Genomic DNA, 48,215 nt, shown 5'->3' with positions numbered 1-48,215 from the left:
CAAGCCGGGCCCGGTCCGCTTCCGGCGTTTTTCGCCGCTGCGGCGCGGGCGGCCGCCCGGCGGAAGATTGCCGCGCTTCGACCCGGATGCGCCGAAACGCAAGAACATCCGCGAGGTCGACGAGATCCTGGCGCATGCCAATGCGATGGCGTTCTACGCGCTGGAGCCACCGAGGCGGGATACGTCATGACGCCGCCGGCCGGGCCGGATCTCGAAAACTTTCCAACAAACCCAATGGCCGGACGATCCGGGCGTGGCGGCGATCTGTGCTCATCCGTTGGCAAAGCCGGAACGATGCGAGCAAAAATATGACAAAAAAATTCAAGTAATTGATTCTCTTGTCTGGAATTATTCCAAACTATAGGCCATATTCAGCTAACGAACGCGTGCGCGGAAGGAGCGACCATGCGACTGACACGCCAGACCAATTACGCCATGCGCATCCTGATGTATTGCGCGGCCAATGACGGGCGGCTGAGCCGCATCCCCGAGATCGCCGAGGCCTATACGGTCTCGGAACTCTTCCTGTTCAAGATCCTGCAGCCGCTGGTCGAGAACGGCCTTGTCGAAACGGTGCGCGGCAGGAACGGCGGCGTGCGGCTCGGACGGGCGGCCGACAAGATCAACCTCTTCGATGTCGTGCGCGTCACCGAGGAAAGTTTTGCCATGGCCGAGTGTTTCGAAAACGACGCGGCCGAATGCCCGCTGATCGACAGTTGCGCGCTGAACGCGGCGCTGCGCGAGGCGCTCAATGCCTTCTTCGCCGTGCTCGAGCGCTATACCATCGCCGATCTCGTCAAGTCGCGCAGCAACGTCCGCTCGCTGCTGGGGATCGAGGCGCTGGCGCCGATCCGCGCACCGGCAGCCTGACCGCTACATCGCCACCGACTGCGGCAGCACGAACGGGACGTTGCCCGCTGGCAGCGCTCCTACCCTCAGACGGCAATCGAACACGCTTTCGATCAGCTCATCGTTCAGAACCTCGCGAGGTTCTCCCGAGGCAGCCACGCGGCCGCGATGCATGACGAAGACGCGGTCGGCATACATCGCCGTCAGATTGAGGTCGTGCAGGATGGCAACCACGCCGCCGCCCCGGCGCGCATAGTCGCGCGCGATATCCATGATGACGAGCTGGTGTTTTATGTCGAGGCTGGAGACCGGCTCGTCGAGGAAGAGATAGCGCGGCCGCCCCTCCAGCACCGGCACCCAGACCTGGCAGAGCACGCGGGCCAACTGCACGCGCTGCTGCTCGCCGCCCGAAAGCTCCTGGTAGAATCGCCCGCCGAATCCGGCGAGGTCGACCTTCGCCAATGCCCGATCCGGCAGGCGCTCCGCCTCGCCGGCGAGCGCGCCCGAACGGCCGCCCATCAGCCCGAGCCGCACGATCTCGCGCACCGTGAACGGAAAGGCGAGCTGCGTCGATTGCGGCAGCACGGCCCGCATGCCCGCGGCTTCACGTGGCGTCGTGCGTGAAATCTCGCGCCCCTCGAAGGTGATGCTGCCGCGATACGGCAGGTCGCCGGTCAGGGCCTTGAGAAAAGTCGTCTTGCCGGAGCCGTTAGGCCCGACGATCGCGGTGATCTGTCCGGGCGCGGCGGAAAAGCCGACGCCCTCGACGATGCACGCTGGGCCGATCGAGACGCCGACATTGCTGGCTTCGATCATCGTTGCCTCCTAGAGGTCCAGGATCCCGCGCTTGCGCAGCAATATCCACAGGAAGAACGGGCCGCCTGCCGCCGCCGTGACGATGCCGATCGGCAATTCCGCCGGCGCCACGATGGTGCGGCTCAGCGCATCCGCAAGCAGCAGCAGGCAGGCACCGAGCAGCGCCGAGCACGGCAGCAGGTAGCGGTTGTCCGGACCGATCAGCAGCCTGAGCAGATGCGGCACGATGATGCCGACGAACGCGATGCCGCCGCTGACCGCCACCGAAGCACCGGTCGCCGCGGAGACGACGAGGATGGCGGCATGCTTCAGCCGCTGCACCGGCACGCCGAGATAGGCGGCGCTGGATTCGCCGAGCGCCAGCGCATTGAGCCCGCGCGCGAAGAAAGGCGAAACCGCCAGCGCGACCGCGACAATGCTGCCGGCCGCGAACACCTTCGTCCATGTCGCGCCGGCCAGCGATCCCAACGACCAGAAGGTCAGGTCGCGCAATTGCCGGTCGTCCGCCACGAAGATCAGCAGGCCGGTCAGCGCCGTCGCCATGGCGCCGAGCGCGATGCCGGCGAGCAGCATGGTGGCGATCGACGTCTGCCCGCGCCGCGTCGCCACCTTATAGAGCACCAGCGTCACCGAAAGGCTGCCGACGAAAGCCGCCAGCGGCAGGGCATAGATCCCGAGCAGCGCCGTCACCGGCGCGAGCACCGTCGTGCCCAGCACGATCACCGACACGGCGCCGAGGCTGGCGCCGGCGGAGACGCCGACGATGCCGGGATCGGCGAGCGGATTGCGGAAAAGCCCCTGCATGACCGCCCCCGACACGGCGAGGCCTGCGCCGACCATGATGCCCATCGCCACGCGCGGCAGGCGGATATCGTAGATGATGATCCGGTCGCGCTCGGTAAGCACCGCATCCGCGCCAGTCCCCTGCAGCAGCCAGTCCTTCATCACCGCAAGGGCCGACGCGTCGGAAGCACCCGACGAGACGCCGAACGCCGCCGTGAACACTAGCGCGATGCAGAGCAGGATCAGCACAAGCTGCGCGCGCTGCGAGCGGTCGCCAGCGGCTGGAGGGCTCACGGCTGCCGTGACGGCGGCGCTGGAGATCGACATTCCACCACGCCTATTGCTTGATAGCGTCGCCGTAGAGAGCGGCCGCAAGATCGCGGATGGCGTCCGCGGTGCGCGGCCCGAAGCCGAGCAGATAGGAGCCGCTCATGCGCACGAAGCGGTGTTTCTCCCCTGCAGGCGTGGACTGGATCGCCGGCAGCGAGAAAAGCTGTGCCTCCGTCGCCGCATGGTCTTCGTTGCCGCCCCGGTTCATCATCAGGATGAGATCGGGTTTTGCAGTGATGATCGCCTCGTCGGAAAGCTGGCGATAGCCCGAAAAACCCTGGATGGCGTTGACGCCGCCGGCGAGTTTTATGATGCCGTCGGCCGCCGTGTCGGCGCCGGAGCCGAGAATCTTGCCGTCCTGCACGCTGAGCACGAACAGCACGCGCTTGCGCTCGGCGATGTCGGCGGTAAGGTCTTCCGCCGCCTTGAGGTCGGCATCGACCTTGGCGGCAAGCTGCGCCGCCTTGTCGTCGGCGCCGATCGCCTTGCCGACGACGATGATCTTGTCGATGATGCCTTTGTGGCCGAACTGGTCCGGCACCTCGATATAGGGAACGCTGGCCTTCTTCAGCACGTCGACCGCTTCCTTGGGGCCGCTGCCCTGCAGCGCAAGGATGGCGTTCGGCTTCACCGACAGCACGCCCTCCGGCGACAGCGCCCGCATGTAGCCGACATCGGGCAGGCTGAAGGCGGCTTCGGGATAGACGCTGGTCGAATCGCGGGCGATCAGCCGCTTCTCCTCGCCGAGCGCATAGATGATCTCGGTGATTGATCCGCCGACCGAAACGATCCGATTGGGATCCGGAAAAACGCTGACGCCTTCCGTGGCCTGCGCGGAAACGGAAACGGCCGCCGTGAAAAGCACGGCGGCAAGCAGGCGGCGCAGCGGCAAACCGCCAGATCGGAACGATGTCATGTCAAACTTTCACGCAGCAGTGGAACAGGGAATGCGGGGAAGATGCTCGGCCAGGAAGCGCCAGTCCTCGCGCTCGCCCTCGCCTTCGTGGCGCTTGCCGAAGAACTGGATGATCAGCCGCCCCTCGCCGTCATAGGCTTCGACGGAAGTGACGTGCCCATCCTTGGTCGGCTTGCGCACCACCCAGGTCTCGCGGATGTGGTCGAGGCGCAGATGCAGATGAAAGGTCTCGTCCAGAACATTGATCCATGGACCCATTGGCTTGATCGACGTGATCGGGCCGGAATGGATCTGGATGCAGCCGCGGCTGCCGACGAAGCACATGATCGGGATGGCGTCCTGCGCCGCCAGATTCATCAGCGCGGCCACCGCGTCGCCGTCGAGCTGCCAGGCGAGATCGGGACCGGCCAGCCGCATGGCGCGGCGGCGGCTGATCTTCAGCGAGCGCAGCATGCCGAAAAACTGGTGCGTGTCGGTCAGGCTGTTCCACCGCTCGCGCAGCAGGTCCGGCGAAACGGATTCATCGTCGGCCTCGACCTTGGCCTCGCCGGTCTCGATATCGACGACCGGAGACTGGTTTGTCGATTCCAGCGAGGCGACCAGTTTCTGATAGGCATAAAGATTCGATGCTGCGCGCAGATGCACCTTGTGCACGGCTTCGCCGGCCGCATCGAAGAATTGCAGGCTGCGCCGGATTTCGTCGCCGTCGCGTTTCTCGACGGCAAAACCGTGTTTCCAGACGCCGAGAAATATCCGCAGGTCGATGTCGGCGCCCAGTACCATGGCGCTGTGCTCGCCCGGAAAGACCTTGTCGTAGACGCCGATCTTTTCGTGCACCGCGCTGTCGTTGCGGGTGAGCGCCATCACCTCACCCACCGATTCCAGACCGACGAGCAGGTCGTTGACGCGCGGCTCAATGCGCACGACGCCCAGGCCGCAATGCGCCGCAACAAGTTCCGCCTCGGAAATACCGAGCTGGATGGCGAGGTCGCGCTCGCGCATCTTCGAATTATCGTCCCGCGCCCGCCGGATTTGCTCCGGCGTCGGCTTCACCCGCTGATCCATGTCTGTCCTACTTGTTGAGAATGAGCTTGCCCTGCCTGGTGATCTTCAGCCGGTAGAGCGAGCCGCCGTGATCGATGCCGATCTCGAACTCGCCCTGGAAAAGCGACTGGCTGGTCAGTGTGCGGACCGCAACGGGCCGCCTGTATTCAGGACGTTGCGCCGCATCGGTAGGATAGGGACGCGCGCGGAAGAAAGCATTGGGGTTGTGCGTGTTCATCTCGATCGACCCTCTCTGTCGCCGGGGTTCCGCCACGGCCGGTCTGCCGGAATTTGCCGCCTGTTATCTTGACTTAAAATATCAGGTTTTATAGGGAGTGCAATACCGGACAAAATAAGTCAACATATTTGACGGGCAACACCAAAATGCCAGCCAGCCTCCCGCCAGCCCCGCATTTTTTCAGACGCATGCAGGAGTAGGGACATGGGGGCTGTCGGCTTGGGGCACGACAATCGGGACAATGGGCGCGGGGCTGATGTCCGGCCGCTGAAGAGAAGGATCGCGCTGCTCGCCGGCGTGGCGTCGCTGGCGCTGGTTGGCGGACCGGCCCTCGCACAGGAAGAGCCGAAGCCACTATCGACCCAGGAACAGGCTTCGACCGCTGAACAGCAGGGCGAGAAGAAGCCGGAGGAAGGGACGGTCAACGCCGCCGGCAACACGGTGCTCGACCAGATCACCATCGTCAGCAAGACCGGCGAATCGGCGATCGACACGCTGGCATCGGTCAGCCACGTGGATCAGGCACAGATTGAACGCCGCATGGCGGTGACGCCCGGCGATCTCTTTTTCGGTGTTCCGGGCGTCGCCGCCCAGACGGACGCCAAGCGCGGCGCCACCAGCATCAACATCCGCGGCCTGCAGGATTTCGGCCGCGTCGCGGTCATCGTCGACGGCGCCCGCCAGAATTTCCAGCGCTCCGGCCACGGCACCCAGTCCGTCTTCTTCATCGATCCGGAACTCGTTCAGCAGGTCGACGTGATTCGCGGCCCGGTTGCCAACACCTACGGTTCGGGCGCCATCGGCGGCGTGGTGTTTTACGAGACCAAGGACGCCGAAGACTTTCTGCGCCCGGGCGAGACCTGGGCCGCATCGACGACGGCCCGCTACGACACCAACGGCGAAGGCTTTACCACCAGCGCGACCGGAGCCTACAAATTCAACGACTCCGTCGACGTGCTCGGCAACATTGTCTACCGCAATTTCAACGACTACAAGGATGGCGACGGCAACGACGTCTCCGGCACCGGCTTCGACATTCTGGCCGGAATGATGAAGAGCACCATCCGCCCGACCGAGAACAGCGAGTTGAAGCTCGGATGGGTCGGCGAAAAGCAAAACTGGACCGAAGGCTCGGACGTCTACGACGTCGACCAGCGCCAGAACACTTTTACGGGCCGCTACACCATCACGGATGACGACAGGAGCTGGCTCGACCTGCATGTCAACCTGTCCGCCAACATCGCCACCCTCGACCAGACCTACGGGCAGAACGTGACCCGTTTCAGCTCAGTGACCGGCCAGCCGATCATCATTCCGAAGGGTTCCAAGACCGGCTACGATCTCGATACCTACGGCATCGACCTCTGGAACACGTCGCGGTTCGAGACCGGCGTGATCGCGCACGAATTGACCTATGGCGGCGACTGGGTGACGGACGACGTCGTGACCAGCAGTCCGGAAGGCGGCGACGATCTGTTCACGCCGTCGGGCAAGCGGCGCCTCGGCGGCGCCTACATCCAGGAGAAGCTCACTTACGAGTGGCTGGAGATCATCGGCGCGCTGCGTTACGACAGCTACAAACTCGACGATGACGACGTCAACGTATCGGGCGACAGGCTTTCGCCGCGCATCACCGTGGGCGTGTCGCCCTTCGAGAGCATCGGCCTCGAAGGCCTGCAATTCTACGGCACCTATGCGGAAGGCTATCGCGCGCCGTCCCTGTCCGAGACGCTGATAAGCGGCCTGCATCCGAACGGCGTGGTGTTCCCCTTCCTGCCCAATCCGGACCTAAAGCCCGAAACCGCGCATACGGTGGAGTTCGGCATCAACTACGCGCAGGATGGGCTGATCCAGGCCGACGACCGGCTGCGCATCAAGACGGCCTACTACCACAACGACATTGACGACTACATCGGCCTCGCCACGCTTTCGCCCTTCGATCCGACCAGCGGCTGCCCGTTCATACCAGGCCCCGGCGCAATCCCGATCTGTTCGCAGTACCAGAACTTCGCCAATGCCAAGATCGAAGGTTTCGAATTCGAGAGCGTCTATGATGCCGGCTGGGGTTTTGCCGGACTGACGGCCTCGATCATCAGCGGCTACACGGTATCCTACTCGGGCGAGCGCGAAGATCTCGCCACGATCCCCTCCTCGCAGGTCACCGGACAGATCGGCTTCCGTTTCCTCGAGGACAAGCTGACCGTCGGCGGCGAGGTCCAGTACAATGGCAAGCCGAAGGGCAACCCGGTCGCCGACGACTATACACTGGTGAACCTGTTCGCCAGCTACCAGGCGAATGAGGATTTCCGCATGGATTTCCGCGTCGACAACCTGTTCGACGAGCAATACGTCAATCCACTGAACGGCACGACCACGACCACGCTCTACGAGCCGGGAATCTCGGTCAAGCTTGCTGCGACCATGCGTTTCGGAGGCTGAGTTTGAAACACCCGATCGCACCGACACCTCTTCTGCTGGCGGCAGCTCTCGCCGCCGCCAGCGGCATTGCGACGGCACAGGAGCAGGCTGCGAAGCCTGCCCTGGCACTCGAACTCAACGCCGCGCAGCCATCGCAAAAAGGCTGCCGGCTGACCTTCGTCGTCACCAACGGGCTCGGCGCCGAACTTTCCAAGGCGGCCTTCGAGATCGCCCTGTTCAACGAGGTGGGCGTGGTCGATACGCTGACCGTGCTCGACTTCAAGGAACTGCCGGCCGGCAAGACCAAGGTGACGCGATTCGACCTGCCGGGCCTGGACTGCGCGAAGATCAGCCGCGTGCTGGTCAACCGCGCTACCGACTGCGCCGGCGAGGGCGTGGACCCCGCTGCCTGCATGCGGCAACTGGCGCCCGGCACCAAGGCCAAAATCGCCTTCGGCGTTTGACCACCCATTCCCATCCAGGGATACGCGGCTGGAACACGGCCTCGCCCTGCCCCGTTCGAGCGTCAGACAATTTTGAACGCCCGGCAAGTCGGACCGAAGCACTTGCCTGTCTCACGCTTCACAAGGAGCCAAGAGCTTGAACTTTCTTCGCCTTCACAGGCTGGCCGCGCATCGCGGCGACGGCCTCAACGCCAAGATGCTCGACCTGCTCGAGCGCCGCGCGAGCCTTGCCGCCGGCCCCAACGTCGAAGAGCTTGCGCGCCATCGCGCCGCCACGCATATGCAGGCTGGCCCCAATCCGGCCGCGCCGGCATCCGCCGATCTGCCCGAAGGCGTCATCCGCTTTCCGGCCCGACCGGTTCCAAGAAACGCCGCACGCGGCGTCAAATCCTGACAGGCAACAAAGGAACACAGCCATGTACATAGCCATGAACCGCTTCAAGGTGCAGAACGGGTCGGAAGAGGCGTTCGAGGACGTCTGGAAGGGCCGCGATTCAACCCTCAACGAGATGAAGGGATTTCGCGAGTTTCATTTGCTGCGCGGGCCCGTAAACGAAACGGAAGGTTATACGCTGTTCGCCTCGCACACGGTGTGGGCAAGCCAGGACGATTTCATCGCCTGGACCAAGTCCGAAAATTTCCGCGCCGCCCACCGCAACGCCGGCCAGAACAAGCCGCTCTACATCGGCCACCCGCAATTCGAGGGATTTTCGGTGGTAGAAGGCGCCTGACGATGCAGCCCGTCTCCGATCCGGCGCGCTCGATCCCGATCCTGCCCTCGCCGGACATCGCGGAGAGCCGGGCCTTCTATCGCGACCGTCTCGGCTTCGAAACGGTCGCGCCGGACATGGACGCCTATCTCATCGTCCGGCGCGGCGAGATCGAAATCCATTTCTGGCTGACGCCGGACCGCGACCTACCGAAAGTCTCGTCCTGCTACATCCGCGGTGGCGAAGTCTCTCGCCTTCACGCGGAGTTTTCGGAGCGAGCCGTGCCGGGCCTGACGCCGTTCAGCGTGCGGCCGTGGAATATGAAGGAGTTTTACGTCCACGACCCGCACGGCAATCTGCTACGCTTCGGCTGCATTCCCGAAGAGGGTTGAGCTCCGTCACCCCGCTCCCGCCAGCAGGCTGGCATTGCCGCCGGCCGCTGTGGTGTCGACGCAGACCGAGCGCTCATGCGCATAGGCGGCCGGGTTCAGCACCTCGCTGATCAGCGGCACGATCGGACCGGAATGGTCGGCTAGTACGCGACGCACGACCCGCATCGCATCCGGCGTGCCCGAAAACGCCACCGCGTCGACGCCAAGCGCCCGCGATTCGACCGGGTCTGGCCGGCCGTCGATCACCGCCAGCGGAAACCCCTTACCGGTGAGCGGCTGCAAGGCGGCCGGCGCACCCGGCGCCACCGCCAGCACTGCATTGCCGGCGGCGAGCGCCTGCACAACCTGCGCCAGCAGCGTTTCGCCATCGGGGCCGAGGCACAGCACTTTCCCGCGCGGATGCAGCGTCAGCGTATTGGCCTCGCCGGTCGGTCCGGGCAGGTCGACAGGACCGAAATCGGTCGCGGCGGCGGCCGCGATCGCCTCGGCCGCCTTGCCGCGCAACACCTTGCGAAGCGCCGGCACGCGGTCGGTGCGCGTCGACCAGCCGCCATCTGCGGGGTCGGGCAGCGCATCGGCGAGTTCAGTGGCCGTCACCTTGTGCCCCTCGCCGATTTCCGTGCCGGCTTCCGCTGATTTGCGGAACCGGCGCAGATAGTGAGGCCCGCCGGCCTTTGGCCCGGTGCCGGAAAGCCCCTCGCCACCGAAAGGCTGCGAGCCGACCACGGCACCGATCTGGTTGCGGTTGACGTAGATGTTGCCGGCATGCACGCCGTCGACGATGTGCTGCACCCTAGCTTCTATGCGCGTGTGCAGGCCAAAGGTCAGGCCATAACCCTTGCGGTTGATCGACGAGATCACATGGTCGATGTCGTCCGCCCCGAAGGTGGCAACATGCAGCACCGGGCCAAAGACTTCCTTCCTCATCTCGTCGATGCCCGAAACGCGAAAGATGTGCGGAGCGACGAAACGGCCCTCCGTCGGCGCATCAAGTTTTGTGATCAGTTTCCCTTTACCCTCCATCTCTTTGCAGTAGGAGAGGATGGACTGCCGCGCCTCGTCGTCGATCACCGGCCCGACATCGGTCGAAATCTGCCAGGGATCGCCGACCTTCAGCGCCTTCAGCGCTCCTTCCAGCATTTCGAGCATTTTCTTTTCCACGTCCTTCTGGACATAGAGGACACGCAGCGCCGAGCAGCGCTGGCCGGCGCTCTGGAAGGACGAGGCGAGGATGTCGCGCACCGCCTGTTCCGGCAGCGCGGTCGAATCGACGATCATCGCATTGAGACCGCCGGTCTCGGCGATCAGCATGGCGTCCGGCGCCGCCGTCTCGGCAAGCTGCTTTTCGATCAGCTTCGCGACCTCGGTCGAACCGGTGAAGCAGACGCCGGCAATGCGCGGATCGGCGGTCAGCGGTGCGCCGACCGACGGCCCGTCACCCGGCAGGAGATGCAGCACCTCGGCCGGCACGCCAGCCCGATGTAGCAGGTCCACCGCCTTTGCGGCGATCAGCGGTGTCTGTTCGGCCGGCTTGGCGATGACGGCGTTGCCGGTGACCAGCGCAGCAGCGACCTGGCCGGTGAAAATCGCCAAGGGGAAATTCCACGGCGAGATACAGGCGATGACGCCCCGCGCCTGCGTGCCCGGTTCGACCCTCGCCGCCTCGGTCGCGTAGTAGCGCAGGAAGTCGACCGCCTCGCGCACTTCCGCGACACCGTCGGCCAGCGTCTTGCCAGCCTCACGGGTGCAGAGCGCGAAGAACTCGGCTGAATTCGCCTCATAGAGTTCGGCGGCGCGGCGCAGGATTTCCGCGCGCTCGGCGACGGGGCGTTTTGCCCAGGCGGGCTGGGCGGCCGCAGCGGATTTCACGGAGGCGGCAACCTGCTTGGCGCTGGCTTCGGTGACCGAGCCGACGATGTCACTCGGCCTTGCCGGGTTGGTCACCGGCCGTTTCGAACCATAGCCCGCCGCCTTGGGCGCCGGCCCGGCGGCCCAGCGTTCCGGGCCAACGAAAGCCGCTCTCGCCTTGTCGATCTCGCCGAGAGTGATGGGATCGGTCACGTCCCAGCCCCGCGCGTTGCGCCTGCCTGCACCGAAAATCGCTGCTGGTTTTGCAATCGCCGGATTGGCGGCCAGTCCCTGCTTCTCGACCACCGCGAACGGGTCGCGCGCAATCTCCTCCGGCGGCACGTCCTCGTCGGTTACCTGGTGCACGAAGGAGGAATTGGCGCCGTTTTCCAGCAGCCGGCGGACCAGATAGGCAAGCAGGTCGGAATGCGCCCCCACCGGCGCATAGATGCGGCAGCGCGTGCCCTCGGCCTTGCGCACCGTCTCGTGCAGCGCCTCACCCATGCCGTGCAGCCGCTGGAACTCGAATTTTTCGCGGTCGGGCGCCATGCGCAGGATGGCCGCCACGGTGTGCGCGTTGTGCGTGGCGAATTGCGGATAGATGCGGTCAGTCATCGACAACAGCTTTTTCGCGCAGGCGACGTAGGAAACGTCGGTGTTCACCTTGCGCGTAAACACCGGATAGTCGGACAGCCCCAGCACCTGCGCCCGCTTGATCTCCGTGTCCCAGTAGGCGCCCTTGACCAGCCGCACCATGATGGTGCGGTCGAGCTTTTGCGCCAGCGCGTAGAGCCAGTCGATGACGAACGCCGCGCGCGGGCCATAGGCCTGCACCACGACGCCAAAACCGTCCCATTCGGCTAGCCGCTCATCGGCCAACACCCGCTCGATCACGTCGAGCGACAGGTCGAGCCGGTCGGCCTCCTCGGCGTCAATGTTGAGCCCCATGCGGGCATGGCTCGCCGCCAGCGCCAGCGACAGGAGCCGCTCGCTCATCACCGGCAGCATCGCCTCGCGCTGCGCCTGCTCGTAGCGCGGATGGATCGCCGAGAGTTTTACCGAAATGCCGGGATTGGTGCGGATGTCGGGACCGTCCGTGCCGCTGTTGAGCGACGAGATGGCGTCGGCATAGGCCTTGAGGTAGCGCAGCGCGTCGGCTTCGGTGCGGGCGGCCTCACCCAGCATGTCATAGGAATAGAGATAACCCTTTTCCAACATGTCGCCGCCGCGGCGCACCGCCTCGTCGATGGTGCGGCCGAGCACGAACTGCTCGCCCATCTCGCGCATGGCGGCCGACACCGCGCGGCGGATGACCGGCTCGCCCAGCCGGCGCACCATCGAGCGCAGCGTGCCGGCTATCCCGTCGTCGGCGTCGTCGAGCACCCGGCCGGTCAACATCAGGGCCCAGGTCGAGGCGTTGACGAAGATCGAGCTCGATTCGCCCGAATGCGCCGACCAGTCGTGCGGCGCGATCTTGTCCTGGATCAGATCGTCCATGGTCTGCGTATCGGGGACGCGCAGCAGTGCCTCGGCAAGGCACATCAGCGCCACGCCCTCCTTGGTCGACAGCCCGTAGGCGGAGAGGAAGACTTCCATCAGCCGGGGATCGGAGGAGGCCCTCACCGCCCGCACCAGCTCGGCGGCACGCGCGGAAATCGCCTTGCGCTGCTCGGGCGACAGCGCCGCAAGCTCGGTAAGCCTTGCAAGCGCGGTGTCCTCGTCTGGCAGATAATTTTCGCGGATATGGCTACGAAGCACGTCGAGCGAGGGCGCGGTCATGGCGATCCTGTGGATTGCGGCGGTGAAAAGAGGATGGCGCGGTGTCTATCATGCACCGCTTTCCTCAAGGGTCCAAACTTCTGGCATTTGCGGCCCAATCGAACTATTCTATGAGGAAAACCCGATCGCTTTGGGCCAAGATTTCGATGATTGAAGACCAATTGGACCGTATCGACCGAAACATTCTTGCAGCGCTGGCGCGTGACGCTCGGCTGTCGGCCAACGAGCTCGCCGGTAAGGTGGGCTTGTCGAAGACACCGGTCCAGGCCCGTGTCCGCAGGCTTGAGAAGGACGGCTTTATCCGTGGCTATTCGGCGGTCATCGACCGCGAACGCATGGGTGAAGGCCATGTTGCCTTCGTGCAGGTCAAACTCTCCGACACCCGCTCGCTGGCGCTGGCCGAATTCAACCGCGCGGTGCAGGCCGTGCCGGAGATCGAGCAGTGCCACATGATGGCGGCAAGCTTCGACTATCTGCTGAAAGTCCGCACCCGCGACATCGCCGCCTACCGCCGCGTGCTCGGCGAGCGCATCTCTGCCCTGCCGCATGTGGCGCAGACCTCGACGTTTGTGGCCATGGAAACGGTGAAGGACCGGTAGACGCCGTGCGTGGATGCGCCTCGCCGCCCGGCAGCTACGCACCATCTGGCAGCACCGCGTTCGTCGTCGTAAAACGCATCTGCGGCATCGGCTTCCGCCGCGCGGGACATCGAAAAGGGAGATCAGGCATGCGCCGCGATTTCAAGGAACTCAACCGACGGCGTTTTCCGCTGGTTTTGCTGTGGCTGGGGATAACGGCGGCGGCTTTTGGGAATGCTGGTTTCGCTGTTGCCGCCGATCCCCTGCAGGGCGCATGGGTCGCGACCAAGGTCATTTCGGACGGCAAGCCGGCAGAGAATCTCGTGGGCCACCGGCTGACCTTCGATGGCGGTAATTTTCAGATCCAGTCGAGCGGAGGGCAAATCATCTTTGCCGGCACGACCAGTATTGATCCGTCCGCCAAGCCTGCTTCGATCGATTTCGTCAACACCCAAGGCGACGCAGCCGGCGCGACCTGGAAGGGCATCTATGTACTCGAGGGAGAAACGCTAAGCATCTGCGACAATTCTCCGAACCTGGATGCGGTTCGGCCCACTGCCTTTGAGGCGGCAAGCGGTTCGGGTCACGCGCTGTTCATCTTCGAACGCGCCAAGCCGTGAGAGGGCACGGCGCGACAGGCCTCTCCCTACTCCTCCAACAGTGTCCGCAAAAACGCCACCAGAGCGGCCTTTTCGCGATCCGAGAGCCGCAGTGGCTGCAATTCCGAGGTGCCGCCGGCTGACTGCTGTGCAGCCGTATAGTGATCGACCACCTGCTCTAGCGTCTCGAATTGCCCGGCATGCATATAGGGCGGGCGAGTAGCCGCCCCGCGCAGCGACGGCGTCTTGTAGGCATGCCTCAGTTCCGGGCCATCTCGCACCATGTAGAGAAGTTCGCCGCAGGCGCTTTCATCGCCGTCGCGGAAACGGCCGAGGCAGTTGAACGGATCGGCGAGAACTTCCGGGGCACCGGTCTCGCGGCCGAGATCGGCCGGCTTGCCATCGGCCGGCGGCACGCCGGTGTTGTGGAAATGCTCGTCGGTGAAGCGCGGGCCGTTGTGGCAGGTCGAGCATCGTGCCTTGCCGATGAACAGTTTTAAGCCCAGCACCTCCTCGTCGGTGAAGGCAGCATCGCCCTCCGGCGTCCGCCCGGCGGCGATTGCATCGGTAAAGCGGTCGAAACGCGTTGGCTTGTGGACGATCGTGCGTTCGAAGGCGGCTATTGCCTTGCCGATATTGGCGAAAACGGTGTCGATGCCGTCGCGCTGGTCTTCGGTCATTGCCGTCCACGCGGCCTGCTCCGCAGGTGTTCCGCGTGGCCCGGCAGAGGCTGGCAGAGTGGACATATCCGGCAAAGGCCCAAAAATGCGCTCGTAGCGGGTCTTGAATTCGCGCGTCATCAGGTGCGCGTATGCGGTGCGTGTGCCAGCGTGCTCCTGCAAATCCTCAAGAGGTGTCAGCGCCTGCGCCCAGAGACTGTCGCGGCGCCCATCCCAGAAGAACCAGGGCCCATAGGCGACGCCGGCCAACGGCATGGTGCGCCGGTTCGATTCGCCGGCGCCAACGCCGAAGGGCCGGTCGTCCTGGAACTGCCGGTCGATCATGTGGCAGGTCGAGCAGGCTACATTGCCGTCGCGGCTGAGCCTTTGCTCGAAGAACAGCGTCGCGCCAAAGGCGGCCGGCCCCGGTCTGTCGGCGTATTTGTTGGTCGGGTCCGGCGGCAGCGGCTTCAGCGCCGAAAGCGACAGCGAGGCGATGGTTGCCTTCTCAGCCTCGGAGAAATCCGGCCCATCGCAGCCCGCCGGCAGCACGAAAAGCCCAAGTACGAGCAGAAGGGCGAGGCGGCGCGGCATTGTTCTTCATCCAGAGTGATCCCTAGAGAACAACGTTGAACACGGCCTCATCCTTCTCGTCCTTGATCGAAATATCGAATTTCAGCTCCCATACACCGGGCATGGTGAACTTAAGGCCCTCGATGCGGTAGTGCCCCTCGCCGAGGTCGGCGGTCACCGTCGGCTTTGTCGGCAGGCCATGGCTATGGTCAGGCATGCCGCCGTCCACCGAGATCGCGGCGTCGCGAACCGGGTGGCCGTTGGGGAAGCGCACCGTGAGAATCCAGGACGTTAGCGGCCCGACCTTCGGCTCGCCGCCCTCCGGCGCGATGCTGGCGACGAAGCGCTTGTTCTCGGTGCGCTTGGCGCGGGCGACGTCGGGACCGTCGTGGCGCGGCGCGGTCAGATAGATCTGGGCAAAGCAGAAGATAGCGATGACGGCGAGGACCGGGACGACGATCATCCCCCAGGGAATTTTGCGCATGGGAATTTTTCCGAAGGCGGTTTCGCGCGAATTTAGGACTTTGCGGGCAAAACGGGAAGCCACCGTGTGCGCCGGGTTGCCGCATGCCGGCGCAGATGGCAAAAGGCCGTAAATCCAGGCATTTGGGGAGGCAAGAACTTGGCTCAGGGAATTGCGTCCGTCGGCGAATGCATGCTGGAACTTTCCGGCCAGGGCGGCGAACAGTGGCGCATGGGTTATGCCGGCGACACGTTCAACACGCTGTGGACGCTGCGGGCATTGACCGAGCCGGAACATGACGCCGACTATGTCTCGGCCTTCGGCGACGATCCCTTTTCAATCAAGCAGATAGAGTTCTTTTCCGCCAATGGGATCGGTATCGCGGCGAGCCCGGTCATCCCCGGAGCGAGGCCCGGTCTCTATGCGATAACCCTGACCGGAGCCGAGCGCTCCTTCACCTACTGGCGCTCCGATGCGGCGGCGCGGCAACTGGCGAAGGACCCCGCCGCCCTGCAAAAAAGCCTTGAAAACCGGGCGCTTGTGTATTTTTCCGGAATTACCTTGGCAATTCTTTCGGAAAATGCGCGCAGCGTGCTTTTCGGGGCGCTGGCGGTAGCACGCGAAAAAGGGGCGCGCATCGCCTTCGATCCAAACTACCGCCCGCGCTTGTGGCCTGATGCCGAGACCGCCAAGACGGCGATCGAGCAGGCCCTGGCAACCACCGACATTGCCCTGCCGACCTTCCCCGACGAGCAGGCGCTGTTCGGCGACAAAACTTCGGAAGACACCGCCAAGCGCTTGGAAAAACTGGGCGTCGCGGAAATCGTGGTCAAGGACGGTGAGGCGCCGGCGCTGATCCTGCATTATGAAGACCGTCACCATGTGCCCGCGACGGACGTTGCGACTCCCGTCGACACGACAGGCGCCGGCGACAGTTTCAACGGGGCTTATCTGGCTGCCAGGCTTGCGGGAGATGCGCCGGTGGAGGCGGCTGTCCGCGCGCATCGGGTCGCCGGCGCGGTGATCCAGGTGCGCGGCGCGCTGGCGCCGTTCGACATGCTAAGGACCGCCTTCAACGGATAGCGGCAAGCGATTGTTTTTAAGGCCTCGCGCTTGTTTTGTGGCCGTCGCCATCGCCGCGAGAGTGATTTTCATTTCTTAGCTTTGGTGGTTTCAGCCTCGCCGAAACCTGAACTCAGTAACGTGCCGATAAGTCTCGCCGGGCCTAAGAACCGCCTGCGGGAAATGCGGGTGGTTGGGCGAATCGGGCCAGGTCTGCGCTTCCAGGCAGAAGCTGGAAAACGGCCGGTAGCGGCGGCCGCCAAGGCCGATGGCGTCGAGGTCGACATAATGGCCGGCGTAGAACTGTACACCGGGTTCCGTCGTCCACACTTCCATCTCGACGCGCGAGGTCGCTCCCCGAGCACGGGCGGCGAGGCTAAGCTCACGCCGGGCAGCCGAGAGGCAAAAATTGTTGTCGTAGCGGACAAGGTCCGCCTTCGGCATGGGACGGATATTTCGCAGCTCGCGAAAATCGAACTCGGTGCCGGCGACCGGCTTTACCTCGCCGGTCGGGATCAGTTGCTCGTCGACCGGCAGGTAGGCGTCGGCAAAGATCGCAAGTTGGTGATTGCCGGTGTCGGTCTCGCCGCCATCGTCGAGATTGAAATAGGCGTGGCTGGTGAGGTTGCAGAGCGTCGGCTGGTCGGCCGTCGCGGTGAGTTCGAGCGACAGCGCGCCCTGCCCGCTCAGCCGGTACGTGCAGCGAGCCTCAAGCGCGCCCGGAAAACCCATGAAACCGCTGGGGTCAGCCAGCGAGAGCGTGACGAAATCGGAGCCCGAATCCTCGATCGTCCAGTTGCGGCGGGCATAACCATCCGGCCCGCCATGCAGCCCGTGCTTTTCCGGATGCTCGGCATCAATGGCGTAGTTTTTGCCGTCGATGCTGAAGCGGCCATCGCGGATGCGGTTGGCATGGCGGCCGATCACCGCGCCAAAATAGTTGGGGAACTTCAGATAGTCGTCCATACGCTCGAAACCCAGCGTCAGCGGCGCATCATGCCTTTCCAACCGCAAATCCTGCAGGATGGCGCCCCAGGACAGGATGTTGGCCGTCAACCCGCCGCCCCGAATCGTCACGCGGCGGACAGGCTCGCCGGCCGGCGTCGTACCGAAAACCTCGCCAAAATCCATCGCGCCGCCGCCTCCCCTGCTAGCCTCGCCCTTGTCAGCGCTCAGAGCCCCAGGCCGCCGATGCAGACATATTTGGTGTCGAGATAGTCTTCGATGCCCTGATGGCCGCCCTCGCGGCCGATGCCAGATTCCTTGACGCCGCCGAACGGCGCTTCGACAGTGGTGATCAGGCCCTCGTTGACGCCGACCATGCCGTATTTCAGGCCTTCCATGACGCGGAAGGCGCGGCCGAGGCTGCCGGTGTAAAAATAGGAGGCGAGGCCGAATTCGGTATCGTTGGCGAGTTTTATGCCCTCTTCCTCGGTCTCGAACCTGAACACCGGAGCGACCGGTCCAAAGATCTCTTCCTTCATGAACATCATGTCGGGCGTGGCGTCAGCGATCACGGTGGGCTCGAAGAACGAGCCGCCGAGCGCATGGCGCTTGCCGCCGGAGACGACCTTGCCGCCCTTGGCCTTGGCGTCGGCGACAAATTCCTCGACCTTCTCGACAGCCTTCTCGTCGATCAACGGCCCCTGCTGGGTGCCCTCCTCCAGGCCGGCGCCGACTTTCAGCTTGTTGCTCGCCTCCGCCAATTTCTCGACGAAGGCGTCGTAAACGCCAGCCTGTACGAAGAAACGGTTGGTGCAGACGCAGGTCTGGCCGGAATTGCGATATTTCGCGACCATCGCACCCTCGACGGCGCGCGAAATGTCGGCGTCGTCGAAGACCAGGAACGGCGCATTGCCGCCGAGTTCCATCGACACCTTCTTCACGGTCGCGGCGGCCTTTGCCATCAGCATCTTGCCGACCTCGGTCGAGCCGGTGAAGGTGATCTTCTTGACCAACGGGTTGGCGCAGATCTCGTCGCCGATCTCGGAAGCCGAGCCGGTGACGATGTTGACCGTGCCCTTGGGGAAACCTGCCTCCTCGCACAGCGCGCCCCAGGCAAGGCCTGAATAGGGCGTCTGCGAGGCGGGCTTGATAACCGCCGTGCAGCCGGCGGCCAGCGCCGGCGCGATTTTTCGTGACAGCATGGAGGACGGGAAGTTCCACGGCGTGATTGCAGCAATGACGCCTGTCGGCTCCTTGGTAACGAGGATGCGGCGGTCGCCCCACGGCGACGGCACGACGTCGCCATAGGCGCGGCGCCCTTCCTCGGCGAACCACAGCACGTAGGAAGCGGAAATCGCGATCTCGCCCTTAGATTCGGTCAGAGACTTGCCCTGCTCCATGGTGAGCAACTCGGCCAACGGCTGCTGGTTGTCCATGATCGCGTCGTGCAGTTTTCGCAGCAGCTTGTGGCGCTCCAGCACGGACGTCTTCTTCCAGGTCTGGAAAGCGGCGTCCGCCGCCTCGATGGCGCGGCGAGTCTCAGCCTTGCCGGATTTCGGCACGGTGCCGATGGTCAAGCCTGTGGCCGGATTGTTGACGTCGATCGTCGCGCCGGAATCCGCCTGCACCCATTCGCCGCCGATGAAATTCGCCTGCCGCATGAAATGGCTGGTTTTCTGGAGCATGTTTCTCTCCCTGGGCGTTCGCGGGAACGCACGGCTCACGGGTTGAAGCGGCACCGCCTGGGCGGCGGATGGTGGCCGCCGTCTTAGCCTTCCGGGGGCGAAGGATCAATTGGCGCAGAAGGCGGTGAACGGATGGCATGGCATGGGACGCGACTCCCTGGCCTTCGGGATCGATCCGGTCTGTTTCCGACCCCGAGACTTTCCGGTCTTCAGCACATGATCTGGAAATTGCCGACTTTTGCTTTATTCTGGAGCGAGGCTTGGCAGGCTCCAAAAGACAGGCGCGACAGAAGTGATATATGTCATCTTGGCCTTTGCCGTGGCTGCCATCTACTTTGTCGTCTATCGCTTTTCAAAGCTTTTCGGCATGACAAACAGCACGACCGTGCTGGTCGATACGACGTATGAATCCATCAAGAAAGGACGGTTCAAGATTCCGATCTGGCAATTGACCACGAGCGGCATCAGAAATGTCCTTTACGGATGGGCGATCATCTTTGTCCTCGGATGCACAGTCATGATAGCGCTCGTGGCCGTCACCATTCTCAACGGATAGCGGTTCCCTGATCCTGATCAGGAAAGTCCCCTTCCCGAATACTGCCACCGTCATCCAGAACGTCACAGCGACAGCGGCCGGCGCGGCGGCAATGATCATCCGACCGGAGGTCGCCGCCTGCCGACGCCGTGCCGTATTGCAACCGCGCCTGCGACGCCGGACAGCCCGGTAGCCGGCGCGCAGGCGGCGCTGCGTCTCAGATCTGGTTTGCACCCATGAAGGCGCCATTCGGTCCAAAGCGGCACTGGAAAGTTCCCGCCGTGTCGTCGTCATTCGGCAAGGTCCATGAACCCCTGATCGTTGTGCCGCCAGCCCCAGCGACGGGATTGTCCGTCGAGATTTCCCCGAGGCTCACGCCCGTTTGATTGGCGAACTGCTGCCGGCAGAAGTCGGGCATCTGGGCTGCCGAGACGATTTGCCCCGTCGATGCCGAAGCGCTCGTACCGGGAGAACCCTGGCAACCGGCCAGCACGAGCAAGGCAAAAACGCCTGTCGAGAGGTAGCTTTTCCGTCTCATTGTCATTGGGTCTTCTCCTCAAATGCCGGCACGACGCCGTTTTAATTGTCTCTAAAACCACAATCGCGGTACAGATCCTTCAGTCGCCGCTTCGCGCATTGCAAGCCGGCAGCCGATGTTATCGCGTTCAAAAACTGGCGGCGCGGCGGATTGCAGCACCTTAGCGACAATGCCCGGCATCGCCAGCGGAGAGGTGTAACTTACGTAGGGGCTACACCGCCTGCGACACGGCGGCAATGGTCCGCGCGATGCGCGTCACCAGTCGAGCGGATAGCGCCACCATAGCGAGCCGAAGCGGCACCCTGCTCACATGATCTGGCCTCATTTGCATTTCATCGCTATGAAGCCACGGCAGACGATCAGGGACTTGTGCACCAGAGATGAGAACGAAACCAGGACCGACCGAGCATCCGCGCTATCGTGTCATCCCCCGCGATTCGAAGAAGCTGGCCATCTTCTTTTCCGGAACCGGTGTCGAGGACAATCGGTTCCACTGGTGGAACATGGGCCAGAGGATCGACGCCAGCGTCATCTATGTGAACAACGGCCGCAACGAATGGTACATGAAGGGCATCCCCGGACTTGGGGATTCCTACGGCGCGACGGTCGAGGCATTCCGCAACTGGGCAGACGCGCTCGGCGCGACGGACATCTATACATGCGGCGGTTCGATGGGAGGGTCTGGTGCCCTCGTGTACGGCGTGCCTCTCGGCGCGCGTGTCCTGGGACTGGGCTTCGAGACCCATCTGAATTTCCCGTGGGGCAACGTCCAGCGGCTGTTGCTACGGGATTTCGTTCCCGAATTTACCGATTTTCGTCCACTCGTCGCCAAGGCGAGACAGCGGATCGTGGTCTATGCCGGGGAAAGCGAGCCGGTCGATCTGGCGGCGGCGGCGCATATCGCCGACCTGCCGATGGTGGAAACCGTGACATTGCGTGGTGTCGGACACGGGCCGCCTTCTCACCTGCGCAACCGTGGGAAACTCGACCCGCTCTTCGACGCGTTGCTGAATGACGGGCCGCTGCCCGAAGTTTCCAATGCCGGCGCCGGACTTCGTTCCGGATTTCCAGACGCGCTCTATGCGGCCTATTGCGCCAACCAGGAGAAGCGCTGGGGCGACCTGGAAGGCCTGGCACGCAAGGCCGTCGAGATCTACCCGGCGTCGGAACATGCGACGATGTTCCTCGGCAGGGCGCTGCTTCAGCAGCAGAAGGCCAAGCAGGCGATTCCGGTGTTGCAGCGGGCCATTTCGCTCTATCCGAATTCGCGCGACGCGCGCTTGCTTCTGGCTTCCGCAACCGAGAAGACGGGCGACCTCGTCGGGGCCGTCGCCATCCACAAGAACATACTGGCGCAATGGCCGAGCTTCGGCCTCTCCCATTACGGGCTCGGCCGCATCTACGCCGGCAAGAAAAGCCTGCGCGCGGCGATCAAGTGCCTGGAGCGCGCGGTGGAGCACGATCCGTATCGCGCCGCCTTCCGGAACAAGCTCGAGGAGATGAGAGCCCTGGCGAACGTCGCGAAAGCGTAATCGCCCTTCGGCCGCCGCGCGCACCGCGTGTGGCGGACGGGCTAGCCAAACACCATCTGCAGCACCGCCATCCACGCCGTCATCGTGACGGCGGCCAGCGCGGTGGCGATGGTCATCTGGTTGGAGGCCAGCGCCTGGCCGGTCTGGAACTGTATGGCGATCAGGTAGGAGTTGACGCCGGACGGCAGCGCCGCCGCGGCGACCGCGATTTTCGCCGTCAGCGGCGGCAGGCCGACCGCCCAGGCCAGCGCCAGCGCTGTTGCCGGCATCAGGACGAGTTTCACCATCGACAGCACGATCGCCGGGCGCACGTTTCCCGAAATACCGAATTTCTTCAGGCCGAGCCCCATGGCGAACAGCGCCAGCGGCGCCGCGATGCCGGCCAGCGCGTCGACGAAGCGCATCGCCAGAACCGGAAGATCGAGACCGGTCAGCCGCCACAGCAGGCCGAGAAAAATGCCGAGGATCAGCGGGTTGGTGAAAATCCTGCGCAAGAAGTCACGAATGATGACGAGCGGGTGCATGGGCTCGCCGTCGCGCCGGCTGAAGAACTGGAACAGGATGATGGAGGCCATCAGCATCGTCGGCAGGTGGATAGAGATCAGCAGCGACAGTTCCTCGAACCCCTGCTGCCCGAATACGCCGAGCATGAACGGGATGCCGAGCAGCACGATGTTGGAGAAGGCCGACGAGACGCCGCCGACGACGCCGGCTTTCGAATCGCGGCCGAAGACATTCGTGGTCAGCAGATGTCCGGCGGTCCAGGCGACGATGACGGCCGAAAAATAGACGCCCCACAGGCCCCATGGCGCCGAACCGTGGAACTCGGCGGTCACCATGGTGCGGAACAAGAGCAGCGGCAGCGCCACGCCGACAGCGAATTCTGACAGCGCGTCGCCCGTCTGCATCTTCAGGTAGCCGGTTGCGCCGGCGATGTAGCCAAGCGCGACGAGGCCGAAGATGAACAGGACGGTTTCTACGAGCGGGGACATTTTTCGGGCGGCGGGATGGGAGCGGAGGAGACGGCTCGGGCAAATCCCGCGCCGGTCAGGGATTTTTGCCTTGATAGGCGAGCCGTCTGCCCTGCGCAACGCCCGCCTCGGCTTGTCTTTCAAACAGCTTTGCCATCCCTATATCCAAAAACCGCGATGGGAGGATGGATGCTTCGAATCGTTTTCGCGCTTGTGTTGATGCTCGGCGCAGGGCCGGCGATGGCCACCGAGGCCGGCTGGGCGCTATTGCGCGAGGGCGGCCATGTCGTGCTGCTGCGCCACGTCATCAGCGGCGGCGGCGCAGAACCCGCCAATTTCGACATCGAAAAATGCGCCACGCAGCGCAATCTTTCCGAACGCGGAAAACAGCAGGCACGAAAAATTGGTGCGCTGTTTGCCACGCGCGCTGCGCCGATCGAGCGGGTGTTGTCCAGTCGTTGGTGCCGTTGCCTCGACACCGCGCGCATCGCCTTCGAGGCCGAACCGGAAGTGTTCGAGCCGCTCGACCCGGTGAAGACGGATGAGGCGGCAAAAGCTACGCAGTTGAAGGCTATCATGGACATGGCCGCGGGCTTTGCCGGATCGGACAATCTGGTCATGGTGACGCATGCGGATGTCGTCCAAGCGCTGACCGGGGTGACGCCCCGCGAGGGCGAGGCGGTGATCGTGCAGCCGGACGGCGAGCGCTTGCGGGTACTGGGGCGCATCGTGTTTAACTGAACGTAGGCGGGCGCCGGCAGATGTTGCCGAAATTCAACCTCCGCCGCGCAGATCGACTCTTCCTGTCTGCACCAACCGCCCGATGATGGCGGATGACAAGGCAGCCATGGCGTGGACCTGCATCGCACCCCCGGTTGCCTGTCCGGCTTTCCCCTCCCGTCCCGTCATGCTAACCCCGCTGTCGCGGGCGCGTCCGCCGGGAGAGAGCGTTGCATCAGCAAAGACCACGAAAAACCTTTGCCTTCGTCTCGTCCGGAACGTCCGACGCCGAGGAAGCCGCGGCGCAGCTTTCGCGAGCCTATGGGCAGGCACCGGTCGGCGATGCCGACGTCATCGTCGCGCTGGGAGGCGATGGTTTTCTGCTGCAGGTGCTGCGCGAGACCATGGGCAGCGGCAAACGGGTCTATGGCATGAACCGTGGCACCGTCGGCTTCCTGATGAACGAGTTCCGCACCGACGACCTGCAGGAGCGCATCGAGGCAGCCGACGCCGAGACGATCCGGCCGCTGGAGATGGAGACCGTGTCGGCTGACGGCCGCACGGCCCGCGCGCTTGCCATCAACGAAGTGTCGCTTTTCAGGCAGTCCTATCAGGCGGCGAAGATACGCATCACCATCGACGACAAGGTCCGGATGGACGAGTTGACCTGCGACGGCGTCATCGTCGCGACGCCGGCCGGCTCGACAGCTTACAATCTCTCGGCGCAAGGCCCGATCGTACCGCTCGACGCGCCTTTGCTGGCGCTCACGCCGGTCTGCCCGTTCCGGCCCCGCCGCTGGCGCGGCGCGCTGCTGTCCAACCGCTCGACCGTCCGCTTCGACGTGCTCGAAGAGCCGAAGCGCCCGGTGAACGCGGTGGCCGATCACACCGAAATCAAGTCGGTCCTGTCGGTGACGGTGCGCGAGTCATCGACGCTGACGGCCACCTTGCTGTTCGACGCCGGCCATTCCTGGGACGAGCGTATCCTTGCCGAGCAGTTTCGTTATTGACCGTGTTGCAAAGCAAAAACCACAACACCATATGTTGAATTGCCGTGAGCGGTCAAAAAACGTCTGATAATATTGACAAAACCGGATTCAGCCCGTAACGGCAACCACTGATCCGCAAACGCGTGATCGATGCAGCGGTGTGTAGACCGCGCCTTTGAACAGCTAAAGCAGCCGAAACACTTGTCCTCAGACACCACGACCGCTCAAGAAGCGATTACATTTGTCGATCTCGGTCTTTCGCCGAAGGTCCTTTCCGCGGTCAACGACGCCGGCTACACGGTGCCGACGCCGATCCAGGCCGGCGCCATTCCCCACGCCCTGCAGGGCAAGGATGTTCTCGGCATCGCCCAGACAGGAACCGGCAAGACCGCAGCTTTCGTGCTGCCGATGATCACGCGCCTCGAAAAGGGCCGCGCCCGGGCGCGCATGCCGCGTACGCTGATCCTGGAGCCGACGCGCGAACTTGCAGCGCAGGTGGAAGAGAATTTCGTCAAATACGGCAAGAACCACAAGTTGAACATCGCACTGCTGATCGGCGGCGTTTCGTTCGACGAGCAGGACAAGAAGTTGGAGCGTGGCGCCGATGTATTGATCGCCACGCCTGGCCGTCTGCTCGACCACCGCGAGCGCGGAAAGCTGTTGCTCAACGGCGTCGACATCCTCGTCATCGATGAGGCCGACCGTATGCTCGATATGGGGTTCATTCCCGACATCGAGCGCATCTGCGAGATGATCCCGTTCACCCGGCAGACGCTGTTCTTCTCGGCGACCATGCCGCCGGAGATCACCAAACTGACCGAAAAATTCCTGCATTCGCCGGTGCGGATCGAGGTGGCGCGAGCGGCCTCCACCGCGACCAGCATCACCCAGCGGCTGGTGAAATCCGGCAACAAGCCGTGGGACAAGCGCGAAGTTTTGCGCAATCTTATCAAAGCCGAAGCCGACAGCCTCAAGAACGCAATCATCTTCTGCAACCGCAAGATCGAAGTTTCGGAACTGTTCCGCTCATTGGTCAAGTATGATTTCGATGCCGGCGCGCTGCATGGCGACATGGACCAGCGGGCGCGTATGCAGATGCTGGACAATTTCCGCTCCGGCAAGCTGAAGCTGTTGGTCGCTTCCGACGTCGCGGCGCGCGGGCTCGATATTCCAGACGTCAGTCATGTCTTCAATTTCGATGTGCCTATTCACTCGGAGGACTACGTTCACCGCATCGGCCGTACCGGCCGCGCAGGACGGTCCGGAAAGTCCTTCACCATCGCCACAAGGAACGACGCCAAGTATCTGGACGCGATCGAGAAATTGATCGGCCAGAAGATCGAATGGCATGATGGCGACCTGTCGACGGTGGTCGCGCGCGAGGAAACCGACGACTCGCCGCGCCGCGAGCGTACCGGCGGACGGGGCCGTGACAGGGACCGCAAGCCGCGCGATGCGCGAGGCGGCCGCCGATCGGAAGCGCCGAAGCCCGCTGAACGGCAGCAGGAGGAAGATCAACCGGCGGTTGCTGTGGCGAATGATGACCGCAGCACAAGGCGGGACTCGATTCGTCAGGAAAACGCCTCGCGCAAGGCTCCCGCCCCCGAGCGCCAGGCCCGCGACACGCGGCGTCCCCGGCCTCATTCCGAGGACGACGACCGTTCGGTGCTGGGTTTTGGCGCCGACATGCCGGCTTTCATGCTAGTCGGCGGAAAGCTCTGAACGGCTGACCGAGTATCGCGGCACGGCTGCATTGCGCCTTGGTGCTCCTTGATGGATCCCGCCGTGCCGGGTGATACTACCGCCTGGACCGTCGATAGGACTCCGACATGGCCGGCACGTTGCTTGTTTATGACGATGCGTTTCCCCGCGCGCGAGCGCCGCAGGGCCCGATCCGCAACACGCCGAGCGCCGACGAGCTTCGCGCCAACAGCTATCCGGAGCCTTTTCGGCTCCTGCCCATTTGGGAAGCATCCTCCCCAGACACCTATTTCGGTGCAATGGCCGACGCCGCCGAGGCGATGGGGAAGCTCAACCGGCTGATCATCTTTGGTCACGGCCGTGTCGTCAACGCTGCCGAGGGAGCAGGTGTTGTTCAGGTAACAACGGGCATCGTCATCGGCGCGCAGGACATCTCGGCCTCGAATGCTTCGGGACTGAGGGCGCTGCGCGGGAAATTCGCACGACAGGCGCAGGCCGAACTGTGGGTCTGCGATGCAGCCGCGGCAGGGACGTCCGGCGGGCAGTCGGGCCGCGTGCTTTGCCAGGCGATTGCCGACGCGCTGGGTGTCGAGGTTCTCGCCGCGACGATCACCCAGCAATATACAAGCGTCAATCAGACCGAAATTCCGAGCGGCGGCTGGCAGTCGACCGCGCAGTTTCTGCCGTGGGAGGGAACGACCGTCCGCTTCAGCCCGCGCCGGCGCTGACGTTCAGTCGGAACCGCGGCGGACCGGCTGCTTTTTCGGTGCGCGGTCCGTCTACTCCGTCAGCGGCGAAAGCTGGATCTCGACGCGGCGGTTCTGGGCCCTGCCCTCCGCGGTGGCGTTGGAAGCGATCGGCCTTGTCTTGCCGAAGCCGGTGACCGCGAAACGCCGCTGGTCGACGCCCTGAGCGTTCAAATAGTTGGCGACGGCAAGCGCGCGGCGCTGCGACAGGTCGAAATTGTGGCTGTCGCTGCCGGTGGAGTCGGTAAAGCCATAGACGTCCACGATCGTCTGCTTATAGCGCTTCAGCACCAGCGCCACCGAATTCAGCACCGGATAGAAGGCCGGCTTGATCGCATCCTGGTCGACATTGAAGGTGATGTCCGAAGGCATGTTCAAAATGACCTGGTCGCCGACGCGGGTCACGCTGACGCCGGTGCCTTGCAACTGGGCGCGCAATTCGGCCTCGTTCTTGTCCATCGTCGCGCCGATGGCGCCGCCTGCCAGCGCGCCGATGCCCGCGCCGATCAGCACCGCGTTGCGCTGCGCCACCTTGCTGCCGCCAACGGCGAGGCCGGCCAATGCGCCGAGGCCCGCGCCGAGGGCTGCGCCGCCCGCCGTGTTGGAGACTTTCTGCTCACCGGTGTATGGGTCGGTGGTGCAGGCTCCCAGCAAGGCTGCGGCGGCAACCACGGCGACGATCTTATTGCGCATTCTGTAATCCCTCTAAGGCCGCGACCATGGCCGCAACGCGAATCCCTTCTCACGCTTTTACCATGAATTGCGGCAAAATCCGGAATAGGTCCGGGCAGCGGGTATTACCAAAGGTTCTTGCCGTCGATAACGATCACCTCCACAGCATCGAGATCGAAATCGTCGAGGAGACGGCTGTTCACGCTTACGATCGGATTATCAAAATCCGGCGTTCCTGTGCTGAAATCGGGTGTGTCAGTGAAAGTCCCGCAGCCGCAGGTCGCGCAGAAATGATGTTTAACCGTCTTCGATCCCCACTGGTAGGTCGCGACGTTTTCGCGTGGCGTCTTCAGCGTGAATTGCGAAGGTTTATAATAGCCCCATAGCGCGCCGCGCTTGGAGCAGAAGGAACAGGTGCAGCGCGTCACCGTCGCCGGCGCCGCGGTCACTTCGAAGACGGTTGCCTTGCAGTGACAGCTTCCCGTGATCGACATCGGCGCCTCCTTGCGGCCGAAATTGGCCGTGAGGCACAGACTACAGTCTCGTTTCCGCAGCGAAAGCCCGCGCGGAAAAGCTCCTGACAGTTCAGAAGCCTTTCGGCGGGACGAAAAGGCAGATCGTCCGCGAATTGTTGGCTCCCGCCACCGAACACCAATGATATTCGCCGTCGGGAGAATCTTTCAGCCGCGTGTCCTGATAGGAGAGCACTTCTCCCGTCCCCTCGATCACGTAGCCTTCGGGACGCTCGCCGATCGAGGTCTGCGGCACTTCGCGGCAGTCGTAGCCGGAGCAGCAGGAGAACGGATAGCTCCAGCCATTCGGCTTTGCCGCGGTCGGCGTGGCATCATGCGCCACCGCCGGCAGTCCATCCAGCAGGACCCCGGAACAGGAAACAACCCAAACAATGACAAGCGGATTCCAGGCGCGCGGGAGGCCGGCGCGGGCCGATTTGGGGCTGGCTGCGATGGTGGGCATGGCTCATTCCTGTCAAAACGAGGCTCTCAAGCACTAGGCTTGCCCGTTCCCGGAACGTGTCTTCCCTTCGGCCGGACCGTCAGCGTTCACTTATGCCGCGTCCGGCCATGAATGCTTTTTCTCCCCAACCCTTGCACAGGTTGGACGGATTCCTTGGCCGGCGCAAGACTATGTTGCAATGCACAATGACGCAGCCTGATTCGTACCGGCCACTCTGGGATGCAAGTTTGCGCCGTGTCCGTTAACGAATATCTACCAAGACGGTTGCAGCAGGATGGCGCGTGCGTCTCCTCACTGTTTCCAAGCCATGGACCGTTGTTACGCAAAAACCTTGGCCTGGGGCAGCGGATCGACACTCACCCGGAATCGCCGATGCCGCCGAAGGTGAAGGCGCCCCGTGCGGGCCGACAACCGGAGATAAGTGCGGAGCCGCTGCCGGCATGCCGCATCTTCATGGCATTCAACGGGGAAAGCGCAACGTTATGGCGCAAACGTCGGCAATCCTCCCTTGAGAGGCATCCATAGGCTGTCGAGGCGAGATATGGCCGCGCTATACCACCGCCTCCCTGCCGGCAGGTGGCGGTGCGCGCACCTACTCGATATCCGCGACCGGCTGCCCTGCCCCGCCCTCGATGCGGTGCGACAGCGACGCCTCCATGAACTCGTCGAGGTCGCCGTCGAGCACGTCGGACGGGCTCGTGCTCTCGACGCCGGTGCGCAGGTCCTTCACCAACTGATAGGGCTGGAGCACGTAGGAGCGGATCTGGTGGCCCCAGCCGATGTCGGTCTTGGACGCCTCTGTGGCGTTGGCGACCGCCTCGCGCTTCTTCAGCTCCTCCTCGTAGAGGCGCGAACGCAGCATCTCCCAAGCCTTGGCGCGATTCTTGTGCTGCGACCGCTCGGCCTGGCAGGCGACCGCGATGCCGGTTGCCAGATGGGTGATGCGAACGGCCGAGTCGGTGGTGTTGACGTGCTGGCCGCCCGATCCTGACGAGCGGTAGGTGTCGATGCGCACATCGGATTCGTTGACGTCGATCTGGATGGAATCGTCCACCACCGGATAGACCCAGACGCTCGAGAACGAGGTGTGGCGGCGGGCGTTGCTGTCGTAGGGCGAGATGCGCACCAGCCGGTGCACGCCGGACTCGGTCTTGAGCCAGCCATAGGCGTTGTGGCCCTTGATCAGCAGGGTCGCGGACTTGATGCCGGCTTCTTCGCCGTCATGCATTTCCAGCACTTCGACCTTGAATTTCCGGCGCTCGGCCCAGCGGGTGTACATGCGCAACAGCATGTTCGCCCAGTCCTGGCTCTCCGTGCCACCGGCACCGGCGTGGACTTCCAGATAGGTGTCGTTGGCGTCGGCTTCGCCCGAGAGCAAGGTCTCTATCTGCCTGGCCCTGACTTCGCCGGCAAGCGAGCGGATCGCGGCCTCGGCCTCGGAGACGACGCCCTCGTCGCCCTCTTCCTCGCCGAGTTCGATCAGGCCGACATTGTCGTTCAGCGCCTGCGTCAACCGCTTGATGGATGTGATGCCGTCGTCCAGGCTCTGGCGCTCGCGCATCAGTTTTTGCGCTTCCTGCGGATCGTTCCAGAGGGCGCCGTCCTCGGCGCGGACGTTCAAATATTCCAGTCGTTTTATCGCTGGATCCCAGTCAAAGATGCCTCCTCAGCAGGCTTATGGCCTGCTGGATTTCGTCGACGAGTTTTTCTGTCTCTGCACGCATGGCAGTGTTCTTACCCTTCTGATTGCGCGGAAAATGGATCGGCGCGGACCATAGGGATACCCCCTGTCCGTGTAAAGCAATCGAGCGGGAATTTCCCGCGGATCGTTCGACCGAGAGACGGACTCAGTAGAGGCCGCCACCGCCCTGGCTGATCGCCTTGCTGGCCTGCGGCGACAGCCTTTCGGCCGAGATCGACTCACCATCGTTCTGGCCGATCACCCAGTAGCTGTCGGCCGGGCCGGTGCCGGGCTTGAAGGCTTCCATGATGGCGCCACCATCGCCTTCGCGCGCCTGCATGCCGGTCTTGCGGTTGATGGCGATCAGTTTCATGCCTTCCGGAACCTGGAAGTCGACGATCGGCGTGTCCTTCAGGACCTCGGCCATGAATTCCTTGAAGATCGGGGCGGCGAGACCGCCGCCCGTAGCGCCCTTGCCGAGGCCCTGCGGTTTGTCGTAGCCCATATAGAGGCCGACCACGAGGTTCGGCGTGAAGCCGATGAACCAAGCGTCCTTTTCGTCATTGGTGGTGCCGGTCTTGCCGGCGATCGGGCGGCCAAGTTCGGAGATGGTTACCGCCGTGCCGCGCTGCACGACGCCTTCCATCATCGAGGTGATCTGGTAGGCGGTCATCGGATCGAGGATCTGCTCGGAATTGTCGACCAGTTCCGGCTCCGGCTGGTTCTCCCAGTCGGCCGCCACGCAGTTCTCGCAGGCGCGCTCGTCATGCTTGAACACGGTCTTGCCGTAGCGGTCCTGGATGCGGTCGATCAGCGACGGCTTTATTTGGCGGCCGCCATTGGCCATCATCGAATAGGCGGTCACCATGCGCATCACAGTCGTCTCGCCGGAACCCAGTGCCATGGCGATGTGCGGCGGCATCTTGTCGTAGACACCGAAGCGCTCGGCATATTCGGCGACCAGCTTCATGCCCATGTCGTTGGCGAGCCGTACCGTCATAAGATTGCGCGAACGCTCGATACCGGAACGCAGCGTCGCCGGGCCGGCGGTCTTGCCGTCGTAGTTCTTCGGGGTCCAGACCTCAGTACCGATCCTGATAGTGATCGGGCCGTCCATGATGACGGAAGCAGGTGTGTAGCCGTTGTCGAGCGCCGCCGCATAGACGATCGGCTTGAACGACGAACCAGGCTGCCGGTAGGCCTGCGTGGCGCGGTTGAACTCGGATTCGGAATAGGAGAAGCCGCCGACCATAGCGAGCACGCGGCCGGTATGCGGATCCATGGCGAGAAGTCCGCCGGAAACCGCCGGTACCTGGCGCAGCGCATAGCCGTCGCCGTCCGTCTTCTTCTCGACGAAGATCACGTCGCCCGGCTGCAGCACGTCACCGGGCGTATTGGCCCGCACCTTCTTGCCGTCAACGACATGCTGGCGCATGGCGAATGCCATGTCTTCCTTGGCGATAGTGCTCGTCTCACGCTCGTCCACCAGGGCGCCGGAAACCATGCGGCCTGGCTGCAGGCCGATGGTCAGGCTGTCCTTGGACGAGTCGAGCACGACCGCGAGCTTCCATTCTGGCACGTCGTCGAGCTTCTTCACCTCGCCCAGCGCCACGCCCCAGTCGCCGACCATGTCGATATGGGTGAAGGGGCCGCGATAGCCGCGCAGCGTGTCGTATTTCAGCAGGCCGTTCTGCATGGCCCGGCGCGCCACGAGTTGCATCTTCGGGTCGAGCGTGGTGCGGACCGACAGGCCGCCCTCGTAGAGTGCGTTCTCGCCGTAGCGGGCGATGATCTCGCGGCGCACTTCCTCGGTAAAATACTCGCCGGCGAACAGATAGGTCCCATTGCGGCGCGGCTTGACGCCGAGCGGCTCGGCCTTGGCCTTGTCGCCCTCTTCGCGCGACACGTAGCCATTGTCGACCATCTGGTCGATGACCCAGTTGCGGCGCTCGATGGCTCGGTCGGTGTAGCGGAACGGATGGTAATTGGACGGGCCTTTCGGCAGCGCCGCGAGATAGGCCGCCTCGGCGACCGTCAGTTCGTTGACCGATTTGTCGTAGTAGGTCAGCGCGGCACCGGCGATGCCGTAGGAGCCGAGCCCAAAGAAAATCTCGTTCAGGTAGAGTTCGAGGATGCGGTCCTTCGAATAGGCCTGCTCGATACGAAAGGACAGGATGGCTTCCTTGACCTTGCGCGTCAGCGACCGCTCATTGGTCAGGAGGAAGTTCTTGGCGACCTGCTGGGTGATGGTCGAGCCACCCTGCATCGGCCCGCCCTTCGCATAGACCAGCGCGGCACGGATGACGCCCTCGAAATCGACGCCGGGGTGCTTGTAGAAATTCTTGTCTTCCGCCGACAGGAAGGCGGCCTTGACGCGGTCGGGAATGGCCTGGACGGGCAGATAAAGGCGGCGCTGGCGCGCGAACTCACCCATCAGCGAGCCGTCCACTGCGTGGACGCGGGTGGTGACCGGCGGCTCGTAGTTGGCCAGCACCTCGTAGTCGGGCAGGTCCTTGGCAAGGTTGCTGACGTATACCGCGACGGCGCCCGCCACCAGCAGGGCCATCATGGTGCCGATGCCAAAGAAATAGCCGATGAGACGAATCATTTCCGCTCCAGTTCAAGGCTCGGCAGTTCTTGTTGCAACAGGGGCGTCTCGGCAACCTGAACCGGACAATCCGACCTTGATATATAAACCCATGTCGCGCGCATGTGGATAAAATACGGCAGCAATGGCACTTCGGTTTTCGGATCGACGGAAACCCTCTCGCCCGTGGCGCGCTTGCAACGCCTGGTGGCGGGTTTCAGCCGGGTACATTATCCACCTGCCGCCTTCGACGCCGCGAATTCCGATATCGCATTGGCGATGGACGTCACCGCCTTGCCACGCCATTCGACGCTGCGCAACTGTGCCTCGTCCTTCTCGTTGGACAGGTATCCGAGTTCCACCAGCACCGACGGCACATCCGGCGCCTTCAGCACCTTGAAGCCGGCGAAGCGGTGCGGATTGTTGATCAGGCCGACCGAGTTCGACAGTTCGCCGACCAGCGTGCGGGCGAAACGGATCGAGAAGGCGTGTGTCTCGCGGCGGATCAGGTCGACGAGGATGTCGGCGACCTCGTGGTTCTCGTCCTGTATCTCTATGCCGGCAAGCTGGTCCGACAGGTTTTCGCGGTCGGCGAGCGCTTGCGCCTCGGCGTCGGAAGCCTTGTCCGAGACTGTATAGACGGTGGCGCCGCGGATGCCTTTCAGGTTGATCGTGTCGGCATGCACCGAGATGAACAGGTCCGCCTCCTTCTGCCGTGCTATGCGGACGCGATCGTCGAGCCGCAAGAATTCGTCGGTCGAGCGGGTCAGGCTGACACTGAAGCGCCCCTCCGATTGCAGCTTGTTCTTGAGCTCGATCGCGAAAGCCAGCGTGATGTCCTTCTCGACCGTGCCGCTGACGCCCCGCGCGCCTCCGTCGATGCCGCCATGCCCGGGATCGATGACTATAGTGAAGGGTTTTGCCGGCCGGTCTACGGATTCGCCGACCCGGCTGCCCTTCGACGCAGCAACCGTAGCGCCGGTGGTCGTCGCCTGATCGGCAAGGGCCGCCTCGAATTCGCGGTCGCTGGCGGCGGCGATGTCCACGGCCAGGCGGTAGCCCGATCCGTCTTCCTCGGCGATGACCTCGGCCTGCTCGACCTCGAACGGCCCCTTGGTGGCGAAGACGACGCGAGACTTGCCGCCGCCGATCGCGCCGTAGCTGACATTGCGGATCAGTCCGCGCGCCTTTAGTGCCTTCGGCTCGAAGACGAAACGGGTTTCCGGCAGTTCGATCACCAGCCGGTGCGGGCCGCGCAACAGGAACCATCGAAGCTCCGGCTCCACGTCGAAATGCATGACGACGCGCATGTGCGTCGCATCGCCCGCCATCTTGAAATCCCTGGCGTCTAGCTTTGCAGCGGAAGCTACGGAAAGAGTAGAGAGCACGGTCAGCAAGACCGCCGCCAACACGGCGCAACCGCGCACGACCGGCGGGAACATTCCCAAGGCTTTGCCAATGGCTTGGGCTTCTATACGCATTCTAATACCCGTCTTCGTAACTGGATCGATCTCGCTCCGTGTCCTCGGCACGAAACCCGTCGATTAACGATTGGTATCCAGATAAGGTTAACAAGCCTTTTCGGACGGCACGCCGCAACTCGGCACTCATTTTGTCGGCAACCGGAATACGGGGTTGCCTAAAAGACGGTCAAATCATAAAAGCGATGCTGGTACACGGCAATGCTTGGAGTCTGGCGTCGTTTTTGCAAGGCGTGTCAGGCCGGGAGTTTAGGTAAATGCGGCCGGACGCTCCCTCCACGCAAGCGGTACCGTCATAGATTTCGTCCCGGAAGGCGCTCTGAGCGGTTCCCGGAACGTGAGGGAAACGGCGCGGATTCCCCTTCGCGTCGGCTCGATGTGAGCAAATAGCTGGTCCGGGCTTCCCGGGCCGTGGTTCAAGAGGATCCGCTACGCACGCAATGACCATAAGCGCACTTACGGAAAGGTCCGCAGCATACCGCGCCGACAAGGCAGCGGGCGGATTTGTCTTTGCGCGGCGGCGGCGGCAGGCGGACGAAAATATGACCGAAGTGCGGTATCCGCCCGTCCCGAGGCAGCGCCTAGCGCTGTCGCGCGGCGGAGGGCGTGCGCTCGGCAGGAAAAAAAATAATGCCCAACAAGATGCTAATAGACGCCTCCCACCCGGAGGAAACACGGGTTGTCGTCGTACACGGTAGCCGTATCGAAGAATTTGATTTCGAATCACAGGACAAGAAGCAGCTAAAAGGAAACATCTATCTCGCCCGGGTTACCCGGGTCGAACCGTCCCTCCAGGCCGCCTTTGTCGAATATGGCGGGAACCGTCATGGTTTCCTCGCTTTCAGCGAAATCCATCCCGACTACTACCAGATCCCGGTAGCCGACCGGCAGGCGCTGTTGCGCGCCGAGGCCGAGGCGGCGGAAGACGAGGACGAGGAGAGCGAAGGCAAGGAGCGCGATCGTGCCGGCGGCCGCAACCGGCGGCGGCGCGGCCGCAATCGCGGCGGCCGCAACGGCGAGGAAGGCTCGCGCGAGGCGTCGTCCGAGGACAATGCCGGCGGCGATGAAGAGGCCGGTGCTGAGGGCGACGCCCCGGCAGGCGCCGAGGATCTCCCGCCGGAAACCCTTGAGGTTTCGGCGGAAGACGTGACGGTCGAAGCCGGCGAGAGCGTGGACGGCGGTAAAGCAACCGCATCCGACGCCATCGATGAAACGCCTGCCAGCGATGAGCAGCCCGGTGATGGCCAAGCTGGCGACAGCGAGCCCGAGAACGAGGAACTCGGCCGTGGCGGATCCGGCAGCATGGCCGCCGCAATCGAAGGCGATGTGGTTTCCGAGGAGATCGCGAAAAGCCAGGACGACCAGCCGGAGGCTCCGCCGCTGGAAAATCGCGGCATGGTCGAGGAACTGCCCGACTCTGCCAGCGAAGAGCACGAGATCGAATCCGTCGGCGCCGACGACGCGTTCGAGGAAGTGCAGACCCGGCGCAAGCCGATGCGCCGCCAGTACAAGATTCAGGAAGTCATCAAGCGCCGCCAGATCCTGCTCGTCCAGGTCGTCAAGGAAGAGCGCGGCAACAAGGGCGCCGCACTCACCACCTATCTGTCGCTGGCCGGCCGCTATTCGGTGCTGATGCCCAATACCGCGCGCGGCGGTGGCATCTCGCGAAAGATCACCAACGCCCAGGACCGCAAGCGACTGAAGGAAGTCGTGCAGGACCTCGAAGTGCCGCAGGGCATGGGCGTCATCCTGCGCACCGCCGGCGAGAGCCGCACCAAGGCCGAAATCAAGCGAGACTACGAATATCTGATGCGGCTATGGGAGAACGTGCGCACGCTCACGCTGCAGTCGACGGCCCCTGCCCTCGTCTATGAGGAAGGCAGCCTGATCAAGCGTTCGGTGCGCGATCTCTACAACAAGGACATCGACGAAATCACGGTGTCTGGCGAGGACGGCTACCGCGAGGCAAAAGACTTCATGCGCATGCTGATGCCCAGCCATGCCAAGGTCGTCCAGCCCTATCGCGACACTGTTCCGATCTTCGTGCGCACCGGCATCGAGGCGCAGCTTGACCGCATGCTGCAACCGCAGGTGACGCTGAAAAGCGGCGGCTACCTGATCATCAACCAGACCGAGGCGCTGGTCGCCATCGACGTCAACTCCGGACGCTCGACGCGCGAGCACTCGATCGAGGAGACGGCGCTCCATACCAATCTGGAAGCGGCAGAGGAAGTCGCCCGCCAGCTTCGCCTGCGCGACCTTGCCGGCCTGATCGTCATCGACTTCATCGACATGGAGGAGAACCGCAACAACCGCGCGGTCGAAAAACGCCTCAAGGACCATCTGAAGAACGACCGGGCGCGCATCCAGCTCGGCCGTATCTCGCATTTTGGCCTGATGGAGATGAGCCGCCAGCGCATCCGCGCCAGCGTGCTGGAATCGACCATGAAGCCCTGCCCGCATTGCGGCGGCACCGGCCATGTGCGTTCGGATTCGTCAGTAGCGCTGCTGGTGGTTCGTGCCATCGAGGAATTCCTGCTGAAGGATTCGCGCAGCCACATCATCGTCAAGACCCCTGCCTCGACCGCCATGTATGTGCTGAACCACAAGCGCAGCACGCTGACCGAGATGGAGGCCCGTTTCGGCCTGACGATTACGATCGAGGCCGACGAGACCGTCGCGTCGCAGAACTATGCGATCTTCCGCGGCGCCATCGCCGAGAAGCCGCTTACGCCGGTAGCCGCTCCCACTGCTCCCATCATCGAACCGGAGGACGAGGAAGAGCCGGTCATCGAGGAGGACGACGGGCAGGAAGAGACCGTCGCCGAGCAGCCCGAGCGCCGGGAACAGCCGCAGCGGCAAGCCGAGGGTGACGGCGAACGCCGCGGCAAGCGCAAGCGCCGGCGACGCCGTGGCGGCCGTGATCGCGACCGCGATCATCCCGGCCAGCAGCAGATGCCAGGAACAGTTGTCGAGGCGGCCGACCAAGGTTCCGAGACCGAGGCCGAAGACAGCGAAGAGGCGGCGGGCGATGCTGCCGACACGACTGTCGTGGCTGAAGCACCCGATGCTGGCGACGATGCCGACCGCAAGAAGCGCCGGCGCGGCAAGCGCGGCGGGCGTCGCAATCGCGGCGATCAGGACGAGCAGGTGAGCGAGGTTGCCGCTGAGCCGTCCGCGGATGACGCCACGGTCGCCGAGCCTGTAGAGGCCGCGGCTGTAGCCGTGGAGGAAGCGGTCGCCGAAATCGCCGTCGAGGAAACCGCTGAGCCGGTCGAAGCGCCCAAGAAGGCGCGGCGCAGCCGCAAGAAAGCCGATGCGACGGCTGATGACGCTGCCGCAAGCGAGGCTTCCGCCGAAGAAGTCAAGAAGCCGGCGAAGCGCGCCTCGCGCAAAAAGGCAGCCGCACCGGAGGCCGTCGAAGCCGAGTCAGTCGCGTCTCCGGCGGAAGCAGAGGCCGTGGTGGAACCGGCTCCTGCTGAAGCCGAGATCACCGTCAAGCCCGTGGCGGAAGAGCCCATCGCTGCCGAACCGACACCTGCACCAGCGCCAAAACCGGCTCCGGTCGCGGCAGAGCCAGTTCCCGACCGGCCGAAGAAATCCGGCTGGTGGCAGCGGAAGGGTTTCTTCTGAGCGGATCTCGTCGCGAGGCGGGATGCATTGTCAGCGTCCCACCCTCGCCTCAGCGCGAGACTGGCTAGATTCAGTCCTTGCAAATCCCGGCGTGGCCAGATCGGCCTCGCCGGGATTTCGCTTTCAGGGCGAAAAGATCGACCAGCCCATGGTGCGGGCGAGCTTTTCCAGCGCGATCGATCCCAGATGGGAATTGCCGTTGGCGTTGAGCCCCGGCGACCAGACCGACAGCGAGCCGACACCGGGCACGATGCCGAGAATGCCGCCACCGACTCCGCTCTTGCCCGGTATGCCGACGCGGAAGGCGAAGTCGCCCGACCCGTCATAGTGGCCGCAGGTCAGCATCAGCGCATTGATGCGCCGCGCCCGGCCGGGCGAGACGACCGAGTGTCCCGCCACCGGATTGCGCCCGTCAAAGGCAAGGAACCGGCCGACAAGCGCCAGTTGCCTGCAACTCATTGCGATGGCGCAGTGGTGGAAATAGACGCCGAGCGCCAGTTCCGCGGCATGGTCAAGATTGCCGAACGAGCGCATGTAGTTGGCGAGCGCGAAATTGCGGAAGCCGGTGGCGCGCTCGGAGGCGGCCACATCGCGGTCGATATAGATCGTGTCATCGTCGGCCAGGAACTGGATGAACCGCAAGATCTCCCCGATCGCCTCACGCGGTTCATGGCCGGCCAGCAGCACGTCGGAGACGACGATCGCGCCAGCATTGATGAACGGGTTGCGCGGAATACCGCGCTCCTGTTCGAGCTGGACGATGGAGTTGAAGGGGTTGCCCGAGGGCTCGCGGCCGACACGCTTCCACAGCGCGTCGCCCACTTTGCCGAGCGCCAGCGTCAGAGTGAACACTTTCGAGACGCTCTGGATCGAGAACGGTTCGTCCGCGTCGCCGGCGCTGATCACGCGCCCGTCCTCAAGCGCCACTGCTATCCCGAATTTTGCCGGATCGACCTTGCCCAGTTGCGGGATGTAGGTCGCGACCGCACCGCGGTCGGTGCGCACCGCCATTTCGGCGGCGAGGTCGCTGAGTACGGATTCCAGGGCTGGATGCTGCAGTAAGGTTGCTTCCATCAGCGCAGCCACCGCTCGATGCGGTCCAGGGCTTCAGCCATGTCTGCATAGCTTCCGGCATAGGAGAAGCGCATGAAGCGGTTTCCCTGCGTCGTATCGAAGTCGCGGCCGGGCGTCGCCGCGACATGCGCCTCCGCCAGCATTTTTCGCGCGAACGCCATGCTGTCGTTTGTCAGACGCGAGACATCGCAGAAGGCGTAGAAGGCGCCGTCCATGGGCGCCGCGAGCGCAAAACCGAGTTCGGGAAGGCGTCGCATCAGCAGGTCGCGGTTTCTGGCGTAGCGTTCCTTGACGCGATCGAGTTCGGCGCTCGCCCCGAACGCTTCGCAGGCGGCGATCTGCGAAAGCTCTGGCGACGAGATGTACAAGCTCTGCTGGATGCGCTCGACCGGCCGCACCAATTTCTCCGGCAACACCATCCAGCCGATGCGCCAGCCGGTCATGCAGTAATATTTCGAGAATGAGTTGATGATGGTGACGTCGTCATCGAGCGACAGGGCGGTGACGTCCGGTCCGGAATAGTTCAACCGGTGATAGATCTCGTCGGAGATGACCGAGATGCCGAGGCGCTTCGCTTCGGCCAGAAGCGCCACCATCTCGGCGAGTGGCACGACCGCGCCCGTCGGGTTCGCAGGGCTGGCGAACAGCAATCCCCGCAGCGGTTTTCGCGCCTGCGCCGCCGCAAGCTGGCGGGCTGTCAGATACGGAGCCTCCTCCATCTCTACCTCGACCACATCGAGACCGAGCGCAGCCATGATGTTGCGATAGGCGGGATAACCCGGCGAGGCGATGGCAACTGCGTCACCGGCATCGAACATGGCCAGGAAGGCGAGGTTGAAAGCAGCGGAAGAACCAGTGGTTACGGCGATTCGCTCAGGCGGCACATCGACACCGTAGTGGTCGCGATAATGTCCCGCTATGGCCTCGCGCAACGCCGCCGTGCCGAGTGCGTCGGTGTAGCCGATGCGACCGTTGCGCAATGCCAGCGCCGCGGCTTCCCGTACGACGGCTGGGGCCGGGTCGGAAGGCTGGCCCACCGCCATCGAGATGACGGAAACGCCCCTCGCCTTCAGGCGGTTTGCCTCCGCAAGAATGTCCATGGCGTGGAACGGCTCCACCTCGCCGCGCCGGGAAAGCGATACCATTCCGTCCTTGCTCCTTGCCCGCGGCCAGCGCCGCGCCGCGCCGCACAAATGCCCGATTGATGTGGGGATCACAAGTTCAGGAAAACCGGAGCGTCGCCTTTCCATCGCTCCATTGCTCGGCTACCAGTGATTCCGGTCATGAGGATTACCCCGATAGAGACGGTCTTCTCCAGAACGGCGCGTGCGATAGCGGGCGTTTTGATCGCCGGTGCGATGATGATCGTCGCGTCCGCACAGGCCTATGCGCAGGCCAACCTGCCCGTAGTGCGCGATGCCGAGATCGAGGCGCTGGTCCGCGACTACGCGCGGCCGATCTTCAAGGCGGCCGGCCTGTCCAAGTCCGGCATCGACATCATCCTGATCAACGACACCAGCTTCAACGCCTTCGTCGCCGGGCGCCGCATGTTCATCAACACCGGTGCGCTGATGCAGGCCGAGACGCCGAACGAGATCATCGGCGTTATCGCCCACGAGGCCGGCCATCTGGCTGGCGGGCACCAGGAGCGACTACGCGACCAGTTGGCGCGAGCCCAGACCATGGCCATCGTCGCCGGTCTGCTCGGCATCGGCGCCATCGCGGCAGGCGCGGCATCCAATTCCAGCGAACTGGCGCAGGCCGGTGGCGGCATCGCCATGGGCGGCGGGGAATTCGCGCGGCGCGGCCTGCTCGGCTACCAGCGCAGCGAGGAGACCACCGCCGACCGTTCTGCCGTGACCTATCTGGAAGCCACCGGCCAGTCGGCAAAGGGCATGCTGAAGACATTCGGCCGTTTCCAGAACGCGCTTTCGCTCTCCGGCACGCGGGTCGACCCGTATCAGGTCAGCCACCCGATGCCGCGCGATCGCATCGCCAACCTCGAGACGCTGGCCAAAAGCAGCAAATATTACGACGTGACGGATTCGCCGACGCTGCAGCAGCGCCACGACATGATGCGGGCGAAGATCGCGGTGTTCACGCAGGGCCAGTCGGCCGCCGCGCGGCTGTTCCGCAAGGACCCGAAGGGCATCGCCTCGCAATATGGCGACACCATAGCGACCTATCTCTACGGCAACCTCAAATCGGCGCAGAAGAAGGTCGATGCCCTCATAAAACTCCAGCCGAAAAACCCGTATTTCCAGGAGCTTCGCGGCGACATCCTGATGAAGGCCAACAAGCCCAAGGAGGCCGCGGAAGCCTATCGCAACGCGGTGCGGCTCGACCCCGTGAAGTCGGGCATCCTCCGCATCTCGCTCGGCCAGGCGCTGATTGCCTCGGGCGACCCGGCCTCGCTGAAAAAGGCGGTGACCGAAATCAGCGACGCGCTGGAGCGCGACCGCGAGAATTCCGCCGGCTACCGCTATCTGGCACAGGCCTATGGCCAACTCGGTGAAATTCCGCAGGCTGAACTGGCCACGGCGGAAGGCTACTATTATTCAGGCGCGTATCAGGACGCAAAAATCTTCGCGATGCGCGCGCAGGCCAAGATGAAGCGCGGGGAGCCCGGCTGGGTGCGCGCGCAGGACATCATCAACTACAAGATTCCGAAAAAGAAGAGTTAGCCGGCCGCCGCAAGAGTGGCGCCGCCGGCGGGAGATGGATCGATGAACAAGGCAATCCTGTTGGGCACGACCGGCGTCGCGGTGGCGCTCGCGATGCTCGCGGCCGGCTTCATTGCCGGCAAGCAAGGTGTGGTGGCAGACGCCCCGCCGCAGGCGATGATGTCGGAAGCGGTGATGGATCGGCCCGAGGTCGAGCGGATCGTGCGCGAATACCTGATCGCCAATCCGGAAGTGATGCTCGAGGTTCAGGCTGCACTCGACACCAAGCAGAAGGAAGAGCAGCGGGTCGCCAGCCTCCAGGTCATCCAGGACGCAAAGGGCGACATCTTCAATTCCGCACATGACGGGGTCGTCGGCAACCCCAACGGCAAGGTCACGATCGTCGAGTTCTACGACTACAATTGCGGCTTCTGCAAACGCGCCCAGGAAGACATGCTGGCGCTGACGGAGTCCGATCCGGACCTGCGCTTCGTGCTGAAGGAATTCCCGATCCTCGGCCCAGACTCGCAGAAGGCCCATGTCGTGTCACAGGCATTCCTCAAGCTGATGCCGGAGAAATACGGCGAGTTCCACAATGAACTGCTTGGCAGCAAGAGCCGCGCCACCGAGGCCGCCGCGATCAAGATCGCGGTATCGCTCGGCGCCGATGAGGCCAAGCTGCGCGAGGAGATGAAGGACCCCGCCATCTCCGACACTTTCGCCAGGACCTACGATCTAGCCAACAAGCTCGGGATAACCGGCACGCCGTCCTATGTGGTCGGCGACGAGGTCGTCTTCGGCGCGCTGGGCAAGGATGTGCTCACGGAAAAGATCGCCGCCGCAAAGGCTGCGTGCGCCAGCGCCGCGTGCTGACGGCCCTTGCAAAAGATAGACGATCCGAGGCCGACCCAATCTCAAAAATGCCTCTGACGGCGTTGCGTCCAACCTGCCGATTGTGGACAGGCAAACAACGTGTTTGCGCTCTTTCCGGCGCGGGCTATGCCGTCTATAGAAGGCGCCGCGCGGCAAGAGCATTTCGCACGCGACTCAAGGTGTATTGATTGAAGACGGTCTTCGTCCTGAACGGTCCCAACCTCAACGCGCTGGGCAAGCGCGAGCCGGGGATCTATGGCGGCAAGACGCTGGCCGACATCGAGGCGGATTGCCATGCGGCAGCAAAGCCGCTCGGGTTCGCGGTCGATTTCAGGCAGTCCAATCACGAAGGCAATCTCGTCGACTGGCTGCATGAGGCAGCCGACAAGGCCGTTGGCGTCGTGCTCAATGCCGGCGCCTACACGCACACCTCCATTGCCTTGCACGACGCGATCCGCGCCACGACGCCCCTGCCGGTCGTGGAAGTGCATCTTTCGAACATCCATGCCCGCGAAGCGTTTCGCCACAAGTCGATGGTCGCGCCGGTCGCCATAGGGATGATCTGCGGCTTCGGCCCGCTCGGCTATGCGCTGGCGCTGCAAGCCATCGCTGCGCGGCTGTAGAACCGCGCGACAAAAGGAAAAAGGTTTCGATATGTCGACAAAGAAAACGGATGTTGACCAGCAGCTCATCCGCGATCTCGCCGGGATCCTGAACGACACCAATCTGTCCGAAATCGAGGTCGAACTCGGCGACCTGAAGGTGCGCGTCGCCCGTCACGCAGCACCCATCCAGGCCTACGCCCCGGCACTCCCCGCCGCCGCGCCGGTAGTGGTCGCGGCAGCGCCGGTTGCAGCGCCCTCGCCAGCCGACCTCTCGAAGAATGCGGTGACCTCGCCTATGGTCGGCACCGCCTATCTCTCGCCCTCGCCCGACGCGAAGCCGTTCGTCGAACTCGGCCAGACGGTGCGCGAAGGCCAGACCCTGATCATCATCGAAGCCATGAAGACGATGAACCAGATTCCGTCGCCACGCGCCGGCACCGTCACGGCGATCCTCATCGAGGATGCCCAGCCCGTGGAATACGGCATGCCGCTCGTCGTGATCGAATAGGTCTGGGCAGCGATGTTCCAGAAGATCCTCATCGCCAATCGCGGCGAGATCGCGCTCCGGGTGCTCCGCGCGGCCAAGGAACTCGGCATCAAGACCGTCGTGGTGCATTCGACAGCAGACGCCGACGCCATGCATGTGCGCCTTGCCGACGAGAGCGTCTGCATCGGCCCGCCGCCGTCGCGCGACAGCTACCTGAACATCCACCAGATCGTCGCCGCCTGCGAGATCACCGGCGCCGACGCCGTGCATCCGGGCTACGGCTTCCTGTCGGAGAATGCAAAATTCGCCGACATTCTCGCCGCCCACCACATAACCTTCATCGGTCCCTCGGCCGAACATATCCGCATCATGGGCGATAAGATCGAGGCCAAGCGTACCGCTAAGCGCCTCGGCATCCCGTGCGTGCCCGGCTCGGACGGGGCGGTCACCGACGAGGCCGAAGCCAAGCGCATCGCCGCCGACATCGGCTATCCCGTGATCATCAAGGCAACCGCCGGCGGCGGCGGACGCGGCATGAAGGTGGCGCGCACGGAAGAAGACCTGATCGAGGCCTTGCAGACCGCCAGCACCGAGGCTGGCGCGGCATTCGGCAATGATTCCGTCTACATCGAGAAGTATCTTGAGAAACCGCGCCACATCGAGTTGCAGGTGTTCGGCGACGGCGCCGGCAAGGGCATCCATCTCGGCGAACGCGACTGCTCGCTGCAGCGCCGCCACCAGAAGGTCTGGGAAGAGGCTTTTTCGCCGGCACTGAACGCCGAGGAGCGCGCCCGTATCGGCGACATTTGCGCCAAGGCGGTGGCTGACCTCGGTTATTCCGGCGCAGGAACGATCGAGTTCCTCTACGAGGACGGCGAGTTCTATTTCATCGAGATGAACACGCGGCTTCAAGTGGAGCATCCGGTGACCGAGGCGATTACCGGCCTCGACCTCGTTCACGAGCAGATCCGCGTCGCTTCCGGCGGCGGCCTGTCGGTGACGCAGGCGGACGTGAAATTCCAGGGCCACGCCATCGAGTGCCGCATCAACGCCGAGGACCCGCGCACCTTCGTCCCCTCGCCCGGCACGATCACGCATTTCCACACGCCCGGCGGCCTCGGCATCCGCGTCGATTCCGGCGTCTATTCCGGCTATCGCATCCCGCCATACTACGACAGCCTGATCGGCAAGTTGATCGTGCACGGACGCAACCGCGTCGAATGCATGATGCGGCTGCGCCGGGCGCTCGACGAGTTTGTGGTCGACGGGATCAAGACGACCCTGCCGCTGTTCCGCGAGCTTGTCGGCAACCGCGACATCGCCAATGGCGACTACGACATCCATTGGCTCGAAAAATACCTCGCGGAAAGCGATTGACGCCGAGAGCGAGCGGCTGATGACACGCCCCTTCGCGCCAGGCCACCGCATACCGACCGACTTGCTGCTGAAAGCCTACGCCACCGGCGTTTTTCCGATGGCCGAAAGCGCCGACGACCCGGAAGTCTTCTGGGTTCGCCCCGAGGCGCGCGGCATCATCCCGCTCAATGCGTTCCATGTCTCGAAAAGCCTGCGCAAGACGGTCAAGCACGGCTTCTTCGACATCCGCATCGACACCGACTTTCCCGCGGTCATCGACGCCTGCGCCGAGGAGCGCGAGAACCGCAATTCGACGTGGATCAACGCGCCAATCCGCGCGGCCTATATCGAACTCCACCGCATCGGCCATGCCCATTCGGTCGAGGCGTGGCGCGAAGACCACTTGGTCGGCGGACTCTATGGGGTGACGCTCGGCCGCGCCTTCTTCGGCGAGAGCATGTTTTCGCGCGAGACGGATGCGTCGAAGGTCTGCTTGGTGCGGCTGGTCGAGCGTCTTCGCGAGCGCAAGTTCACGCTGCTCGATACCCAATTCACCACAGAGCACCTGAAGCGCTTCGGCGCGGTCGACGTGCCGCGCCGCAAATACGAGATGCTGCTCGCCGAAGCGCTGGAATCGACCGCGAAGTTCTATCCGTAGAAAGCCGTCAGTTGGTCTTGCCGGCATCTGGAGCAGGCTTGCCGGCCTCGGGCGCCGGCACGTCGGAACTCTGCTTGCAGCTCTTCAGCCACACATCATAGACAGCGTGTTCGACGGCGTTGAGGCCGGGGCTTTCGGCAAACATCCAGCCGGTGAAGATGCGCCGGATCTTACGGTCAAGCGTGATCTCGTCGACCTCGACGAAGGAGTCGGTCTTCGGCTCCTCCTCCTTGGCCCGCGAATAGCAGACGCGCGGCGTCACCTGCAGCGCGCCGAACTGCACGGTCTCGTTGATGTAGACGTCGAAGGTGATGATGCGTCCTGTGATCTTGTCGACGCCGGTAAATTCGGCAACCGGGTTAGCGATGCGTTCCGCCAGGGCGGGTTGGACTATCGCAAAAAGGGTCACGCCGGCGCCTAGCAATGCCGCCAGCCCTGCGCCGCTCCGTTTCGGGGAAAAGATCATGCGGACGAATCCGGAAAGAGGTTGCCAGACGACCAATCGGCCTTATCAGCCGGTCATGGTCAACATGCGGTTAATTCCGGATTGTGGCGATAACGGACCGCAGCGGCAAACTCAACCGCCCGGCGTCCAGGCATCATAGTCGCCGGTGACCTGCGGCCGGTGCGAGCCATGCGCCAGCGAACCCGGCGGCCGATACGCGGCGGGGCTGCCGGTCAGGTTCGGCTGGTGCGGCTTCTGCCATTCGCGCGGCTTGTAGCTTTCCTGCGACGGCGCAACATCGACGCGATGGTGCATCCAGCCGTGCCAGCCCGGCGGAATGGCTGACGCCTCGGCGAGCCCGTTATAGATCACCCAGCGGCGGGTGCGGCCCTCCGAATCGGTGCCGCCCTCGTAGTAGGTGTTGCCGAACTCGTCCTGCCCGACCTTGCTGCCGTTACGCCAGGTGTGGAAACGCGTGCCGAGCGTCTGGCCGTTCCACCAGGTGAAGAACTGGACAAGGAAGTCTTTCATCGCATCCCTCGGTCCGACCGGCCTCAAAAGCGCGCCGCGGAATTTGGCCCGTTATGGCCTTGCCCGGCGTCTGTTGCAAGTGCGGGCCGATGTCTCACCCAACTTCTCTGGCGCGCTCCTTCATGAAGGGGCCCGCGCCACCGCAGCGTCCTTTTGCACGGAACAAAGCCGGCTGAAGCCGGTTTTGCCCTCAGGCACCCTTCAAGGAGGATCACGACATGAGACTGTTTTCTTCACTCTTACTGGCAGCCTCGCTGTCTTTCGCCGCCGGCACGGCAATGGCTGCATGTCCGGATACCTCGGCATCCGCCGGCACCGACATAAACAAGACTGGAGCAATTTCCAAGGACGGCACCCATGCGCCGCTGGAAACGCCTGACGCCCAGGCCAAGGCTGGCAATCCCACCGCCAAGGACGGCAGTTCGATGCCGCTGGCCAAACAGGAGGGTGGCGGCAACAAGGACCTTGCAACGTCGCAGCAGGACGTCGAAGCGCAGCAGCACGGCGAAAAGACCGCAGCGGCGACGGCTGAAGACGACAAGTGCAAGGAATGAACGAGTTGGTGTCGGTCCGCGACATTGGCGGACCGACGAGCCTCCAGTTTGGCGCTTTGATCGCCGGTTAATCCAGCCGCTTTTCATAGACCAGCGCCGGGATGGCAAAGGCCGAGCCGCCGCAATTGACGACATCGCCCTGCGGCAAAAACCCGTTCTTGCGGTAAAACGCGACCGCCGCGAGGTTCTGCGCTTCCACTTCGAGCCGGATCGTCCGGGCATCCGGAAAACTGTCCTCGATTTCGTCGAGTAGCAGCTTTCCAAGGCCGCCGCGCTGAAACGCCGGCCGCACATAGAGCTGATGCAGGATCACGATCTTCGGATCGCTTGTCGCGGCGGCATAGGCCATGCCGCCGAGGCTTTTGCCGTCGTCGGCGACGATGAACTCGGCATTCGGCCGCACCAACCGCGCCTTCAGCGAGGCGATCGAATGCCAGTCGTCGGTGATCTCCGTCACCTTGTCCGCGCCATAGATCGAATCGTAGGTGGCGTGCCAAGTCTCGACCAGCAATTCGCGCACCGCCCGAAGGTCGCGCTCGCTGGCGGTGCGCAAAAACATCCTATCCCTCGATGCCGAGCTTGGCCTTGACCAGGTCGTTGACCGCCTGCGGGTTGGCCTTGCCGCCTGTCGCCTTCATCACCTGGCCGACGAACCAACCGGCAAGCGTCGGTTTCGCCCTGGCCTGCTCGGCCTTGTCCGGATTGGCGGCGATTACGTCGTCCACCGCCTTCTCGATGGCGCCGGTGTCGGTCACCTGTTTCATGCCGCGGTTCTCGACCAGCGCCTTGGGGTCGCCGCCCTCGCTCCAGATGATCTCGAAAAGGTCTTTCGCGATCTTGCCGGAGATCGTGCCTTCCTTGATCAGGTCGATGACAGCGCCGAGCTGAGCGGGAGAAACGGGAGACTCTTCAAGGGTTTTGCCCGCCTTGTTCAAAGCGCCCAGCAAGTCGTTGATCACCCAGTTGGCGGCCAGCTTGCCGGGGGGGGGGGGGGGGGGGGGGGCGGGGGAGGGGGGGGGGGGGGGGAGGGGGCCCAGGAAAAAAGAGAGCCTCTACC

Annotated in this window: 47 protein-coding genes and 1 pseudogene; 24 read left to right on the top strand and 24 right to left on the bottom strand. The window is 63.7% G+C overall.

All coding sequences use genetic code 11. The features are described from left to right. Together ACH196_RS29480 and rirA are read left to right on the top strand one after the other, a co-directional pair. Positions 1–190, top strand: a 190-nt coding sequence (locus tag ACH196_RS29480; protein ID WP_396650415.1) for a hypothetical protein, incomplete at its 5' end; no start/stop codon positions are given. Between the two features lie 215 nt (positions 191–405). After that, positions 406–870 (top strand): iron-responsive transcriptional regulator RirA, encoded by a 465-nt coding sequence (rirA, locus tag ACH196_RS29475; RefSeq protein ID WP_396650414.1) that lies wholly within the window; start codon positions 406–408, stop codon positions 868–870. Between the two features lie 3 nt (positions 871–873). Here the strand turns inward: rirA and ACH196_RS29470 are convergent, their stop codons facing one another. Genes ACH196_RS29470 through hemP form a run of 5 tightly spaced genes read right to left on the bottom strand, consistent with a single transcriptional unit; the run spans position 874 to position 4,976 of the window. After that, entirely contained in the window at positions 874–1,665 is a 792-nt protein-coding gene (locus ACH196_RS29470; RefSeq protein WP_396650413.1) for a heme ABC transporter ATP-binding protein, read from the bottom strand. 9 nt (positions 1,666–1,674) lie between these two features. Continuing rightward, on the bottom strand, positions 1,675–2,775 hold the full coding sequence (locus ACH196_RS29465; protein WP_396650412.1) for a FecCD family ABC transporter permease: 1,101 nt from the start codon (positions 2,773–2,775) through the stop codon (positions 1,675–1,677). 10 nt (positions 2,776–2,785) lie between these two features. Next, complete coding sequence (locus ACH196_RS29460) at positions 2,786–3,694, bottom strand: hemin ABC transporter substrate-binding protein (protein ID WP_396650411.1); 909 nt, start codon at positions 3,692–3,694, stop codon at positions 2,786–2,788. Positions 3,695–3,703: 9 nt separating this feature from the next. After that, positions 3,704–4,759: a hemin-degrading factor gene (locus tag ACH196_RS29455; RefSeq protein ID WP_396650410.1), complete on the bottom strand. Its 1,056-nt coding sequence runs from the start codon at positions 4,757–4,759 to the stop codon at positions 3,704–3,706. A 7-nt stretch (positions 4,760–4,766) separates the two neighbouring features. Continuing rightward, the gene (hemP, locus tag ACH196_RS29450) at positions 4,767–4,976 is read right to left on the bottom strand and encodes a hemin uptake protein HemP (protein WP_396650409.1); all 210 of its coding nucleotides are present in this window, start codon (positions 4,974–4,976) and stop codon (positions 4,767–4,769) included. A gap of 204 nt (positions 4,977–5,180) precedes the next feature. On the opposite strand from hemP, the gene ACH196_RS29445 reads away from it, so the two are divergent. The 5 genes from ACH196_RS29445 to ACH196_RS29425 all read left to right on the top strand — a co-directional run bounded on the left by ACH196_RS29445 (position 5,181) and on the right by ACH196_RS29425 (position 8,960). Next, the gene (locus ACH196_RS29445; RefSeq protein ID WP_396650408.1) at positions 5,181–7,415 is read left to right on the top strand and encodes a TonB-dependent hemoglobin/transferrin/lactoferrin family receptor; all 2,235 of its coding nucleotides are present in this window, start codon (positions 5,181–5,183) and stop codon (positions 7,413–7,415) included. A gap of 2 nt (positions 7,416–7,417) precedes the next feature. Then, a complete protein-coding gene (locus ACH196_RS29440) occupies positions 7,418–7,858 on the top strand; it encodes a hypothetical protein (RefSeq protein ID WP_396650407.1) in 441 nt (146 codons plus the stop codon). A 136-nt stretch (positions 7,859–7,994) separates the two neighbouring features. Then, positions 7,995–8,252, top strand: coding sequence for a hypothetical protein (locus ACH196_RS29435; protein WP_396650406.1), 258 nt, complete (start codon positions 7,995–7,997; stop codon positions 8,250–8,252). Positions 8,253–8,274: 22 nt separating this feature from the next. Next, on the top strand, positions 8,275–8,589 hold the full coding sequence (locus tag ACH196_RS29430; RefSeq protein WP_396650405.1) for an antibiotic biosynthesis monooxygenase family protein: 315 nt from the start codon (positions 8,275–8,277) through the stop codon (positions 8,587–8,589). A gap of 2 nt (positions 8,590–8,591) precedes the next feature. After that, positions 8,592–8,960: a bleomycin resistance protein gene (locus tag ACH196_RS29425; protein ID WP_396650404.1), complete on the top strand. Its 369-nt coding sequence runs from the start codon at positions 8,592–8,594 to the stop codon at positions 8,958–8,960. Between the two features lie 6 nt (positions 8,961–8,966). Here ACH196_RS29425 and putA read toward each other — a convergent pair whose 3' ends face one another. Continuing rightward, positions 8,967–12,587 (bottom strand): bifunctional proline dehydrogenase/L-glutamate gamma-semialdehyde dehydrogenase PutA, encoded by a 3,621-nt coding sequence (gene putA / locus ACH196_RS29420; protein WP_396650403.1) that lies wholly within the window; start codon positions 12,585–12,587, stop codon positions 8,967–8,969. 146 nt (positions 12,588–12,733) lie between these two features. On the opposite strand from putA, the gene ACH196_RS29415 reads away from it, so the two are divergent. Together ACH196_RS29415 and ACH196_RS29410 are read left to right on the top strand one after the other, a co-directional pair. Beyond that, on the top strand, positions 12,734–13,186 hold the full coding sequence (locus tag ACH196_RS29415) for an Lrp/AsnC family transcriptional regulator (RefSeq protein ID WP_396650402.1): 453 nt from the start codon (positions 12,734–12,736) through the stop codon (positions 13,184–13,186). 128 nt (positions 13,187–13,314) lie between these two features. After that, positions 13,315–13,785, top strand: a complete 471-nt coding sequence (locus tag ACH196_RS29410) for a TIGR03067 domain-containing protein (RefSeq protein WP_396650401.1) — start codon at positions 13,315–13,317, stop codon at positions 13,783–13,785. Between the two features lie 26 nt (positions 13,786–13,811). Here the strand turns inward: ACH196_RS29410 and ACH196_RS29405 are convergent, their stop codons facing one another. Next, the gene (locus ACH196_RS29405; RefSeq protein WP_396650400.1) at positions 13,812–15,017 is read right to left on the bottom strand and encodes a cytochrome-c peroxidase; all 1,206 of its coding nucleotides are present in this window, start codon (positions 15,015–15,017) and stop codon (positions 13,812–13,814) included. Between the two features lie 22 nt (positions 15,018–15,039). Continuing rightward, positions 15,040–15,480, bottom strand: coding sequence for a FixH family protein (locus tag ACH196_RS29400; RefSeq protein WP_396650399.1), 441 nt, complete (start codon positions 15,478–15,480; stop codon positions 15,040–15,042). A gap of 138 nt (positions 15,481–15,618) precedes the next feature. Between ACH196_RS29400 and ACH196_RS29395 the strand changes: the two genes are divergently transcribed. Beyond that, positions 15,619–16,542 (top strand): sugar kinase, encoded by a 924-nt coding sequence (locus ACH196_RS29395; protein ID WP_396650398.1) that lies wholly within the window; start codon positions 15,619–15,621, stop codon positions 16,540–16,542. Positions 16,543–16,632: 90 nt separating this feature from the next. Here the strand turns inward: ACH196_RS29395 and ACH196_RS29390 are convergent, their stop codons facing one another. Next, entirely contained in the window at positions 16,633–17,652 is a 1,020-nt protein-coding gene (locus ACH196_RS29390; RefSeq protein ID WP_396650397.1) for an aldose epimerase family protein, read from the bottom strand. Between the two features lie 41 nt (positions 17,653–17,693). Further along, positions 17,694–19,151 carry an NAD-dependent succinate-semialdehyde dehydrogenase gene (locus ACH196_RS29385; RefSeq protein WP_396650396.1) on the bottom strand — a complete coding sequence of 486 codons (1,458 nt, stop codon included), beginning with the start codon at positions 19,149–19,151 and terminating at the stop codon, positions 17,694–17,696. A gap of 292 nt (positions 19,152–19,443) precedes the next feature. On the opposite strand from ACH196_RS29385, the gene ACH196_RS29380 reads away from it, so the two are divergent. After that, positions 19,444–19,707: a hypothetical protein gene (locus tag ACH196_RS29380; RefSeq protein ID WP_396650395.1), complete on the top strand. Its 264-nt coding sequence runs from the start codon at positions 19,444–19,446 to the stop codon at positions 19,705–19,707. A 196-nt stretch (positions 19,708–19,903) separates the two neighbouring features. Here ACH196_RS29380 and ACH196_RS29375 read toward each other — a convergent pair whose 3' ends face one another. Then, positions 19,904–20,230: a hypothetical protein gene (locus tag ACH196_RS29375; protein WP_396650394.1), complete on the bottom strand. Its 327-nt coding sequence runs from the start codon at positions 20,228–20,230 to the stop codon at positions 19,904–19,906. Between the two features lie 374 nt (positions 20,231–20,604). Here ACH196_RS29375 and ACH196_RS29370 point away from each other — a divergent pair, with 374 nt between their 5' ends. Then, the gene (locus tag ACH196_RS29370; RefSeq protein WP_396650393.1) at positions 20,605–21,756 is read left to right on the top strand and encodes a tetratricopeptide repeat protein; all 1,152 of its coding nucleotides are present in this window, start codon (positions 20,605–20,607) and stop codon (positions 21,754–21,756) included. A gap of 41 nt (positions 21,757–21,797) precedes the next feature. On the opposite strand, the gene ACH196_RS29365 is transcribed toward ACH196_RS29370, so the two are convergent. Further along, positions 21,798–22,748 (bottom strand): AEC family transporter, encoded by a 951-nt coding sequence (locus ACH196_RS29365; protein ID WP_396650392.1) that lies wholly within the window; start codon positions 22,746–22,748, stop codon positions 21,798–21,800. Positions 22,749–22,916: 168 nt separating this feature from the next. On the opposite strand from ACH196_RS29365, the gene ACH196_RS29360 reads away from it, so the two are divergent. The 4 genes from ACH196_RS29360 (at position 22,917) to ACH196_RS29345 (ending at position 26,865) form a co-directional block, all read left to right on the top strand. Beyond that, the gene (locus ACH196_RS29360) at positions 22,917–23,468 is read left to right on the top strand and encodes a histidine phosphatase family protein (RefSeq protein WP_396650391.1); all 552 of its coding nucleotides are present in this window, start codon (positions 22,917–22,919) and stop codon (positions 23,466–23,468) included. Positions 23,469–23,677: 209 nt separating this feature from the next. Continuing rightward, positions 23,678–24,457: an NAD kinase gene (locus tag ACH196_RS29355; protein WP_396650390.1), complete on the top strand. Its 780-nt coding sequence runs from the start codon at positions 23,678–23,680 to the stop codon at positions 24,455–24,457. 180 nt (positions 24,458–24,637) lie between these two features. Beyond that, complete coding sequence (locus tag ACH196_RS29350) at positions 24,638–26,158, top strand: DEAD/DEAH box helicase (RefSeq protein ID WP_396650389.1); 1,521 nt, start codon at positions 24,638–24,640, stop codon at positions 26,156–26,158. A 107-nt stretch (positions 26,159–26,265) separates the two neighbouring features. Further along, positions 26,266–26,865 carry a hypothetical protein gene (locus ACH196_RS29345; RefSeq protein WP_396650388.1) on the top strand — a complete coding sequence of 200 codons (600 nt, stop codon included), beginning with the start codon at positions 26,266–26,268 and terminating at the stop codon, positions 26,863–26,865. A gap of 51 nt (positions 26,866–26,916) precedes the next feature. On the opposite strand, the gene ACH196_RS29340 is transcribed toward ACH196_RS29345, so the two are convergent. The 6 genes from ACH196_RS29340 to ACH196_RS29315 all read right to left on the bottom strand — a co-directional run bounded on the left by ACH196_RS29340 (position 26,917) and on the right by ACH196_RS29315 (position 34,240). Then, a complete protein-coding gene (locus ACH196_RS29340) occupies positions 26,917–27,576 on the bottom strand; it encodes an OmpA family protein (RefSeq protein ID WP_396650387.1) in 660 nt (219 codons plus the stop codon). Positions 27,577–27,680: 104 nt separating this feature from the next. Beyond that, complete coding sequence (locus tag ACH196_RS29335) at positions 27,681–28,049, bottom strand: GFA family protein (RefSeq protein ID WP_396650386.1); 369 nt, start codon at positions 28,047–28,049, stop codon at positions 27,681–27,683. A 91-nt stretch (positions 28,050–28,140) separates the two neighbouring features. After that, entirely contained in the window at positions 28,141–28,530 is a 390-nt protein-coding gene (locus ACH196_RS29330; RefSeq protein ID WP_396650385.1) for a hypothetical protein, read from the bottom strand. Between the two features lie 592 nt (positions 28,531–29,122). After that, a protein-coding gene (gene prfB / locus ACH196_RS29325; protein WP_396650384.1) for a peptide chain release factor 2 occupies positions 29,123–30,254 on the bottom strand; the annotation gives its coding sequence in 2 pieces (ribosomal slippage) (positions 29,123–30,187 and positions 30,189–30,254; 1,131 coding nt in all). A gap of 123 nt (positions 30,255–30,377) precedes the next feature. After that, positions 30,378–32,819, bottom strand: a complete 2,442-nt coding sequence (locus ACH196_RS29320; RefSeq protein ID WP_396650383.1) for a penicillin-binding protein 1A — start codon at positions 32,817–32,819, stop codon at positions 30,378–30,380. Positions 32,820–33,028: 209 nt separating this feature from the next. Then, complete coding sequence (locus ACH196_RS29315) at positions 33,029–34,240, bottom strand: N-acetylmuramoyl-L-alanine amidase (RefSeq protein ID WP_396650382.1); 1,212 nt, start codon at positions 34,238–34,240, stop codon at positions 33,029–33,031. Between the two features lie 669 nt (positions 34,241–34,909). Here ACH196_RS29315 and ACH196_RS29310 point away from each other — a divergent pair. Beyond that, positions 34,910–37,912, top strand: a complete 3,003-nt coding sequence (locus tag ACH196_RS29310; RefSeq protein ID WP_396650381.1) for an Rne/Rng family ribonuclease — start codon at positions 34,910–34,912, stop codon at positions 37,910–37,912. Between the two features lie 123 nt (positions 37,913–38,035). Here the strand turns inward: ACH196_RS29310 and ACH196_RS29305 are convergent, their stop codons facing one another. Together ACH196_RS29305 and ACH196_RS29300 are read right to left on the bottom strand one after the other, a co-directional pair. Then, a complete protein-coding gene (locus ACH196_RS29305; RefSeq protein ID WP_396650380.1) occupies positions 38,036–38,986 on the bottom strand; it encodes a glutaminase in 951 nt (316 codons plus the stop codon). Further along, complete coding sequence (locus tag ACH196_RS29300) at positions 38,986–40,131, bottom strand: pyridoxal phosphate-dependent aminotransferase (RefSeq protein ID WP_396650379.1); 1,146 nt, start codon at positions 40,129–40,131, stop codon at positions 38,986–38,988. Before ACH196_RS29300 ends, ACH196_RS29305 begins: the two co-directional genes overlap by 1 nt. A 213-nt stretch (positions 40,132–40,344) precedes the next feature. Here ACH196_RS29300 and ACH196_RS29295 point away from each other — a divergent pair, with 213 nt between their 5' ends. The 6 genes from ACH196_RS29295 to aat all read left to right on the top strand — a co-directional run bounded on the left by ACH196_RS29295 (position 40,345) and on the right by aat (position 45,628). Continuing rightward, positions 40,345–41,670: a M48 family metalloprotease gene (locus ACH196_RS29295; protein ID WP_396650416.1), complete on the top strand. Its 1,326-nt coding sequence runs from the start codon at positions 40,345–40,347 to the stop codon at positions 41,668–41,670. Between the two features lie 42 nt (positions 41,671–41,712). Beyond that, positions 41,713–42,522: a DsbA family protein gene (locus tag ACH196_RS29290; protein WP_396650378.1), complete on the top strand. Its 810-nt coding sequence runs from the start codon at positions 41,713–41,715 to the stop codon at positions 42,520–42,522. Positions 42,523–42,710: 188 nt separating this feature from the next. Continuing rightward, positions 42,711–43,145, top strand: a complete 435-nt coding sequence (gene aroQ / locus ACH196_RS29285; protein WP_396650377.1) for a type II 3-dehydroquinate dehydratase — start codon at positions 42,711–42,713, stop codon at positions 43,143–43,145. A 31-nt stretch (positions 43,146–43,176) separates the two neighbouring features. Then, a complete protein-coding gene (accB, locus tag ACH196_RS29280; RefSeq protein ID WP_396650376.1) occupies positions 43,177–43,635 on the top strand; it encodes an acetyl-CoA carboxylase biotin carboxyl carrier protein in 459 nt (152 codons plus the stop codon). Between the two features lie 12 nt (positions 43,636–43,647). Continuing rightward, on the top strand, positions 43,648–44,991 hold the full coding sequence (gene accC, locus ACH196_RS29275) for an acetyl-CoA carboxylase biotin carboxylase subunit (RefSeq protein WP_396650375.1): 1,344 nt from the start codon (positions 43,648–43,650) through the stop codon (positions 44,989–44,991). 19 nt (positions 44,992–45,010) lie between these two features. Next, entirely contained in the window at positions 45,011–45,628 is a 618-nt protein-coding gene (aat, locus tag ACH196_RS29270) for a leucyl/phenylalanyl-tRNA--protein transferase (protein WP_396650374.1), read from the top strand. Between the two features lie 7 nt (positions 45,629–45,635). Here the strand turns inward: aat and ACH196_RS29265 are convergent, their stop codons facing one another. Continuing rightward, positions 45,636–46,094 carry a DUF2155 domain-containing protein gene (locus ACH196_RS29265; RefSeq protein ID WP_396650373.1) on the bottom strand — a complete coding sequence of 153 codons (459 nt, stop codon included), beginning with the start codon at positions 46,092–46,094 and terminating at the stop codon, positions 45,636–45,638. 111 nt (positions 46,095–46,205) lie between these two features. Beyond that, on the bottom strand, positions 46,206–46,604 hold the full coding sequence (locus ACH196_RS29260) for an NADH:ubiquinone oxidoreductase subunit NDUFA12 (protein WP_396650372.1): 399 nt from the start codon (positions 46,602–46,604) through the stop codon (positions 46,206–46,208). Positions 46,605–46,822: 218 nt separating this feature from the next. Here ACH196_RS29260 and ACH196_RS29255 point away from each other — a divergent pair, with 218 nt between their 5' ends. Then, on the top strand, positions 46,823–47,158 hold the full coding sequence (locus ACH196_RS29255) for a hypothetical protein (protein WP_396650371.1): 336 nt from the start codon (positions 46,823–46,825) through the stop codon (positions 47,156–47,158). A 67-nt stretch (positions 47,159–47,225) separates the two neighbouring features. Here the strand turns inward: ACH196_RS29255 and ACH196_RS29250 are convergent, their stop codons facing one another. Both ACH196_RS29250 and gatB read right to left on the bottom strand, forming a co-directional pair. Beyond that, positions 47,226–47,717 (bottom strand): GNAT family N-acetyltransferase, encoded by a 492-nt coding sequence (locus tag ACH196_RS29250; protein WP_396650370.1) that lies wholly within the window; start codon positions 47,715–47,717, stop codon positions 47,226–47,228. Between the two features lies 1 nt (position 47,718). After that, positions 47,719–48,138: pseudogene (gatB, locus tag ACH196_RS29245) on the bottom strand (Asp-tRNA(Asn)/Glu-tRNA(Gln) amidotransferase GatCAB subunit B); the annotation flags it as partial. Positions 48,139–48,215 lie beyond the last annotated feature (77 nt).

Source organism: Mesorhizobium sp. IMUNJ 23232, from assembly GCF_044326205.1.
Taxonomy (GTDB): Bacteria; Pseudomonadota; Alphaproteobacteria; order Rhizobiales; family Rhizobiaceae; genus Kumtagia.
The sequence above is the reverse complement of the archived record's forward strand: the minus strand, read 5'-3'. Positions and strand labels throughout refer to the sequence as shown.

Bases quoted from the DNA above. Each gene is read 5' to 3' on its own strand.
- ACH196_RS29260 (WP_396650372.1), bottom strand. From the start codon at position 46,604: ATGAAAGACTTCCTTGTCCAGTTCTTCACCTGGTGGAACGGCCAGACG.
- ACH196_RS29370 (WP_396650393.1), top strand. From the start codon at position 20,605: ATGAGAACGAAACCAGGACCGACCGAGCATCCGCGCTATCGTGTCATC.
- putA (WP_396650403.1), bottom strand. From the start codon at position 12,587: ATGACCGCGCCCTCGCTCGACGTGCTTCGTAGCCATATCCGCGAAAAT.
- ACH196_RS29365 (WP_396650392.1), bottom strand. From the start codon at position 22,748: ATGTCCCCGCTCGTAGAAACCGTCCTGTTCATCTTCGGCCTCGTCGCG.
- rirA (WP_396650414.1), top strand. From the start codon at position 406: ATGCGACTGACACGCCAGACCAATTACGCCATGCGCATCCTGATGTAT.
- ACH196_RS29320 (WP_396650383.1), bottom strand. From the start codon at position 32,819: ATGATTCGTCTCATCGGCTATTTCTTTGGCATCGGCACCATGATGGCC.
- ACH196_RS29265 (WP_396650373.1), bottom strand. From the start codon at position 46,094: ATGATCTTTTCCCCGAAACGGAGCGGCGCAGGGCTGGCGGCATTGCTA.
- ACH196_RS29290 (WP_396650378.1), top strand. From the start codon at position 41,713: ATGAACAAGGCAATCCTGTTGGGCACGACCGGCGTCGCGGTGGCGCTC.
- ACH196_RS29360 (WP_396650391.1), top strand. From the start codon at position 22,917: ATGCTTCGAATCGTTTTCGCGCTTGTGTTGATGCTCGGCGCAGGGCCG.
- ACH196_RS29385 (WP_396650396.1), bottom strand. From the start codon at position 19,151: ATGCTCCAGAAAACCAGCCATTTCATGCGGCAGGCGAATTTCATCGGC.
- ACH196_RS29315 (WP_396650382.1), bottom strand. From the start codon at position 34,240: ATGTTCCCGCCGGTCGTGCGCGGTTGCGCCGTGTTGGCGGCGGTCTTG.
- ACH196_RS29255 (WP_396650371.1), top strand. From the start codon at position 46,823: ATGAGACTGTTTTCTTCACTCTTACTGGCAGCCTCGCTGTCTTTCGCC.
- ACH196_RS29375 (WP_396650394.1), bottom strand. From the start codon at position 20,230: ATGACAATGAGACGGAAAAGCTACCTCTCGACAGGCGTTTTTGCCTTG.
- ACH196_RS29340 (WP_396650387.1), bottom strand. From the start codon at position 27,576: ATGCGCAATAAGATCGTCGCCGTGGTTGCCGCCGCAGCCTTGCTGGGA.
- ACH196_RS29445 (WP_396650408.1), top strand. From the start codon at position 5,181: ATGGGGGCTGTCGGCTTGGGGCACGACAATCGGGACAATGGGCGCGGG.
- ACH196_RS29330 (WP_396650385.1), bottom strand. From the start codon at position 28,530: ATGCCCACCATCGCAGCCAGCCCCAAATCGGCCCGCGCCGGCCTCCCG.
- ACH196_RS29335 (WP_396650386.1), bottom strand. From the start codon at position 28,049: ATGTCGATCACGGGAAGCTGTCACTGCAAGGCAACCGTCTTCGAAGTG.
- ACH196_RS29250 (WP_396650370.1), bottom strand. From the start codon at position 47,717: ATGTTTTTGCGCACCGCCAGCGAGCGCGACCTTCGGGCGGTGCGCGAA.
- hemP (WP_396650409.1), bottom strand. From the start codon at position 4,976: ATGAACACGCACAACCCCAATGCTTTCTTCCGCGCGCGTCCCTATCCT.
- aat (WP_396650374.1), top strand. From the start codon at position 45,011: ATGACACGCCCCTTCGCGCCAGGCCACCGCATACCGACCGACTTGCTG.
- ACH196_RS29430 (WP_396650405.1), top strand. From the start codon at position 8,275: ATGTACATAGCCATGAACCGCTTCAAGGTGCAGAACGGGTCGGAAGAG.
- ACH196_RS29410 (WP_396650401.1), top strand. From the start codon at position 13,315: ATGCGCCGCGATTTCAAGGAACTCAACCGACGGCGTTTTCCGCTGGTT.
- ACH196_RS29470 (WP_396650413.1), bottom strand. From the start codon at position 1,665: ATGATCGAAGCCAGCAATGTCGGCGTCTCGATCGGCCCAGCGTGCATC.
- ACH196_RS29305 (WP_396650380.1), bottom strand. From the start codon at position 38,986: ATGGAAGCAACCTTACTGCAGCATCCAGCCCTGGAATCCGTACTCAGC.
- ACH196_RS29425 (WP_396650404.1), top strand. From the start codon at position 8,592: ATGCAGCCCGTCTCCGATCCGGCGCGCTCGATCCCGATCCTGCCCTCG.
- ACH196_RS29390 (WP_396650397.1), bottom strand. From the start codon at position 17,652: ATGGATTTTGGCGAGGTTTTCGGTACGACGCCGGCCGGCGAGCCTGTC.
- ACH196_RS29460 (WP_396650411.1), bottom strand. From the start codon at position 3,694: ATGACATCGTTCCGATCTGGCGGTTTGCCGCTGCGCCGCCTGCTTGCC.
- ACH196_RS29415 (WP_396650402.1), top strand. From the start codon at position 12,734: ATGATTGAAGACCAATTGGACCGTATCGACCGAAACATTCTTGCAGCG.
- ACH196_RS29455 (WP_396650410.1), bottom strand. From the start codon at position 4,759: ATGGATCAGCGGGTGAAGCCGACGCCGGAGCAAATCCGGCGGGCGCGG.
- ACH196_RS29405 (WP_396650400.1), bottom strand. From the start codon at position 15,017: ATGCCGCGCCGCCTCGCCCTTCTGCTCGTACTTGGGCTTTTCGTGCTG.
- ACH196_RS29345 (WP_396650388.1), top strand. From the start codon at position 26,266: ATGGCCGGCACGTTGCTTGTTTATGACGATGCGTTTCCCCGCGCGCGA.
- ACH196_RS29465 (WP_396650412.1), bottom strand. From the start codon at position 2,775: ATGTCGATCTCCAGCGCCGCCGTCACGGCAGCCGTGAGCCCTCCAGCC.
- ACH196_RS29300 (WP_396650379.1), bottom strand. From the start codon at position 40,131: ATGGTATCGCTTTCCCGGCGCGGCGAGGTGGAGCCGTTCCACGCCATG.
- accC (WP_396650375.1), top strand. From the start codon at position 43,648: ATGTTCCAGAAGATCCTCATCGCCAATCGCGGCGAGATCGCGCTCCGG.
- ACH196_RS29295 (WP_396650416.1), top strand. From the start codon at position 40,345: ATGATGATCGTCGCGTCCGCACAGGCCTATGCGCAGGCCAACCTGCCC.
- ACH196_RS29310 (WP_396650381.1), top strand. From the start codon at position 34,910: ATGCCCAACAAGATGCTAATAGACGCCTCCCACCCGGAGGAAACACGG.
- ACH196_RS29400 (WP_396650399.1), bottom strand. From the start codon at position 15,480: ATGCGCAAAATTCCCTGGGGGATGATCGTCGTCCCGGTCCTCGCCGTC.
- accB (WP_396650376.1), top strand. From the start codon at position 43,177: ATGTCGACAAAGAAAACGGATGTTGACCAGCAGCTCATCCGCGATCTC.